30 protein-coding genes and 1 pseudogene are annotated in these 57,671 nt (G+C 33.4%); 24 read left to right on the top strand and 7 right to left on the bottom strand.

The window, feature by feature from the left end:
- Positions 1 to 175: 175 nt before the first annotated feature.
- On the bottom strand, positions 176 to 1,837 hold the full coding sequence (locus ACQUQZ_RS25240; RefSeq protein ID WP_435358004.1) for a hypothetical protein: 1,662 nt from the start codon (positions 1,835 to 1,837) through the stop codon (positions 176 to 178).
- A gap of 26 nt (positions 1,838 to 1,863) precedes the next feature.
- Complete coding sequence (locus ACQUQZ_RS25235; RefSeq protein WP_435358003.1) at positions 1,864 to 2,541, bottom strand: hypothetical protein; 678 nt, start codon at positions 2,539 to 2,541, stop codon at positions 1,864 to 1,866.
- Between the two features lie 161 nt (positions 2,542 to 2,702).
- Between ACQUQZ_RS25235 and ACQUQZ_RS25230 the strand changes: the two genes are divergently transcribed.
- From ACQUQZ_RS25230 to ACQUQZ_RS25140, 19 genes are all read left to right on the top strand, one after another.
- Positions 2,703 to 4,511, top strand: a complete 1,809-nt coding sequence (locus ACQUQZ_RS25230) for a 7TM-DISM domain-containing protein (protein ID WP_435358002.1) — start codon at positions 2,703 to 2,705, stop codon at positions 4,509 to 4,511.
- Positions 4,512 to 4,837: 326 nt separating this feature from the next.
- The gene (locus ACQUQZ_RS25225) at positions 4,838 to 5,437 is read left to right on the top strand and encodes a recombinase family protein (RefSeq protein WP_435358001.1); all 600 of its coding nucleotides are present in this window, start codon (positions 4,838 to 4,840) and stop codon (positions 5,435 to 5,437) included.
- Positions 5,438 to 6,255: 818 nt separating this feature from the next.
- Entirely contained in the window at positions 6,256 to 7,407 is a 1,152-nt protein-coding gene (locus ACQUQZ_RS25220) for a tail fiber domain-containing protein (protein ID WP_435358000.1), read from the top strand.
- Positions 7,408 to 7,456: 49 nt separating this feature from the next.
- A complete protein-coding gene (locus ACQUQZ_RS25215) occupies positions 7,457 to 9,133 on the top strand; it encodes a hypothetical protein (protein WP_435357999.1) in 1,677 nt (558 codons plus the stop codon).
- Between the two features lie 524 nt (positions 9,134 to 9,657).
- The gene (locus ACQUQZ_RS25210; RefSeq protein ID WP_435357998.1) at positions 9,658 to 11,094 is read left to right on the top strand and encodes a sulfatase family protein; all 1,437 of its coding nucleotides are present in this window, start codon (positions 9,658 to 9,660) and stop codon (positions 11,092 to 11,094) included.
- A 99-nt stretch (positions 11,095 to 11,193) separates the two neighbouring features.
- Entirely contained in the window at positions 11,194 to 14,709 is a 3,516-nt protein-coding gene (locus ACQUQZ_RS25205) for a family 78 glycoside hydrolase catalytic domain (protein ID WP_435357997.1), read from the top strand.
- A 949-nt stretch (positions 14,710 to 15,658) separates the two neighbouring features.
- A complete protein-coding gene (locus ACQUQZ_RS25200; RefSeq protein WP_435357996.1) occupies positions 15,659 to 16,849 on the top strand; it encodes a hypothetical protein in 1,191 nt (396 codons plus the stop codon).
- Between the two features lie 19 nt (positions 16,850 to 16,868).
- Positions 16,869 to 22,121, top strand: a complete 5,253-nt coding sequence (locus ACQUQZ_RS25195; RefSeq protein ID WP_435357995.1) for a SprB repeat-containing protein — start codon at positions 16,869 to 16,871, stop codon at positions 22,119 to 22,121.
- Positions 22,122 to 22,169: 48 nt separating this feature from the next.
- Positions 22,170 to 23,969 carry a hypothetical protein gene (locus ACQUQZ_RS25190; RefSeq protein ID WP_435357994.1) on the top strand — a complete coding sequence of 600 codons (1,800 nt, stop codon included), beginning with the start codon at positions 22,170 to 22,172 and terminating at the stop codon, positions 23,967 to 23,969.
- 73 nt (positions 23,970 to 24,042) lie between these two features.
- Positions 24,043 to 30,540 (top strand): fibronectin type III domain-containing protein, encoded by a 6,498-nt coding sequence (locus ACQUQZ_RS25185; protein WP_435357993.1) that lies wholly within the window; start codon positions 24,043 to 24,045, stop codon positions 30,538 to 30,540.
- A complete protein-coding gene (locus ACQUQZ_RS25180; RefSeq protein ID WP_435357992.1) occupies positions 30,537 to 31,388 on the top strand; it encodes a lysozyme inhibitor LprI family protein in 852 nt (283 codons plus the stop codon). The genes ACQUQZ_RS25185 and ACQUQZ_RS25180 overlap by 4 nt, the downstream gene beginning before the upstream one ends.
- A 103-nt stretch (positions 31,389 to 31,491) precedes the next feature.
- Positions 31,492 to 36,195, top strand: a complete 4,704-nt coding sequence (locus ACQUQZ_RS25175) for a glycoside hydrolase family 19 protein (protein ID WP_435357991.1) — start codon at positions 31,492 to 31,494, stop codon at positions 36,193 to 36,195.
- A gap of 4 nt (positions 36,196 to 36,199) precedes the next feature.
- Positions 36,200 to 37,012, top strand: a complete 813-nt coding sequence (locus ACQUQZ_RS25170) for a hypothetical protein (RefSeq protein WP_435357990.1) — start codon at positions 36,200 to 36,202, stop codon at positions 37,010 to 37,012.
- A gap of 12 nt (positions 37,013 to 37,024) precedes the next feature.
- The gene (locus tag ACQUQZ_RS25165) at positions 37,025 to 38,188 is read left to right on the top strand and encodes a hypothetical protein (protein WP_435357989.1); all 1,164 of its coding nucleotides are present in this window, start codon (positions 37,025 to 37,027) and stop codon (positions 38,186 to 38,188) included.
- A 10-nt stretch (positions 38,189 to 38,198) separates the two neighbouring features.
- A complete protein-coding gene (locus ACQUQZ_RS25160) occupies positions 38,199 to 39,359 on the top strand; it encodes a hypothetical protein (protein ID WP_435357988.1) in 1,161 nt (386 codons plus the stop codon).
- 14 nt (positions 39,360 to 39,373) lie between these two features.
- Positions 39,374 to 40,330, top strand: a complete 957-nt coding sequence (locus tag ACQUQZ_RS25155; RefSeq protein ID WP_435357987.1) for a tetratricopeptide repeat protein — start codon at positions 39,374 to 39,376, stop codon at positions 40,328 to 40,330.
- Between the two features lie 18 nt (positions 40,331 to 40,348).
- Positions 40,349 to 42,163 carry a hypothetical protein gene (locus tag ACQUQZ_RS25150; RefSeq protein WP_435357986.1) on the top strand — a complete coding sequence of 605 codons (1,815 nt, stop codon included), beginning with the start codon at positions 40,349 to 40,351 and terminating at the stop codon, positions 42,161 to 42,163.
- 94 nt (positions 42,164 to 42,257) lie between these two features.
- Positions 42,258 to 46,913, top strand: a complete 4,656-nt coding sequence (locus ACQUQZ_RS25145) for a hypothetical protein (RefSeq protein WP_435357985.1) — start codon at positions 42,258 to 42,260, stop codon at positions 46,911 to 46,913.
- 453 nt (positions 46,914 to 47,366) lie between these two features.
- Positions 47,367 to 47,525, top strand: coding sequence for a hypothetical protein (locus ACQUQZ_RS25140; RefSeq protein ID WP_435357984.1), 159 nt, complete (start codon positions 47,367 to 47,369; stop codon positions 47,523 to 47,525).
- 15 nt (positions 47,526 to 47,540) lie between these two features.
- On the opposite strand, the gene ACQUQZ_RS25135 is transcribed toward ACQUQZ_RS25140, so the two are convergent.
- The 3 genes from ACQUQZ_RS25135 to ACQUQZ_RS25125 all read right to left on the bottom strand — a co-directional run bounded on the left by ACQUQZ_RS25135 (position 47,541) and on the right by ACQUQZ_RS25125 (position 48,300).
- Positions 47,541 to 47,762 (bottom strand): Dna2/Cas4 domain-containing protein, encoded by a 222-nt coding sequence (locus ACQUQZ_RS25135; protein WP_435357983.1) that lies wholly within the window; start codon positions 47,760 to 47,762, stop codon positions 47,541 to 47,543.
- Positions 47,686 to 47,958, bottom strand: coding sequence for a hypothetical protein (locus tag ACQUQZ_RS25130; protein WP_435358014.1), 273 nt, complete (start codon positions 47,956 to 47,958; stop codon positions 47,686 to 47,688). Before ACQUQZ_RS25130 ends, ACQUQZ_RS25135 begins: the two co-directional genes overlap by 77 nt.
- Before the next feature lie 213 nt (positions 47,959 to 48,171).
- Entirely contained in the window at positions 48,172 to 48,300 is a 129-nt protein-coding gene (locus ACQUQZ_RS25125) for a hypothetical protein (protein ID WP_435357982.1), read from the bottom strand.
- A 544-nt stretch (positions 48,301 to 48,844) separates the two neighbouring features.
- On the opposite strand from ACQUQZ_RS25125, the gene ACQUQZ_RS25120 reads away from it, so the two are divergent.
- The 4 genes from ACQUQZ_RS25120 (at position 48,845) to ACQUQZ_RS25105 (ending at position 54,855) form a co-directional block, all read left to right on the top strand.
- Positions 48,845 to 50,041: an ATP-binding protein gene (locus ACQUQZ_RS25120; protein ID WP_435357981.1), complete on the top strand. Its 1,197-nt coding sequence runs from the start codon at positions 48,845 to 48,847 to the stop codon at positions 50,039 to 50,041.
- 502 nt (positions 50,042 to 50,543) lie between these two features.
- Positions 50,544 to 51,503: a ParA family protein gene (locus tag ACQUQZ_RS25115; RefSeq protein WP_435357980.1), complete on the top strand. Its 960-nt coding sequence runs from the start codon at positions 50,544 to 50,546 to the stop codon at positions 51,501 to 51,503.
- A gap of 26 nt (positions 51,504 to 51,529) precedes the next feature.
- Positions 51,530 to 52,588, top strand: coding sequence for a hypothetical protein (locus ACQUQZ_RS25110; protein ID WP_435357979.1), 1,059 nt, complete (start codon positions 51,530 to 51,532; stop codon positions 52,586 to 52,588).
- An 857-nt stretch (positions 52,589 to 53,445) separates the two neighbouring features.
- A complete protein-coding gene (locus tag ACQUQZ_RS25105; protein ID WP_435357978.1) occupies positions 53,446 to 54,855 on the top strand; it encodes a replication initiation protein in 1,410 nt (469 codons plus the stop codon).
- Positions 54,856 to 54,876: 21 nt separating this feature from the next.
- On the opposite strand, the gene ACQUQZ_RS25100 is transcribed toward ACQUQZ_RS25105, so the two are convergent.
- Together ACQUQZ_RS25100 and ACQUQZ_RS25095 are read right to left on the bottom strand one after the other, a co-directional pair.
- Positions 54,877 to 55,641 carry a replication initiation protein gene (locus ACQUQZ_RS25100; protein ID WP_435357977.1) on the bottom strand — a complete coding sequence of 255 codons (765 nt, stop codon included), beginning with the start codon at positions 55,639 to 55,641 and terminating at the stop codon, positions 54,877 to 54,879.
- A gap of 393 nt (positions 55,642 to 56,034) precedes the next feature.
- Complete coding sequence (locus tag ACQUQZ_RS25095) at positions 56,035 to 56,757, bottom strand: NUDIX hydrolase (RefSeq protein ID WP_435357976.1); 723 nt, start codon at positions 56,755 to 56,757, stop codon at positions 56,035 to 56,037.
- Positions 56,758 to 57,061: 304 nt separating this feature from the next.
- Here ACQUQZ_RS25095 and ACQUQZ_RS25090 point away from each other — a divergent pair.
- Positions 57,062 to 57,671: pseudogene (locus tag ACQUQZ_RS25090) on the top strand (hypothetical protein); the annotation flags it as partial.

Genomic DNA, 57,671 nt, shown 5'->3' with positions numbered 1-57,671 from the left:
TCCAGCCATTTATGAAAAGTTGTATTATATGGCAAAGTTCTTATGTATTGTGAACTATAATTAATTTAAAAAAAGTAACCAAATGATGGCTACAAAAGCTTTCATTTGGTTACTTTTTTACAAATTGAAATATAAAAAGAATTTCTAAGTCATTAATTTCAATATTTGTTAGGCATTATTTTCCACATTTGCAAAGTGGATGTTCTTTGGTTAATAGCAAAGGTACGGTGAAACTGTCGGTATTACCTGTATTAACTACTTTTGTGTAGGTGGGATAAGCAACTGCCCTAAATTTAATATTGGTATTATCTCGTAAAAATGCTTTTAGTTTGATTTTATTGTCCGCAGCATCATAGCTAATATTACCCAAGAATGACCAAATATCAAAGTATTGGATACCTTGAATACCCATGTTGTAGGGTTTGATTTCGACTGGACAGTTGTTTTCGCAGGCAACTGTAGCAAATATGGTTTTTAATTGAGCATCCACATTAATATTAAACTTGTATGTGCTATTATTTGTGATTTCGTTTAGTTTAAAAGATCGAGGAATACCAGCTAATTCATACTTAAACCCGATAGACAAAGCCATTTCCGGAACAACGAATGTTGCGGTATATTCGTAGGAGGTGCCTATTCTTCTGAAGAGATGATGATCCAAATAAGTGATATAAGATCCACCACTGTAAAATGGTTGGCATGCAACATAAGTATCTATAGAAATAGAATTTCTTTCAATAGGTTTGTCAAACACAACATTAATATTAATCGTTTTTGAGGGAGGAACATATTTATTACTCAGAACTCCGTTAGTTCTACTTCTAATATAAGCTAAAACACTAAACCAAGAAAGGTGATTTGTTTGAAAGGTTACGAATAATTCATTTCCTTTTTTAATGATTGTACCTTCTTTTTCATAAGTCCAAGACCCATTTTCATCGCTATAACTAAAAATTGAAAACGATTCCCCTACTTTTACGACTTTTTCGGTTTGAGGATTTATCGTTTCAGGGTTAATCTCAAAAGTTATATCTATTGGTTGTGAAAACGTAGTAACTTTCTTACCATTGCTATCTTTTATAAGAACCTCAACGAAACTGATTGGCAATAAAACGGCTTCTACATTGGTATCGCCTGTTGGGTCTTTGGTTAAAGTAGTTACACTTCCACCAGGAAAAGAATTGGCAGCTTCTTGCGATTCGCCATTAAATGCCGCAACCGTCGTTTGTAAAGTTCCTGTTAAAACTGTTCCTTTCGTATCTTTTACAATCGTACCTTTGTCAATCTCAATAATGGTTGTGTTTTGGCCGTTCTGAACTTCGATATTTTTATCTTGACTTATTCCTGTGGTAGCATTAGATATTACATCTGATTGTTGAATCGTTACGCCCGCTGGCGGAGAAGATGATTTAACTAATAAAATTTCAACAGGGTCGGTGCTAATCTCTGTCATTGTAATTTCTTTGCTACCCGACAAATAACCTTCCGAACCTACGATTACTTTAAACATGACTGGCTTTTCTACTGAAGGTAGTATATTTCTTAGACCCAAATATATGCTGGGGCCAACTTTGGTATAGGCGGTTTTGGCTTCACCTTCAAAGTTGATTACATTGGCAGTTTCTTTACCTAAAATTTCGATGTCAATTTTACTTGTAACTAATTCGCCAGTTTTGGCATCTTTTACTTGGACTTCTATAAACGCATCAGCTGGCTTGTAATTTAATATAAACTTTAAATCTTTGGCTACATCAATGTTTTTCAAATCGCTGCAAGCAAAAAAGAAAAGAGCGAGAAACAAAAAGTTTGCGATTATTCTAAACGGTATATTTTTCATGTCTGTAATATTTTTTTAGGGTATGATTACTTTAAAATACGATAAGAAAAACCTAATTTAATGACAGGATATAGGTAAAGCGGCTTTAGGTTTGTTTGAAGCTGGGGGGCTTGTTCGGCAGTAGGTTCGATTGAACCAGAGCCTTGCATCGTAATTAGCGGTGAGCCTGTATATAAAAAACCAAAATCAAAAAGAACCCTAAAGTTTCCATTATTTGGATTTCCAAGCGAGATTCCTGCATAAGGTGCTATTTTCTGATAATTAACTTTCAAACCAAGTGTTCCTGTTTCTTCGGGAGTGAAAATTCTATCATTAAACTTGAGATTACTCTTAGGTAAAAGGGAAACATCTGCCGCATTCATATTGTAGAATACTCCGAGGTTTAGAGCTAACAATTTTCTAAAAGGAAAGTAATCAACTAATACTCCAACATTACCCAACTTAAGTTTTGCATCATATTGCACTTTTCCTTCTTCAATATCTTTGCCTTGGTCAAAACTGATAATATCATTTCTTTTATAGTCGAACAGAGAAATACTGGCTCGTAGGTTTATTTTATTTTTGAGCTTGTAGGAAAATTCGGGTGAGATACCAGTAGTACCTACTTTGAGGGCTAAAGAAAGTTTATTGGTTTTGGATAGACTGGGCTCTTGTGAAAAAGCCACCATATTTAATAGGAAAAGTAAAGGGAAAAGTGTTTTCATGTCTGGATCTAATAATTGTTAAAATAAAGGATTTGTGGAAAATGTTTCCAATGGACAAAATAACTACTAATAAAAAAGGCAGTCAATACCACGTTCGGGGGATTTGAAGTCTTGGTATAAAGAGATACTTTTGAATCTTATTATAATCACCTGAAAGCGGTATGAAATTAATAATCAAAATTTTATTTTTTATACTCCTATTTGTTAGAATAGGCTTTGCAAATGATATAGTTAAAATCAACGCTGGTTTTCTTTCAAATGAACTAAGTGGGAAATTGTATTATTGTTTAGATACAATTACAAACAAAATACCTCCCATTGAGAACTTCAAGCCATACACTCAATCAAACCTTAATTTGGGTTTAACAGAAAGCACGGCTTGGTTAATGTTTGATTGTAAATCGGAATGCACCTATACCCAAAATTTAGTATTAGATATTGATGCTGTATATGCTGAAGGAGTTAATTTCTATGTTTTTGAAAATGGCAAAATTTTAAGTAAATATGAAAATTATAGCTGGAAAATGAAGATTAAAGACCGCATCATAAAAACCAGATATTTTGCTTTTCCGATTGAGTTAAAACCGAATCAAGAACTTAGAGTCATCTTCAGTATGAAGGAAAAAAATGGTTTTTTTTATGCCCCAACAACATTATATGAAAGTAATTGGTATCATGAGCAATATGATCGATTCAATATTCTTTACTCAATTCCTCTTATTTTTATTGGAATTGTATCTATAATTACCATCATACTGTGGTTTGTCATAAAGGAGCACGCATTAATTTATTATTTTCTCTATCAATTTGGTTTTTTGATATATAGTCTAAACTCTGAGGGTATAATGGCTCAATATTTTCCAGAAGCACTAAGCTATCCGTTTTGGTATGTCTATGGAGTCACGATTAGTTATAGCGGCTACTTATTATTATCCTTAAACGTTATTCTTATATCCTTATCGAGTAATGAATTGAAATTACTTAAAATAATAATTTATATTTATATCCTATGTAGCATACTTTGGTGTTTATTTATCTTTTTAATGGGTTTTGATGAAGTATTTTCGGGTTTTTCAAGTACTATAGCAAGTTTTTCATATATTTTAATTTTTGTAGTTGCAGTATTTGGCTTATTGAAAAAAACTCCGAATTCTACCCTCTATTTTATTGCTATTTTACCTGTGCTTTTTTCAACCCTTTTGATCAGAATCACTGTTTTTGACTTTATTAATTTTAATATACATTTAGGAAGTTTTGTAACGAGTGAAACATTATACTTAATGAATTACTACGCACCTCTATTTGAAGTAATTGTATTAGGGCTTGGGCTTATTATTTTTTTTAGAAGAGAAAGGGAAAATCTCTTATTGAACCTTTTAGATATTCAAAAACAAAAGATTAATATACAAGAAACTGAACGCCGTCGCCTTGCTCAAGATCTACACGATGATTTGGGAGGTACACTTTCAGCAATTAGAGGAAGAATATCGAGTGTTACAGCTAATATTGAAATTATGAATTTAGTTGAGAAGGCCATTTTGGATTTAAGGTTAGTTTCCAGAAACCTTATGCCTCCTGAATTAGGCAATGAAGGTCTGGTGAAAGCTATATGTCAAACAATTGGACGATTACAAAGTTCTTCAAAAATTGAATTTACTTTCATTTCTTTTGGAAATGAAATTCGACTTTCTGAAGAGAAAGGACTTAATATTTATCGAATTATAACAGAATTACTAAATAATATTTTGAAACATTCAAAAGCTTCAAAGGCAGTAGTACAGTTAATATATCATGAAAAATATCTGCACGTTACTGTAGAAGATAATGGAATAGGCATAAAATCTGATGTAAATTCTTGGGGTATAGGTTTAAAAAATGTAAATTCGAGAGCAAAGTTCATAAATGCCAAAATATTTACAGATTTCAATATAAATGGAACAACTTTTTTTATTGAAATTCCATATAATTAAACTAGTACCTAAACTAAAAATGAAATACAAACATTTAATAGCCGACGACCACACACTATTTAATAAAGGTGTCAAACAATTATTTTCGGATAACTATGACATTGTAACATAGGTTTTTAATGGAAATGTTTGCCCGCAATCCATCTTAAAAAATCTTAGATTTGGGAGTATAAACAAACGTGCGTTTGTTTATACTAATTCTGTCCTAAGCCGAAGAACTAAACTTCCTGTAATTTCCATACTCCAAAGCTAACAAAAAGTATATTTTTATTGTATATTAATCTAAGTATAAATAATTTTGATATTCGATAAATAAATATATACAAATGAAAATAGGATATGCACGTGTAAGTACCAAAGACCAAAGTTTGGAAATGCAAACCGATTTGCTGACAAAAGCAGGTTGCGAAATAATTTTTAAAGAAACAGCTTCAGGAGCAAAAACGGACAGAGTCGAACTAACAAAGCTATTGAGTCAAATCCGCAAAGATGATATTGTAGTAGTTTATAAACTTGACCGTTTGGGTCGTTCTTTGAAACATTTACTTGAAGTAGTAGCTCAACTGAATGAAAAGAAAGTGGGGATTCAAAGTATCAACGATGCGATTGATACCACTACACCACAAGGACGATTATTTTTTAACATCTCAGCCTGTTTTGCAGAATTTGAAAGAGACCTCATTAGAGAAAGGACAAAGGCAGGATTAGAAGCTGCCCGAGCAAGGGGCAGAAAAGGCGGTCGCCGACAAGGCATGACTAAAGAGGCTGAACAAAAGGCGATTTTAGCCGAAAGCTACTACAAAGAAGGCAAAATGGGTGTTAATCAAATTGCGACAGAAATAGGCGTTTCTAAAATGACACTTTATAAGTATCTCAGACATAGAAAAGTACCTATTAGTGCCTATCAGTTGAAGGATATTAAATAGTAGCTTTGACCTCTTTGGGGTATTGTTTTGCATGAGGGTATAAACACGCTATGAACTTTGTTTTTCCCTATGTTGCACCTCTTGGACAAGAATTGATATTTTTAATTATTTCTGCACCAGTTTCAGCATCATCTAACTTGTTAAAAGTATTAATTTGGTTGACAATCTCTAAATTATCAGGCTGACTGGCTATGCTTAAATTTATCCACTGTCAATAATATCTTCAGTAGAACAATACCATAATTCTGACGAATTATTAGGAAGCCCAATACTAATTTGTCCTCGTTCTTTTTAAGGATTTATTATAGATTGAGCAATTGACCGACCATTTTGCAGGTCTTTTTTTTGTTTTTTTCAGAATTTCATTATCTTTACTCAAAAAGAAGGTTTTGATTTATTCTTTATGCTCTACACTCAAAGATAAATCTTTATTTTCTTCCTTTTTCTACAGTTCCAACAAAATCACGTCAAATCAAAAAATAAAAGCGATGAGCCAATCATCAATTTTTATTGGCTTTCTAAAATCCATTAATTCCTATAAAGTAGTACGCTTACAATCCGACACATCAATTATATTCTTATTTTCTTTTCCGCTGGTAAGAAAATTTGCTTAGCTACTATATTGAAAGAAATAGAAAATATTTTCCAAGGCTATGCAAAATTCTTTCGTATATATAATTCAGTAATTATCAATATTGATTGCATCCACTCAAATTTATGAAGAGCAAATCATTTTCCAAAAAGGAGAAACACTTAAACCTTCACGGTCAAGAAAAAAACTTTTTTTGAAATTTTTAATCTTTAAACTTATTTTTCCTATGAAACAATCATTGTTGACAATCATCTTTTTTATGGCATTTTCTTCTGCTTTCTCACAAGGAAATACGATTCAAAATAATGCTACAACTTTTACAACCACATTTGGAGGTTCAACAGGAATCTTCACAAACCATGTTTCTAATACATCGCCCACACAAAACAATTTAGCTTTGGGCAACGATGCTCTTAAAGGTGCAGTCTCACTAAATTTTAATAATACTGTGGTTGGGCATGAGGCAATGAACCGAGGCGTACAAGCAGCATTTAACGTTGCGATGGGCAATAATGCTCTTTATTGGAGTTCTAATTCATCAAAAAATGTAGCGATTGGATACAATGCCATGTATTCTATGCCTCCGTATGATGGTGATGGTGATTTGACTATTGAAAACGTTGCAATTGGCTATGAGTCTCTCAGGTACATAGCTCCTTATAGTAGTCATAATGTGGCTGTTGGTTCGCAAAGTTTAAGAGGCGGGGCAGGCCATTCAGTTGGAATTGGTTTCCAGACAGGATATTCAGCAGGTAGCCAACTTAATAATATTTTTCTTGGCTTTCAAGCTGGCTATAATGAAACAGGAAGCAATAAACTATACATCGAAAGCTCAAATAGTGCGACACCATTGATAGGTGGCGATTTTGCAAATGACCGAGTAGGTATCAACAGACCCGTGGCAAGTTTGACAAATACATTAGAAATTGGCGGTAACACTGCTGTATTTGGAAGTATCTGTTATACAAGTTATTTGGGTGTTTGCTCTGATATTCGATATAAAAAAAATATTGCAAGGCTATCCAATTCATTAGCGAATGTTCTAAAAATCAATGGGGTAAGTTATGATTTAAAGAAAACCGAATTTCCAGAAAAGAATTTTTCTGACACAAAACAAATTGGTTTTATCGCTCAAGATTTAGAAAAAATATATCCTGAACTCGTTCGGACAGACGAAAAAGGCTATAAATCGGTAGATTATTCTCGCATGACGGCTATTTTAGTTGAGTCAGTAAAAGAATTAAATGAAACGGTTGAACAGCTAAAAACTGAAAATAAACTATTAATGGAGCAGAACGGTCAAATTAATTCTATCAATAATGAATTATCAGCTATTAAAAAATATATTAAAGATCTGCAAGTAAAACTGACCAATTGACCATAATTATAAAAATAGGTTTTGTTTATTTAACTATAATTTTTCATTCATGAAAAAGACATCTATTCTCCTTATTATCAGCTTAATAACTGTCAAAGTAATGGCTCAAAATACAAATGTTTTGCCTAATAGATTAGACTTTGCTCAACGAACTTACTCACAAATTTTAGCCATTCCAACGCCACAAAAAGGCAGCACTTGCTACGATACCGACAATAATTGTTTGCGAATATATGACGGTAGCACATGGCGTTGTACGACAAGTGCAGCATCGGCGGGCTTCAATGATGCGACTGGCGTTTGTTCAGGAGCTACCTGTGTTACCACAAGTGGTAGCCCTGTGGGGTCATTTGTTGTTTTTAAAGAAAGCACAAGCTATAACAACGAAATTTATGAAGTTGGCTACGGTCAATACGGAAACCTAATGTATGGCTTTAATTTTGGAGCTGGCTCATTCTATACAGGTACTGGCGGCAATGTAGGTTTTGTAGCCAAGCACGATGCCAATGGAACAAATTTGTGGGCAACTGGCATTGCTCCAAATCCATCAAATGGAAGTTATTTTACAGTTAATTCGACAGTTAATTCAATCAAAGTAAATGCTACTGGTGTTTATATTATTGGCACATTTAGTGGTGCATTGGCTGTCGGAACGCCTAACACTACTACTCTGACATCGGCAGGTGGCTCTGATATTTTTGTCATAAAAATGGATGCGGCAACTGGTGCTTTTATCTGGGCAAAACAATTTGGTGGAGCAGGTAACGACTCAGGTATAGATTTGACTTTTGGAGAAAATAGTAGTTACCTCTATTTTACAGGTTATGACAACGGAATGTCAGTTGGTTATTGTGTACCAAGCACAGGTTCTCAGAAAATTTTTATAGGAAAATTAGACACCAGCACGGGAGCAAGTATCGGAAATGGGGCTGCAATTGTTGAGCCAATAGCACATAGCGAACGCATCAACAGTATTTTGTTTTATGACAACAAAGTGCTTTTAGTTGGTTCATTTGTTGGCTCTATTTATGCTGCTTATGTGGCTGCAGGTTGCTCGGCAATTCTTAGTGGAACAACCTTAGTTGGCACAACGGGTAGAGAAGTTTTCATATTAAGTTATGATACAGGTCTGATGCCAACTTCATACAAAATGGCTTATGCAGGAAATGATGCTGCTGATGATTTAGGCCCTTTAAAAGCAACGCTTGAAAATGGCTTTAGTGGAGGATATTATGCCTCAAAACTAAAAATTTGTGGCAATCCAGTGGGGACTTTTCCATTGGGTAATCGAACTGTCAATGCAGGAGGTTATATTATGACATTAAATCTCAATTTTTCGGTTTTGCCTACTATAAATGAAGTTATTACCTTGCAAGGAGGTACTTTCACGGGTTTTGGAGATGGTTATGCTGTCGGAATCTGTCCATCGGCAAGTGGTATTATCAATGGTTCAATCAATATTGGATGTAGTGCAGGACAAAACTTTATGTTATCTACCAATAACGCAGGTTTGTTCAATTGGGTTATTAATTCAATCATGATAATAGGGTCGAGTGGGGGCTTAGGCACACAATCAACTACCGTTGTATCAAAACTTTGTAATAAAGTTTATGCCTTCGGAACATATACTAATGGTATACGATTATGTAATTCGACTCTTGATGCAACCAACAAAAAATATGGTTTTTGGTGGCAATACAACGAATGTGGAGGTTCCTGTAATTAGACAAATAGGTTAAAGTTTTAGCAGAAAGTCTTTCAATATTGATTGAGAGACTTTTTTTAAGTATTTGATTATCATATGGAAGTCATACTTCTTCAATTAATATGGCAGGACAGTACAGGAAAGTAAGGCATATTATTTTAAATAATATTGTATTATACAAAGTGTTTTTGTTGCTATTTTCATATAAACCTTGGATTATTGTAATATTGATAGTAAAAGTGATATGTTTATTTGGCAAGCCTCCAAAACGGGTAATAATGAAGTATTGAACAACTGTATAATCATTAGAGGTTTGCTTTGAAACAGACTTTTTTATGACCTCAATCCCACAGGAAAAGTAGCGGAAGTAATGGCTGACTACGGAAAATGTGAAAAGCTAAAAGGCATATTTATTTCCGAAGCCTACTCTATCACACCAAACAAACTGCTTGTTCCTATTCTTGACACTGAAATTTCAATCAATATATTAGAACAAGGCCTTGTTTATTGATCAAAAACAATAGGACTAAACTAAAATTATAGCCATGAAAACTTATTTTTCTTTTGCTCTACTCTTCCTTAGTTTGAACAATATTCACGCTCAAAACAAAAAACCTAACATTCTGTATATACTTGTTGACCAATGGCGAGCATCGGCGATTGGTTATGCTGGAGATAAAAATGTAATTTCTCCAAACCTTGACCGATTGGCTTCGGAAAGTATAAATTTAAAAAATGCCATATCAGGAACGCCTGTTTGTACACCCCACCGAGCTTCTTTAATGACAGGCCAATATCCACTCACAAATGGCGTATTTATGAACGACGTACTACTTGATACTAATAATATTACAATTGCTAAAGTTTACAAAAACAATAACTATACAACGGGTTTCGTTGGCAAATGGCACATTGACGGGCATGGACGCAATAGCTATATTCCTCCTACTCGCCGACAAGGTTTTAGTTTTTGGATGGCAAACGAGTGTTCACATGACTATAATAATTCTCCTTATTATACTGGCGAATCAAACAAAAAAATGATTTGGAATGGATACGATGCCATTGCTCAAACCGAAGATGTTATAAAATATATAAAAAAACAGGCTACCGAACCCAATCCATTTTTACTGTTTCTTTCAATCGGTAGTCCACACGACCCTTACCAAACTGCTCCAGAAAAATACAGAAAAATGTATGAAAACAAGCAGTTTATCATCAATGAAAATGTACCAATTGCGAATCGAGAAAAAGTTAAAAAAGACTTGGTTGGTTATTATTCGCACATCACAGCCATTGATGATTGTATCGGAAAAATGTGGCAAACCCTCAAAGATTTGGGCATTGACGAAAACACAATTATCGTTTTTTCGTCTGATCACGGTGATTTACTTGGCTCTCATGGTTCTTGGAACAAACAACAACCTTATGAAGAAAGTATAAGGGTCCCTTTTTTGATTCATTATCCAAAGGCTTTCGGAAAGAAAGGTAAAATATCAAACGCATTACTGAACTCGCCCGATATTATGCCTACATTGCTGGGCTTGAGTAATATTCCGATACCAAAAACGGTTGAAGGAATTGATTTTTCTGGAATTTTGAAAGGCAACAAAAAAGACAATGTCAAACAAACCTTGATTTCTTGCTCGCAACCTTTTGGGCAGTGGAACAGAAAAATGGGTGGAAAAGAATACCGTGGAATTGTGAATCAACAATATACTTATGTAAGAGATTTGCAAGGACCATGGCTGCTATTCGATAATATAAAGGACCCTTTTCAGCTTAATAATTTAATCGAAAAACCAGAATATCAGACATTACAGAAAAAATTAAATGCCGATTTAAACAGCGAACTTAAAAAGCGTAAAGACGAGTTTTTGCCAGGAAAAGAATATATTAAAAAATGGAATTATTTGGTAGATGAATCAGAAACTGTTCCTTATAATAAAGTAAATTATGAAGGAAAACCAATCGTTGAATAAATTTTTCTTTAAAAATTAAGTTAAAATGAAAGAAAGTTTGCTGATTTACCTAAACCATTTTATGATAGTGACAATAATTTCACAAAACTAACCTTGAAGATGTTCAACATTTTTTTTGCTTTTACCTTATCTCTTTTAAGTTTTGGTTTAAACTCGGTTTTTGCCCAATCAAAGCCAAATATTATTTTTATTCTCACTGACGACCACCGAGCCGATGCTTTGGGTTATGCTGGAAATAAATACGCATACACGCCAGAAATGGATAAATTGGCAAAAACTGGTACTTATTTCAAAAAAGCCATTGTTACAACGCCTATTTGTGCGGCGAGCAGAGCGAGTATTTTAAGCTCGATGCAGGAACGTACCCACAAATACACTTTTCAAACAGGCGATATTCGAGAGGAATATATGCAAAATTCTTATCCAAAAGTGCTAAAAAATGCTGGTTATTATACAGGTTTTTATGGAAAGTTTGGGGTAAAATATGAGCATTTGAATCAACTTTTCGACCAACACGAAGATTACGATAGAAATGGAAAATATACTGATAGACGGGGCTATTTCTTTAAAAAATTGGGAAAAGACACCGTTCATCTCACTCGCTACACAGGGCAAAAAGCCATTGATTTTATTAAAAATGCTCCAACCGATAAACCTTTTTGTTTGTCTTTGAGCTTTTCCGCCCCTCACGCCCACGACAATGCTCCTGACCAATACTTTTTTGATGAACAAACCGCTCATTTACTCGAAAATACAACCATCGACCCACCTCTTTTGGGTGATGACAAATATTTTAATGCCCAACCCGAAGGCGTAAAGGTAGGCTTTAGTCGCTTGCGGTGGACTTGGCGATTTGATAATCCCGAAAAATACCAACGAATGGTAAAAGGCTATTACCGAATGATTGCGGGCATTGACTTAGAAATTGCAAAAATTAGAACCGAACTCCAAAAGAAAGGATTAGACAAAAATACCGTCATTATTTTGATGGGCGATAATGGGTATTTTTTGGGAGAAAGACAACTGGCTGATAAATGGTTAATGTATGATAATTCAATCAGGGTACCTCTGATTGTCTATGACCCACGAGTAAAAACGCACCGAGATATTGACGAAATGGCCCTCAATATTGATGTTGCCGCCACAATTGCCGACTTGGCTGGAGTAAAACAGCCTAAAAGTTGGCACGGAAAAAGTTTTTATCCCTTAGTAAAAGGCACGGCTAAATCGATGCAAAGAGATACAATTTTGATTGAACACCTTTGGGAGTTTGAGCAAATTCCACCGAGTGAAGGAGTTAGAACTCAAAATTGGAAATATTTTAGATATGTCAATGATAAATCTGCCGAAGAGTTATATGATTTAAAAACTGACCCACAAGAAATCAATAATTTGGCAAAAAACGAAAAATTCAATGTTATTTTGGCTGAACTTCGCTCAAAAACCAATCAATTATCGCAAAAATACAAAGACCCCTATTCGGGCATTCCAACGGGTCTGATGGTCGAATTTATCCGTCAACCTACCACCGTCTTATTGAAAGATAATATGCCAGAATTTGCTTGGATAGTACCAAAAGTAGCCGTTTCTCAGTCGGCTTATCAGGTTTTGGTGGCATCATCAAAAGCTAATATTGACAATAATATTGGTGATGTTTGGAATAGTAAACAAGTGCGAAGCAATCAATCGTCTAATGTTTCGTATCAAGGTAAAGAGCTAAAATCAGGCGTGCAATATTATTGGAAAGTTCGTGTTTGGGACAAGGATAATAGAACGAGTGATTACTCTGAGAGCCAAACGTTTGGCGTAGGCAAAATAGATAATTCAATTTCAACATCAAATATTTTTCAGATAGAAAAAAAGAAGGCCAAAATCTTTAAAAAACTTGGTTCAGACTCATATTTTATTGACTTCGGAAAAGCAGCGTTTGCCAATTTAGAACTTACTTATTCAGCTAAAAAGAGCGATACTATTATAGTAAGAATAGGTGAGCAACTCGAAAATAATGCAATCAACCGAAAACCACAAGGTCATATTCGCTACCAAGAAATAAAAATGGCGGTTCAAACTGGCAAGAAAACATATCAACTGAAAATAAAACCGGATGAACGAAATACCAAATCAATGGCTGGGGCGGTTATTTTGCCTGATTCCTTTCCTGTTTTGTTGCCATTCAGGTATTGTGAATTAGAAAATGTAAAAGAATCTATTACTGAAAATGACCTTGTTCAAAAAGCCTATTTTAGCTATTTTGAAGAAAATCAAAGCAGCTTCAAAAGTTCGGATACTACCCTCAATCAAATTTGGGAATTGTGCAAATACACCATAAAAGCCAGTTCATTTTCGGGACTTTACCTTGATGGCGACCGTGAACGTATTCCTTACGAAGCCGATGCTTATCTCAATCAGTTGAGTCATTACGCCACCGACCGAGAGTATGGCATCGCCCGCAAAACGATTGAGTATTTTATGGAACATCCGACTTGGCCTACCGAGTGGCAATTGCACGTAGCTTTGATGTTTTACCAAGATTATATGTACACGGGCAATACCGAACTAATTTCTAAATACTATGAGGCGTTGAAGTATAAAACGCTCATGGAATTGGTGCGTGAAGATGGTTTAATAAGTTCTTCTTCACCCAAAAATACACCCGAATTTAGGCGTAAATTAGGTTTTACCGACCCTAAAATTGCCTTAAAAGACATTGTAGATTGGCCACCTGCCCAAAAAGATACAGGTTGGAAACTGGCAACCCCCGAAGGTGAACGAGACGGCTATGTTTTTACACCAATCAATACGATGGTAAATTGTTTTTTCTACAAAAACATGGAAATAATGGCTGAATTTGCCAAAATTTTAAACAAAACAGACGAAGAAAATCAATTCAGAATGATGGCCTTGAAAGCAAAAAATGCTATAAACGATAAATTATTTGATAAAAAAACGGGGGCATACTTTGATGGTGAAGGAACAAATCATAGTTCACTTCACGCCAATATGATGGCTTTAGCTTTTGATATTACACCTGACGCATACAAAAAATCAGTGGCAAGTTTTATCAAATCTCGTGGCATGGCGTGTAGTGTTTATGGTTCGCAGTATCTTTTAGAAGCACTTTATAATGCTAATGAAGCCGAGTACGCCCTAAAACTTATGACCGCTACCGACGATCGAAGCTGGTGGAATATGATAAAAGTTGGCTCAACCATGACGCTTGAAGCATGGGACATTAAATACAAACCAAATCTCGACTGGAATCATGCTTGGGGGGCTGCTCCTGCCAATATCGTTGCGAGAAATATGTGGGGAATCCAGCCAAAAACAGCGGGTGGTGAAATCGTTTCTATCAAGCCACAATTATCGACTTTGGCAAATTCAGAAATAGCCGTTCCGATGCTTAAAGGAATCATAAAAGCTACTTATCAACGAAAAAGCAATTTCAACCAAATCTATGAATTTGACCTTCCTGCCAATGTTTCGGCAGAATTGGAACTCAGTTTTTCACCCGATGACGTGATTTTATTAAACGGAAAAAAAGTAGATACAGCTTTCAAAACTATTAGATTATCAGCAGGAATCAATGCAGTTGAGTTGAAAATAAATACTTTTTAATCGACTGTCTAAACTACATGAAAACTTCAGAATTTTGAAACAATGACTTCATTCAGGTTCTTGGTTAATTTTGGTGAAAAGGTTGATTGTTGTTTTAATTTTGTGAAAGAACCCAACGATGCGTTGGATTTTACTCCATTTTGTCTTGTTTCTTGAAAAAAACAAAGCCTAACAACAGAACCTTGCCAATGATAAAAATTTTAACCAAGTAGAAGTCATTAAAGAGAAAGAAAAATTGGAATTATTGTTGAAATACTTATTACAGATGATAACACATTGGGAGTATGCTTGAGTGCATAGAAATCATTTCAGTTGCTGCACAAATGGCATCAAGATTTACACTGATAAAACAAACTGGCAATTTCAAAGTCAAGTGATGGCGATGTTCCTTATTGTGGTTGCTAAAATGGCGAGAAATTTGATTTCTGAATGAACAAAAGAGAAAAAAGAGGATGGGTAAAACTCTGAAGAACTAAAAGTGCAAGGAAAAGTAAATTAGTATCTCAAGCACCAGAAGGTTGAAATTAGTACTTATCAGGTAAAAGCAAAATAAAATTTAAGTTATAATCTATTCTTTATAATAACCTTGTTTATAACAGTCATACTTTCTGCCATTGTGTTTCAAACCACACTTTCTAAGCAATTGTAATTACCCTTTCTATTTTTTCAAAACATCAACCTTACCAAATAGTAAAAAATATCTACACTTATGTGAATATTGATATGAAAAAACTTGAATTTTAACTATATAATTTTAAAATTACATCGTCTAAAAGCTCAAGTTTTGCTAAAGATTTCAATAATTCACATAATACGAAAATGTAGTTTGTTTGATAAACAAACATACTTACTGTTTCTCTAAATTCCCCAAAAAATATTACACATTTCCGAAAAAAATATTTTTCGGTTTGTATCATTTTTATGGCGTTTAGTATAATTTAAATTCCACATGAAAAATATTTACATACTTTGCTGCCTATTTTTAATAATTGCTTGTGAAACCGAGAGATTACCAAGTAATCCACCACAAATACTTCTATTTGATTTTAATGGAATCAAACCTGTATCCATAGACATTAATCATGTCACCAAAACTATCAGTATTATTCTGCCTTATCAAACATCATTAAGTACATTAGTTCCTCAAATTGAAACTGAAACAGGTACTACTATCATTCCAGCTTCAGGAATTGCTCAGAATTTTGATAAGGAGGTTTATTATACGCTAACAAAAGATAAGCAAAAGGTAATTTATACTATCAAAGTAAGTCTTTGCAATCAACCCAAGCCTTCAATTTCTGAAGTTAAATCTGACAGTACTGAGGCAGGTTTTGATTTTGAGGTTATTGGAAAAAACTTTGGCAAGTTTTCTTTAGATATACAGGCATTTTTGATAGATAATACAGGAAAAGAAACACTTTTAAAGCATCAGTTAATTGATTCAACACAAATTCGGCTTACAACCTCTATCGAACAAGAGAAAGGCTGGTATCAGGTTAAACTAAAGGTAAAAAATCAAGAAACAATAAGCACTTCAAAAATTTGGATAACTTATCCAGCCCCACAGCTTACCTCCTTAGAAAAAATCAATTTACTCAATAGCGACACATTATGGCTCAAAGGAAAGTATTTAGATCAAAATATTTATCAATATCAATTGTTTTTAAGCAAGACAGACAAATCTTATTTTATTGACCTTTCAGCATTCAACAATAATAAATTCGGCTTTATTTTATCTAAGGATGTTACTATTGGAAAATATGTAGTCCAAATATACAATAAGACACTCAAACAATTTAGTCGAGAAGAAAATTTTCAGTTAGAAATATATAACTCTTATCAACCCTTCATTAAAGAAATCTTTAATCTAAAGGAAGCCTACAAGCCGAACGAAAAAGTAGTATTTAAAACGCTCAATTTTGATAAACTTGAAATACGATTTTTTCAAGTTTCATTACAAGGAAATAATAAAACCTATCTTCAAAATGGAATTTATGATATTTCAAAACAAACATTAAGTATTGAATTACCCAATAATATACAAGCCGGGAATTACAGTGTCAGTCTTTCATTAATATCATCCAACAACAAAACCAATTATTCTTTCAATACTGATTTACAGCTGACGGTAAAAGATTGAATATAAACTCACACAATTTATGTATTTACGACTGCTAACTTTTGTACTACTTGTAGGTCAAAGCTTGGGTGCTTTAGCACAAAATAAGCTTTACCTTCCAAATATCAAATATACTGCTACAGGTATAACGGCTTTTAATCAGGTCTGTTATCAAGCCAATGGTATTCAGTTTTGGGTCAATAATACCCAATGGATAAAAGATGTGGATTATTTTGAAGAATTTTCTGCTTTTGGGATTTCTAAAATTAATTTCCCTTTTGGTAAACTCAAACCTGGTGATACTTTTGAAGTCAGAGATGCTTGTGGAAGTATGGCCGCTTCAAGAGTTGTAGAAGATGACTATGTATATGTTGAAGTACCCAACGGAAATAGCTATTCGGGGAATGGCATTGGCTCAACAGACGAATCTGCTCCCTATGGGCGTTTGTCGAGTCAAGTATCTGTTGGCAAGTGTGAAGGCGTTTCCATCAATGCACATGGACTACATAAATATTTTATTAATCTCGGAACCAGTACATTTGGAACTTCTTATATAACAGGTAAATTTTTAATCAATGGTAGTCCTTTAAATAGTGGTATTGTTGGAGCAGATTTGAATGGTTCAAGTGATCCTATTACTTATACTATCAATAGCGATGGTTCAATTACCTATAATGGAGGTGTTACATTTTCCAGTTATGCCAATTTTTCGGGAAGAAGTCCTTTTAGTTTAGAATATCAGCACAATGGCGTTTTGCCCTTTGATGTACAAGAGGTAACAATAGGAGCTATCGGCTTTCGAATGTTAAATAATAATACGGTCAATGTCAAAGAACATACCTATTCTGGCACAATTGAAAGTACTATTACTGGTTCATTTGCATCGTCAATTTTTAAAATTACTTATGATGGAGCCTATTTTAAATTTTACATCGACAATGTTTTAAGAAAAACTGTAGCTCGCTCAGTTATTTATACGAGTTCCAGTGGTGGCATTTCCAATGGTAGTATCTTGCCTTATGGTACTGGGGTAACTTGGCAACCCAGTAATTCGGGGAGTCAATGGGTTGGGGTGATTGTGGATGGGGTTTTAAATACTCGACAACAATTCTATGTAAGCGAAGATTTATCTATCAGTGAGAGCGTAATCAATGTTGCGTGTAATGGCAATAGTACAGGACGTATAACCATTGACGCTACTGGGGGAAAAGCTCCATTTAACTATTCAAAAGATGGATGGACATTTCAAAATAGTAATGTATTTGATGGACTAAGTGCTGGTAATTATAATATTAAGGTACGAGATGCATCAGGTTGTGAAACAAGCAAAAATATTTCCGTTTCAGAAAACCCACCCTTGAGTTTTTCAACCAATAATAAAAATAACGCCAATTGTTTAGGTGAAAGCAATGGTGCTATTACATTCAATGCTTCAGGAGGTATTGGTACTTTTCAATATGCTATCAACAATAACAATTATCAAACTTCAAACAGTTTTCTCAATTTAGGAGCAAGTGATTATACTTTTTGGGTAAAAGATGGAGCCGGCTGTACCAAAACTTTGAATGAAACCATTGGTACAAACAGTATTATTGTTGCAACTATTGGCAGTCAACAAAATGTGTCATGCTTCGGTGGAAATGATGGTTCAGTGAGTCTTTCAACAACGGGTTCCGTTCCCTCAGGTACTTTACAATATTCTTTAAATAGTATTAACTATCAAACTTCTTCCGCTTTTAGCAATTTACACTCAAATAATTATACTATCAATATAAAAGATAATATTTGCTCTACTAATGTAAATGTTAGCATTAGCCAAGCAAGTCCACTAAATGCTGATGCGACCATTACGAAGCATGTATCCTGTTTTGGTGGAAGTAATGGCGAAATAATCGTTTCGTCACAAGGAGGCACATCGCCATATCAATACTCTGCTGATGGTATTTCCTATATGAGCTCTGCCACTTTTAGCTCGCTTCCAATCGGAAATTATAAGTTCTGGGTAAAAGATAGCAAAGGATGTATTAAGGAGACTACTATTTATACTATTAGCCAACCGACACAACTTACTCATTCAGTAGCAGCTAAAATTGATGTACTGTGCTTTAATGGTAATAATGGAGAGGTAACATTAGCAGCAACAGGTGGATTAACACCTTATAGCTATTCATTAGATGGCAGCAATTTTCAGACAAGTAATTCATTCTCAGGACTTACGGCAGGTGAAAAGACTTTTATTGTCAAAGATGCTAATGCTTGTTTAAAAACAGTAGCTACAAGCATTTTACAGCCAACAGCTTTTAGTATTACTGCTATTCATCAAAATTTAGTTTGTAATCAAGATAATACAGGTTTCGTACAATTGGCCGGTACAGGGGGTATTTTACCTTATGTTTACAATAAAAATGGAGAAACTTTTCAATCAAGTGATACTTTTGGTTCGCTTGCTGCAGGCGAATATGTGTTTTCTGCTAAAGATGCTCATAATTGTTCTTTTATATTAAATAGCATTACGCTTACTCAACCTAGTCCAATAGTAATTACTCATACAAAAAAGTTAGACGTAGATTGTGAATATTACCAAAAAGGAGAATTGAATTTTAGTGCCAGCGGTAGCAATAGTGGTTTCAATTTTACTTTGAATGGAACAAATCTGTCTTTATCACCTATTGTAGCAATTACAAGAAGTGATGGGGTTTTTAAAGATTTACCAGTAGGAAATTATACCATAACTGCAACAGACCAAAGGGGTTGTAGTAAAGATTACACTGCTTCCATCGTTCCAAAAAACAGCTCGATCCGTTTTACTCTTGACAAAGAATTACCCACTTCATGTCTGAGTAATGATGGAAAAGTGATAGTTACAGGGGTTTCGGGTGGTAGGCCTAACTATTCTTATCGAATCAGTTCTCAAACAAATTTTACGAGCAATAATACATTTGGCGATTTGAGCAATGGTAATTATATTATTACGGTTGCTGACGAATTATGTTCTTACAACCAAACAATCGACTTACGCTTACCCAATAGCCTTAATGCTGATTATAAAATCACCCCTCTGAATTGTGAAACCCCAAATGCTAATGTATTAATAGATCCTATTTCTGGAGGTAATGGAACTTCGATGAATGGCAATTATGAACTTAATCTTTATGGTAGTTTTTCCAATAATAGAGACTTTACAAATTTAAAACCAAACTCTTATACCGTATTAATCAAAGATTCTCCTTTTTCTTGTCAAACAGCTATTAGTTTTGAAGTAAAAGAGCAAAATAGAGCCGATTTGAAAGTCAATTTTTTGCAAAACATTTCTTGCTTTGAAGGAAGTGATGGCATTATTCAAGTAAAAGGCGATAATAATGTTGGGCCTTTTACCTATTCATTTCAAAACCAAAGCAATTTTTCATCAAATCCTCAATTTGGTGATTTATCAATCGGCACTTATAAAATATATGCTCAAAATGCGATGGGTTGTCGAGATACAATCAGAGTAACGTTGACCCAACCCACCAAAATAGAATGGAATGTAACAACTCGAAACAACGATTGTTTTGGTGACCAAACAGGTGAAATTTCATTTTTTAGCACTGGTGGAACTCCTCCATACAAATACTCAATTAGCGAAAATTTTATTGAATCATCGACTTTCAAACAATTATCGGCTGGAAAATATATCTCAAGAATCAAAGACAGTAAACAATGTGAGTTTTCCAAAGAGGTAGAATTAATACAACCACCTGAGTTGAAACTCAAACCTATTTATCAAGATACGATTCGTTGTTTTGGAGAAAACAATGGTTCTATTTACATCGAAGCTACTGGTGGAACCCCGTCTTATGTTTATTCCATCAATAATGGTGGAATCTATGTTGATACGCCCATTTTTAAAGATTTAAGAGAAGGAACATATCCTTTTTTTGTAAAAGATAGCAAACAATGCCTTAAAAAGACTGAATTAACGATTACTGAACCAGATGCATTAAAATTGAGTTTAGTCAGTCAAACCAACCCATTGTGTGCTGGAGAAAAAAATGGTAAGATTGAAATAGTTGCTAAAGGAGGAAATAATGGTGGCTATAATTATGTGAGGGATAATGTCATCAAGCAAAGCACAGGCATATTTGAGGGACTTTCTGAGGGTACATACACCTTCAAAGTGAGTGATAGAAAAGGTTGTAATGATACTATTAGTAGCGTCAAATTAACTTGGCCTAAGCCTTTGCGTTCTGTTATTGAAAAAATTACCACGCCAAGCTGTATGGGTGATGCCAATGGACAAATCTCCGTCTCATTGGATGGAGGCATTCTACCTTATAAAGCCTATTTTAATGAACCAAATTCTACCCAAAAACTGATAGAAAACAATCAGGTAACTTTTAGTGAATTGATTTCAGGGGTTTATCAAGTTCGTCTTGCTGATGCCAATGGTTGCATGATTCAAACTACTGTGAAAGTACCTGTACCAGAATCACTTAATCCAATTGTATTTACAGCTCTTCCCAAGGATGTTTGTAAAGGGCAGCAAGTGGTATTGAATGCCAATAATTCCAAACGAATCATACAGTGGTATTTGGATGACATTGCTATTCCTGACACAAAAATAGTTTCGAATGAAATGCAGTTTTCAAAAGATTATCAAGAATTAACAACCTCCAAAGTCGGAAAATATACTGTTTCAGCTAAGAATTTGACAGGTTGCGAAGTGAAAGGTAGCTATGATTTGGTTAATAACGACAAAGCGTTGATAGCTGATTTCTTATTACCCGTTCAAGTTTTTGTAGGCGATGAAGTCGTAGCAATGGATATCACCAAACCCATTCCCGATAGAGTCATTTGGACGCTCCCTGAAGTGGCTGATAAAATGGAAGAAAATATCAAACGTATTCGATTTACCATGGTAAATGAAGGCAAATATGTGGTGCAAATGCAAGCATTTTTGGGAGACTGTATTACCATTGTTAAACACGATATTGAGGTATTCAAACCAGAAGATATTGATAAAACTGATCCTAAATTAGGTTATGATAAAACTCAACTCATTAATAAAGTAAGCGTTTCACCCAATCCTAATTATGGAAAATTCGCAGTTACGGCTGATTTGTTTCGTGCAAAACCTATTGAAGTAAGTATTGTTAGAGCTTCTTCTGGACAAACGGTGTATAGTACAACTTTCCCTGAGGCTAAGAAACAGCACATTTTTGATTTAGATCTAAAAGTAAAGACCGACAATTATTTATTAATCATAAAGACCGAAGACTCTATTAATCAAACAAGAATTGCCATTATTGATTAAAACCACAACAGATATTCTATAAAAATCCACAAAAGGGAGGCGTACACTATGAAAAGGAGATTTATCTTGCTAAATATTCTTATTCTTTTGGTCTTTGGCTTTAGAGAAAGTCATGCTCAAGACTTAAAGAATTTTAAACTCAAAAATCTTTTTGATAGAGGAATCAAAGTGAGTGGTGGTGTAACTGCTAACCAAACTTATTATAATGCTTGGGGTATAGCTGACAGGCAAGTGCCAATCAATTTTTTATACAGTGGAAATCTGACTTTAGATATTTTGGGTAAAATCAAAATGCCTGTTCTGTTTAGTTTTTCTAACCAGAATATTACTTTTACGCATCCATTTAATAGTAATTATCGCTTTGCCCAACCTTTCAATCGTTTGGTGTTGAAGCCAACTTATAAAAGTTTTACACTACATATTGGCACTTGTGCCTTGAATTTCTCGCCTTATACCTTAGCCGCACACCGATATGATGGCATCGGCTTAGAATATAAACCAAAGAAAGGTGCTTTTTATGGCAGTTTCATGTTGGGTAACTTGAAAAAAGCTACTCGTATTGATACAACATTTACAATTCGCAACGCCCAACCTTCTTTCAAAAGGTTGGGCGTTGGTATCATGCTTGGCATTAGAAAAAAACAAGACGCTGCTGAACTTATTATTTTTACTGCTAAAGACCAGCTTAATTCTTTACCTTATTCGCTTGATGCTCAAAGTATTTTCCCACAAGCCAATGTAGCGAGTTCATTGAAATTAAAAAAGAGCTTTGGCAATAAAATCATCTTTCAATCTGAAATAGCTATTTCTGGTATGACAACAGATACAAGGGCAAATGAAGGTTCGAGAAGGCATACTTTCTTTAATTCTTATGCTGGTTTGTTAAAGATCAATTCATCCACCACTTACAGCAAAGCTCTACGTTTAGGTTTTGATTACAAGGGAAAAGGGTTTACAAGTGGACTTGAATACAACCGAGTTGACCCAGAGTACCGTACTTTAGGAGCTTACTACTTTTGCAATAACCTTGAAAATATTACTACTAAAATATCCACACAACTTCAAAAAGGAAAAATATCCATCAATGGTAACCTTGGCTTGCAAAGAGATAATTTAGATAAAAAGCGATTACAAACTTTGAGTAGATTTGTTGGAATGGCTAATATAGCTTTACAACCTTCCGAAAAATTAACATTGAATTTTTCTTATTCTAACTTTTTAAGCTATTCAAATTTGCGTTCAAGTTTTGAATATTTGACTCAAATAACTCCTTATGATGCCTTAGATACTTTGAATTTTCGACAAATTAATCAAAATATAACAGCTATGATGAACTTTACCTTGCCTTCGACTTCACAAGATATTAGCAAGAATTTAGCTGTTAATTTGATTTACCAAAATGGAAATGATCAACAAGGTTCGCTGAATAGTGACTCAAAATTATATAACATTTCGGCCAATTATGGACATAATATCAAAAGTCAAAAACTAAATTTAGCTGGAGCTTTGAATCTCAGTAAAAATGAAGTACAAGGGTTAAATGATTTAATGTGGGGTCCATCGCTGACAATTACGAAAGGATTTGCTAATGAATTAACGACTATGTTGGGCCTGATGTACAGTAATTCGTTGTCACAAAAGAAAGTTACAAACAATATACTCAGTGGAAGATTAGGTCTTAATTATGCGATCAAAAAGAAGCACCAATTGACACTAAATGTCATTTATTTAGACAAACAGAGTTTAGCGATTGAACGGCGTCAACCATCATTTAGTGAGTTGACTATTACACTTGGCTATGCATATAGATTTGCGGTAAAACTCCCAAGCCACTCTAAAAAAGAATAAAATAACATGTCTAAAAAATATTGAACTATTAATAAGTAAAGTGTGAAATAATGTATTAGAAAACACATTTATTATGACTATCCACCAAATTATAAAATTCAATAAAGTAAAGGTATTTCCAGTTTATATCTTGTTTTTACTTTTAAATTCAAACTTTGGATGTGTATTTGCACAAAACTATCCAGTTACGTGTACACCTATCGTTAAGCCAAGCTTCTCTTTGAAATGGTCGGAGATTAGTACCAGTTCTGAGATGTTTAAGGTACATTTATTGCTCAAAGATTTGACTAAACCTTCGGTTGATGTCTATCTTAAAATTCGTCTATCAGGTGTTGGTGTTTACATTCGTACAGTTGATGGGTTTATTCCAAGTCAAACTATTCACTTAAATCCAGGTAGTGCAACCTTGCTTACTTCGGCAGACTTGGCCGAATATTTTAATATTTCCAACTTGGTTGTAGATGGCATTGACATAAGTGCTTTGTATGCAGGTGGAAGATTACCCGAAGGACTTTATACTTGGACTGTTGAAGCCTATGAAATTGACAGAAATCGGCAAGTCTCCAATACAGGAATGGCTTTGATGAATGTTTTCAAAAATTATCCGCCCATCATCAATATTCCACAAGAAGGAGCTATTCTTCCTGTTACAAATCCTCAAAATATCTTATTTTCTTGGACAAGTCGAAGCACAGCTTCATTCAATGCTGCTCAAGGAAAAACTTATAAACTCCGTATTTATCCATTAAATGCTGGCGAAGACCCAAATATGGTAGCCAATAGTGGCATTCAACCTATTGAAATAACTACCACAACTCCTTATTTCAACTATGGAGCAGCAAATATCGCCTTAGAAAAAGGTAAACGTTATGTGGTTCAAGTACAGGAATCAGACATAAACGGTTTTGATGATTATGAAAATGAAGGCAAAAGCCAAGTCGTGAGTTTTAGTTTTGGACAGCCTTGTTTAGCTCCCGAAGGTTTGATTATTAATCCGATTGAAAAAGGTAGAGTAGAACTCACTTGGGAGCAAAATGATGAAACATCGACAACAGTTTGGTACAAACAAAGCCAAAGTAATATTTGGAATAATTTAACAGTTGATGGAAAAAGTACGGTTATTTCTAATTTGAAAGACAAAACTGCTTATGAATTTAAAGTTAGCTCTAGTTGTGGTGTCAATACCAATGCTTTTGGTGGTTTAGATAATAGCAATCCTGTCATTGGCAGCCCAAGTTCTGACCCAATTGAATTTACTATCAATGATTCGATATTTGATGAAGAAATAAAAGAATTAGACCCAGCCATTCTTGATCCATTCAGCATCAAAGTTGAATTATTGAGCGATGGAACTTCAATTAAACCCAAGAGTGTAGCAGATATATTTGAAAAAATAATTAAACCTAAATGTGCCAATAATGCCAGTTCTTATGAAGAATGTAGCCCAACTCACCCAACAGTCCCGATTCCTGAAGGTGATGATTTAGAATCACTTGCTGTTGGCGATGTATTAGGCATTTATGATTATGCCGTTTTGATAACAGAAGTGGAAGATGGAAATGCTTTTTCGGGTAAAGGCTTAGTGAAACTTCCTTTCCTGGATGGTGCTTTTATGGCAGTTGAGTTTTCAGGAGTAAAGATTAAAAAGGGAGAAGAAGGTACGCATGGTGGTTGTGTTTATCAAGTTCCTGACACGGGTTATTTCCGTAATCGAAATATTAGTCAAAGTGAACTGCAAAATGAACAAATCAAAACCATTGCCGACATCATCAAGTTGACCGACCCAACGATATTTCATGGAGATTTGGAAGCTACTTTGCTCAAATACAAAGAAAAAGGTGAGCAAATAGCTACAAAAGGAACAGCCACACCACAAGAAAAGCAAGATTTATTGACTTATACCAAAGGCATAGAAACAGCCATCAGCACTTGGAAAGAGAAATTTGCCGAAACGTTTGCTGAAGAAAGTAATCCAAAAATATTAGAAATAATGGAAGATATGAAAGCCATTATTAGCCAACTTGATAATGACAAGCAAACCACAGAAAAAGGAACTACTTACCCAATTATACCTAATTTGAAGGAAAAGATTGATGCAATAATTGAGAAAATCAAGGCATTACAGGAAGAGCTAAAGCCTAAGCTACCGAAAATACAAAATGTTTTAGCATCGAATATCAGTTATAATGATGCCACTATCACCTGGCAAGACGACCCCCATTTTACGAAATATGTAATAAGCTACAAAACTGCTGACAGTGGTGAGTTGATTGAAACAATTACATCAAATCGTTTATCACTTAAAAAATTACACGAAAATAGTGTATATGGGTTTAAGATTGAAGGGTATATAGGAGATAAAGTGGTGGATGTTTATCATAATGGAACATTTACTACTTTACAAAATAAGCTACCAATGCCCGAAAATGTAAAGCAAGTAAAAGTAAATGACAATACTTTGACTTTAACGTGGGATAAAAACAAATTACATGATAGCTATAAGGTAGTTTATAAAGATAAAAAAGGTATTATAAGCGTTGTTTTTCCTAAATCTAATACCGTAACCTTAAAGGATTTAGTGCCTGATGAAAATTACGAGTATAGCATTGTTGCTGTGGGTAATAATACTGAAAGCGACCCAGCCAAAGGAGATTTTACAAGTAGTATATGTCGTGGATTAATTGAACCTACGGCTATGAGAATTGTAGAAGGTACAACTGCAACCCTTACAGCATCACCATCATGTATTAATATAGTTAGTTGGGGAGAAGGAATGCCTATTACTAACCAAAGAAGCATAACTGTAACACCCAATGAAACAACTACTTATGAGTTAAATTGTACCATAGAATTTAAGAATGGAGAAACAAAAGTTTGTAATGATAAAGTACAAATAACAGTTGATAAAAAATGTTCTGATGTTGTGGCAAGAGCTACCACTTATGAAATTATACAAGGCGAAGAAGTCGGTTTAATCGTAAAAGGTTGTAGCAGTGATGTTATTTGGAAAGATGAAAAATGGGCTTCTGTAAACACTAATAAAATTTGGTTAAATACCCCCACAAGCTCACAAACGTATGCGGTATATTGTAAAAATAGTAGCGGTGAAGCATGTGCTTTTCAACTCCCTAAAATTAATGTAAAATGTGAGTTGAAGCTTATTCAAAATGATTTAGATGCAAATGTTAGTGGTTTTGGGACACCAAGTGGCTCTGTAATGGTTACAGCTTTAGGCTGCTCTTATGGTAAATTAGATTGGTTTTTTGATGGAGATTACCAAATAATAGGGCAAGCCATATCACCAAATCAGTATAAAATAAGTAACATTAAGAGAGATAGAGAAGCAAAAATTAAAGCAATATGCACTTTATCAGACAAAAGTTGTCCTTCGGATGAGCTTATTATTTCAAGACCAAATGTCGTATGTGGAGAATATGCCAATACTAATCCACACACACTTTCAGTGCTAAATAATACTATTCAAATTTCGTCGAATACTCCCGGCTACCCCTATGTAAAATCTATCAAATGGCTTGGTGATAATACAGAAAGTATTCTTAAAGATGGACGTTATTACAAGACTTTTTCACTCCCTACAAAAACTACAATCTTTGAAGGTATGACCATTGTACAAGGCTCGTCAGGATTAGGTCTAAATCAGTCTGTTCGAGAATGTCCATTTACGATTTCATATATACCTAAAATAGAAGATAAAAGCAAAACGCCTACCATTCCACCTACCGATTGTACCCCATTTGAAATAATAGTAAACCCAAATGCATCAAGCATAGTGAGAGGTACTGAAATAACATTAAGTACCAAAGGTTGTGATGATGGCAAAAACTTTGGAACAGTTACTTGGACACAAACACTTGGAGTGGGCGGAAAAGTCAAGCCATTAGAAAATACTACTTATGAAGCTACTTGTGTATTTGCAGGGGAAACCATCATTGTAAAAAAAGAAATAAAGGTAACTGACCCTATATTTACAGTTTCCCCAATTGCAAAATCTATTATATTGGGAGAATCTGTAACTTTAACAGCTTTAAATTGTACTAATGGCGAAGCCGCTGGTATAGTAAAGTGGGATAATGGCAGTCAAGGTACTAATATTTCTGTTATACCAATCAAAGAAGGAGCTACTGCCTATACTGCCACCTGTTTCATTAATAATATACAGTATCAAAAACCTATTGGAGTAGTCATTACCGCTACAAAACCTGTTACTAATTATTTACCACCACACCCTTGTGATTTTTCTGTAACGACCAATCAACCATCATATATAGCAAATGTTAATGCCACAATAAATGTTGTGGGATGTGCTGGGTGGGTTAAATGGCAATCTGATGATAATCCGAATTTATGGGGGCAAACTGCACCACCGGCAAATAATGTTAGTTTTACTGTTCCAACAGGAAATATATCAAACTCATATACTGTGCAATGTGGAGACATCAAAGGAAATCCTGCCTATTGTAAAGCAAAAGTTTGGATTTGGGTAAACATAACGCAATCTGTTTCTGTCAATCTTACACCACCTATATTTAATATTCCTCAAACTTTAACAAAGGAAGATTGTTCAATATACGGTTCAAACAAAAATGTTGTCTTTGGTATTCCAACTAATGCTCCTGATGGAAATATACCAATTAATAATAGTAACAATAAATTTGCTGTGTGGGCAATAGGAGGACCTGAAAATTGGAGTACAGGTAAAAAACCGAATGAAATAGCAATCTTAGATAAAGTATGTATTAGCAATGGAAATACATTAACGTGGTATGAAAACGAAGCTCGAACAATTAGAACTCAAGCCCTTTCTTCAACTGGTGCAGGATTTGCTTTGTTTGTACCAACTCCTGATAAAAATAAAACTTACTGGGGATTATGTACTAAAAAGGATGGCAGCTACTGTAAAATAAGTGTTACAATTGACCCAAACAAAATATACAGTCCAAATTCTATCATAAATATTGAAGATAATATTAATAATGAGCGACTTGCAACAGCAGAGGATAATGTCGAAAGCACCAATGCCAATTGCGGAGGCTTTATTACGACTGAGAAAGCCATAGGTGATATTCTCAAAAATCTAATTTGTGACAATGGTAAATTGGTAATGGAAGCCCCAATAACCAAAGAAAAAGTAGAAAGTATAAAAAAAACAATTCTTGAAAATCCTATTTTTGAAGGTATAAACCTACCAGCCATTTCTGATGCTTTGATTTTGGAGATTGCATCAGATAAAGACAAATGTAAGACAGCCATTGATGGTTTGGTAAAAGATGTAGAAGGTACTTCTTTAAAGGAAGATTTTAATACATTAGCTACTGACCCTGATTTGATTGATAATGTTGTTGAGAGTTTAGATGAAATATACCCTGATTTAAGAAAAATTAAATTAAATGAGAATGGGAATTGTTGGTCTATTGGAGTGATAATAAGTGCTTTGAAATTAGAGATATTAGGGCAAACAAATATACAATTATACGATTTGCCAGAAAAATGTTTACAAACACAGGAAGATGATGTTCAAGCAGGAACCCCTTCAAGTTCAATTAATTTAGGTAAAGTTTCTTTATCTATGTCTAAAGATTTTTTGGATAAAGGTACGATTATAGAAACTGCTTTAAAGATAGAGTTAGATGCTATTAGTGAAAAAAAAATAAATATTTCATTAAACAATATCAATGTATTTGTTTTTGATTTTGAAAGTGCAGAAAAAGCAAATAAAATGTTAGACTGGATAGGAGTTAATAAAAGTAATGAATCAACGCCGTATAAATATGAAAGTGGTAGAGAATATGGTTGGTTATCTGCCTCTGAAGAATCAAAAAATCCATGTGATATTGGGTATGATGAATCTGGTGGTTGTAGTTATGGCAAACATCAAATGGCAGTTAAAACAGGAAAATTGAATGAATTTATTGAGTGGTTAGAAAAAAACTATAAGGATAAACTCAAAAATGAATATAGTGGATTTACAGAAGCTATCATTAATGAAGCAAAAAATATTAACTCTAAAAAGGGATGTTCAACTTGTGAATTAACTCAAGAATTTCAGAAGGTTTGTAATAACATGAGTTTTATTGGTTTGGCTCATGAATTTATCTCAGAAAAGAATTATAAACCTACCTATAATAAAATAATGAACATGTTTGGTGAGTTAAATCTTTTTAAGAATTTAGATTCAAACGATGAAGAAGCTTTAAAGGAGATGTGTTATTCATTAGGGGTACAACATGGTGGTGCATTTAGAATTTTTATGATGGCATTATTTAAGGACTATACAGAATGCTCTGAAATCCAAATTTTAAATGTTAAAGACTCTGATTGTTCTCCAAGTTTATCGGATTTTCCTAAATTAAATCCATCAGAAACTCAAAAAACAACAATGAAGCAAACTGCAAGTAATATTTCTATGCAAGAATATGTTAAACGTGTTTATGCAGCAAGAAAATTATATGTAAAAGCCAATAGAGGCACTATTAAGGATTGGGAAAATATTATAAAAATTAGGTATAAAAAAGAAGAAAATTCTATAGAAAAAACTATTTATAACAAATGAAAAATATTATTTTTTTAGTGTTTAGCATATCTTTATCATGTCTGGCACAGACAAAGCAAAAACCTGTTTTGCAGTATACTCCCATTGAAATTTCTTATAAGAATGGAAGTTTGCCATATAAAAAAAAGGCGAACTATTTTACTATTATGAATTATACTCTTGTAAATCCATTAATAGCCAGACAGTTTTATGACAAATCTCAAGATGAGTTTTCAAAATTAAATACTACAATTTCATTTTCGAGAGATGTTTGCCATTCAATGGTCGAAAAATATGTATCAAACAAAACAGACAGTAATTATAGTGGCATGTTTTATAATTCTTTTTCAAATCAAAATTTTTCAGGAACTCAATTATCAAAAGAAATTTACAGTATTAGTTTTGAGAATGAACAGATATACTATAGATGCGTTTGTATTCCAACAAGCTATCTTTCATTAAAGAAGGATTATAAAGAAGGTCTTTCAGAGTTTAACTTACCTGGCGGATATGTCTTAGAATCTAAAGAAATGAATAAATTAATAATTAATAGGCTTGATAGTTTGGATTTGAATGAAGTCCCCTTTTATAATCTTTATCCATTTGACATTTCTCCTTCATTCGATTGTTCAAGGGCGAGAAGTTTAGCTGAAAAGGTCATTTGTAGAGATGTAGAGCTTTCAAATTTAGATAGAGATTTAATGTATATTTATAAGAAGTTAGTATTATTAAAAGGGGAGAAATTTAGAGAAGAGCAAAGATTGTGGATTGAAAATAGAGATAAAGCTATTGAAAAAAAGACCCATAGTGAATCCATTAAGTTTTTAAGAGAATTGTACTCAAACCGAATCCAAGAGCTAAAGTTATAATATCCCAATTTTAGTAAGATAAGATATTGGTATTATCAAATCAGATGGCTCAATTACATGGCAAGATGGAGAAATTGGCAATCTAACCTCAGATAAAAAAACTTTGACAGTAACACCTTCACAAAATACAAGCTACATGGCAGTATGTGAAGTTAGTGACGGCATAGAAACTAAATCTTGCACAAGCACTACTTCCATTATCGTACAAGCAGCAGCATGTAAAGACTTTGTTATTAATCCGTCTGCAACGAGTATCGAAGAAGGCTATCCTTTAACATTAAAGGCTAATGGTTGTAGTGGCAATTTTTCATGGAATAATGGATTGGGTATTGAAAATACTATCACTATCCGACCAACTGAAACATCAACATTTACTGCCACATGTACCACAAATGAAGGAACATGTTTTGCAAGTACAACAGTCAATGTAAAAAAAGATGCAAATTGTGGTTGTGGAGATATTTACTTAAAAGATGTTTCTAAATATTCTTGTGGGTTTCTCAATTTAGTTAATTGTGAAAGTTATCTCTTTGCAATTGATTGCCAACAGAATAAAAATCCTACAATACAATGGTCATATACAGGTGATGCCGATAAATACCCAAGTAGTCAAGGTAATTTATATAGAATAGATAATATTGATGGTGCTATTACCGTTTTAGCAAATTTCTCAGATGGAGTAAATCCCTGTCAAAAATCAATGATTATGACAAGTAAGAAAAGTGCTTGTGATTTTAGTATTACTCAAAAACTTGAAGTGGATGGGAGCATAACACTAACACAAGTTGGGTGTAGTGCAGGAAATACAGTAAAATGGGACGATGGCAGTGGGGGAATAAAAGGTAAATTAACTCAACAACCAAGTATCAGTGTTCCGCCTGTAGATAAAAACTATACTGCCATTTGTGGGAAAAACTCCTGTGTTGCCAAAACCTATGTCCAAAATCCTGTTCTTTTGGGGCTACTTGTTACATCAAATGACCTTTCAGGAAAACCAAAATCGCATGATGAAAAAATATTGAATCTCGGCGAAACGGAATATCCTGTCAAAATGGAAGCACTCTATTGTAGTGGAAGTGTAACATGGACAAGTTCACCGACCGCCGAGTTAAATATTCAAGGAAATAATATAGAAATCACAACACCGCCGACACAAACCACCACATATATAGCCACATGTGTAAGCGAAAATAAAATAGTTGTTCAACAAAATGTCACACTGAATATATCAAGTAAGAATTGTTTTGCCATTGAAGCTCCTGCTAGTATTGAAATGGGAGAAGAAGCAATCCTGACAGTTACAGAAAATTCAGTGTGTATAGGTGAAGTAACATGGTTTGAAGGAACCGAGCAAATAGATGAAGCTTTTGAAACGTATGTAACCCCTTCACAAACTACCACTTATACGGCCAAATGTAGTAACCCGCAATATGCAGAGTCGGTCACAATAAAAGTAAAACCTTGTACTTTGGCAATTACTACTTCAGCACCTGATGGGGCAACGAGCATCAAAATGGGAGAAACAATTACTCTTTCTACAGATGGTTGTTCAGCAGGGATGATTACCTGGAAAGGAGGCGAAGCTGATGGAGAAGAAGGAAACGAAATAACAGTAAGACCTTTTGAAAAAACAACTTATACCGCCACCTGTGATATTGTAGAAGGTTGTAGCCAAAGCATTACAATTGATGTAAAAGTAGATTTACCACCTACACTTCCTTGTGAAGACTTTAAACTATTATCAGATAAAACGGTGGGCAATATTGGAGATAAAATAACTTTAACTGCTAATGGCTGTACTGGTGGTACAATGACTTGGCCAAGCAATAGTACCAATATTACCACAAATACAGCAAAAGTAATAATTACTACTTGCGGAGAGAACACTTACTCAGCCACTTGTCAAAAAGGTGGGCTAACAGGAACTGCCCAAGTAAAAGTAAATGGAAAACTTAATTTTACGGTTGAGCCTGCTACTGCTTCGATAGCTGTTAATTCAACAAAACCAGCAATTCTCACAGTAAAAGGCTGTGTTGGTGAAAATATTATATGGCATGGCCCAGAAAATGATGGACAAACTTCTATCACGAATAAAGTCTTAAAAGCAGGGATTTATACTGCTACTTGTAACGTGTCTAATTGTGAGCCAATCACTCAGCAAGCTACTGTAACAATGACTTGTCCAGATTTTGTATTAAGTGCTTCGCCTGCTTTTATCAAACCTAACACAAGCGAATCTGTTACATTTACAGCAAAAGGATGTAATGGAGGAGAAATAATTTGGTGGGATAATACAACTACTGCCAGTATGAGTAAAACCGTCAATAATATTACACCGCCCAAAACATATAAAGCAAGATGCTCATTTTGCCCAGAGAAGGAGGTATCAGTGACGGTTTCTGAAAATATTCCACCAAACCCTGATGTTTGTAAATCTTTTCAAGCAATAGCTTCTTCGACTAATTTTATTGATGGTGATGCCCCAATTACACTAAAAACTATTGGATATGCTTGCCCAGGGACTATCAAGTGGTCGGATGGCCAAGTAGGTAATGAAATACAGATTACCCCTACTGCCAATATTACCTATCGAGCTACTTGTACTGCTGAGAGTGCTTCATGTCCATCTCAACCTGTAAGTATAAATTTCATCAAATGTGATGCGATTGTTGCTTATGCTATGCCTTCATATAGTAGTTCTGCCACCATTGTGGTAAGCAATTGTTATGGAAATATTACTTGGAATGGAAATCCAGTAGATAGAAGTATTTTCGAGATAGAGATACCGACCTCTTATCAAGGAACGGTTGCTTGTGATAGACCGAAATGTAGTAAGAATGTGACCATCACAAAACAAGAATGTCCTACGCTCAAATGGGTAAATGACAATACTTATCCAACTTGTAAAATAGTCAATGGTCTAACGCACTATTATTATAAATATACCATTCAAAATGCTTGTCAATACTACAAAATAGTAGATTTACTGCATGAAGACATTGATTTGAAAGATACCCAAGGCAATCGCCCAATTATTGAATTTGCAAGTGTAGGTGAAATTCCATCTATGCTTATTGTTCGATGCTTTGAAGACCAAACACTAAAAAAAGAAGTGTGTCGTTCAGACTTGGATAAAACTGAGTTTCTGCCTGATATTCCTAATGATTGTATTTCAAGTAGCGTAGTTAATGCGAATAATGCCAATAGTAGAGCTGCCAATAATATTACAAGCAGTGTCGGTTTCTGTGACACCCCTATACCCATGAGTACGGCAGCAACAGGATATTTGGCAAAGCTTTGTGAAAAAATAGGCAATATGAAAGATGAAAATGGCAATAGTTTCCTCAAAAACAATGATGGAACGATGAGTGAAGCCAATGCTCAACAAATGATTACATTGGTAGAGCAAGCCCTCAAAAATAGTGGCAATAGTGAACTCAGTAATTTTACTCGACCACTTGACCAAACTGCTATATTGGAAGCCTTACAAGCAGGAAATTGTACAGGTTTTGGTGCTGAAATGGCAAAAGGTTATACAAACACCATTACAGCAGGAGGATATAACACCAATATCTTGAATACATTTGAAGCAACACAACGAACAGCACTAAAGGCATTATACCAATTACCCGATGCCATCAGAGCAATTTTAGCTCGCATTAGACAAGGGAATATTGATAAAAAAGAAAGTGTTAGTATTAGTGATATTATAAATAATTATGAAATTGCTTTTGGTATGATAAAAGTTACGGAAGGTAAAATGGATTATTACGGTAAGTTAGTTCTATCTGATGGAATAACTACAGTTACAGATATACATCTTAGATTTAGTGATAATATTGTAAAAGTAAACCAAGTACCCCTACCATCTGCAATAGATATTGGTTTAAAAGACAGAACAGAAGCACCTAATACTATTGTTTATGGCGTAGAGTTGTCTTCTTCTAATTATATAAGCATTGCCGATAAAAATCCTGATGAGCTTGTAGGCTTAAAACAGTATTTAAATGGCACTGGGGATAAAGAAATAATTACTTTAGAACAATTGGTAACAATCTTTCCAAGTGCAAAAAAACACGATAGAGAGAAATATTTACCATATATAAATAAATATTTTAACAAACTTGATATCAATACTTGTAGGAGAATTTCTCATTTCTTTTCACAAGTAGAAGGAGAAGTACTACAATTTCGTTATAATGTTGAGCAATTAAATAGTTATGTTAAAAGCACTGAAACAATCGAAAAGTCTGTTTTTTGTATAAATAGAACAAGTTCCGAATCAAGAAAATATGCATGCAATAATCCAAGTGAATTTGTAAATAATCCTCATAAATTTGCAAATTATGTCTATGGATACATGCTTGGAAATGGTGTTCCAAGTGATGGAGATGATATTAATGGAAATGGCTGGAAATATAGGGGTCGTGGAGCTCATCAACTTACAGGTAAATATAATTATAATGAATTCAATAATGTGATACCCAAATATTTGCCAGATAGAAAAACAATCAATAATGATAATATTGACGTTCTTTCAAATCCAGATTTAGTTGGAACTGACCCTGAATTGTATATTCTTTCAGCAATTTGGCATTGGGATTCAAAAAATGCTAATTCAGTTGCTGACGAAATAAATTGTACTAACCCCTGTGATGATATTAAATCTCCAAAATCATGTAAAAAAGAATGCCCAGATTCCGAGTGTATTGTTGCTGTCACACGTAAGGTTAATGGGGGATGTAATGGTTTAAAAGATAGAGTAAAAAGTTTTAAAAGAATAAAAACTGCAACAAAATGTAATTAAAAACATGAAAAACCTACTCATATTTAGCTTATTATTTTTCGTTTCCCTGATTTCGTCTGCTCAAGTATTAAAGGTTACTGACGAAAAAAAATATAAGAGTATCGTCTTTGATATAAAAAAGAAAATAAAACTTAAAAATATAATTGACACCCTTTCTTCTGATTTTGACAATGATGGAATGAAAGATTATGCGTTTATCACTGATTCAGAAGGTGAAATCAACAAGAGAGATACTATTTATCGAGGTAATTTTATAATTTATTTATCATCAAAAAAACACTTTTATAATTATAATCATTTAATGCCTTGTTACGATTGTAATTATATCGTGTTTGAAAGACAAAATGTATTAGAGAATAAGATTAAAGATAACCCCTTAACTTTTTTCTATATAGAGAAAGAAGATAGAAGTAGCGTTTATTTCTATTACCTCTTTGCGTTCGATAAAAAAAGTAACAGATTCCGATTAAATAAAAAACTTAGGATTATTGATGAATGCTTATCTGAAGAAGAAAATTTTATAAATAAGAAAAAAAATCTCTATTTAGAAGATATTGATTTAAATCATGATATGAATGACGAGCATCCTTGGTATTTAGATGTACCAAGTAAAGACTGTTCAAACAATGATGAAGCAAAAATTATAGTAACAAAATCAACTATTTATTCTATTCCTAATAAACCCTCCAAAATGTATCTTCTAAAAAATGATGAAGTAGAAATATTAGAAGAAAAAGACGAATGGCTAAAAATAAGATTTTATGGCAAAAAGATTATCGAAGGTTGGATAAAGAAAAGTGATGTAGAGATGAATTGAAAATATAAAAAAATGAAAATAACTATTCAAGTATTGATTTTGTTTGTAGCTATACAGTGGAGTATTTATGCCCAAAATAAAAAAACACTGAATCTTAACGGAAGAATAGAGCCAATAGAGTTAGTAGATTCTACAAAATTTAATCCGTTTGGTTTTTGGAGATGCTTTGCTTATGAAGAATATACTGAAGATTGTAATAAGGAAAAAACAAAGAATACAGCGTATGATTTAGAGTTTAATAAATACTCTAGAGGTTCAGTCTCCTATTTCTCAAAAGAAAGAGTAATTGGTTTTGGCAATAAACCTATAATGTCACCAACATATAATCCCAAATTTATACTTGGAAAACAGGATTTTAGTAAAATGTCTTGCCGAGAAGGACAAGATGCTTTATTAAAAACAGATGGAGATTTTTTTAGGAGATTTGGTAAGTTATGTGGTTTATATGTTGGTTGCATGAACATAACAGATTCATCATATGAATCTGTTCCTGCTGACTTATATGTTGTTAACAACAACCTCCTTATGAGTTGGCGTACAGCTACTGTTGTTACTTATTATGAAAGAGTATTAAATAAGGCAGATGTTTACTGTGGTTATAGAAAAAACAGTGAGGAATATAATGTTGTCAGAGAAGGATATATCTGTGATTTTTTGGAGTTTGAATATCCTGCATACAGTAATAATGCTTTCATGGAAATTATATTAGAGGGTAATTGGGAATTAAACAAGTTTACGTTAAAAAATGAAAATGGGTATTTCTGTCAAGACAAAACTCAACATTGGAAAGGAGCAGAAATATTAATTGAAAAAGGAAAAGTTGTTAAGAGAGGAGTAATAATTAAAAATAAAACAATACAAATACCGCTGAATATCTTGATAACAAAACAATTAGAATATTCAATTGAAAACCGAGGAGTAGATTACAAAAAATCTCCGAGTAATGTTATAAAGTTTAAAATTATTGATCCTTTAAAACAAACTAAACAAGCAACCATAAAGGTAGATAAAGCTTCTATTTCGAGTGAATTACCTTTTAAATCCTCGAACGCTTATTTAGTGAAAAATGATACTGTTACAATTCTTGAAGATGTACAAAATTGGTATAGAATAGAATTTCAAGGCTCTAAAAAAACTATTGGTTGGATAATGAAAAGTGATGTCGAAATGCATTGAAAATAAAAAAATGAGAAAGCTTATTCAACTATTGATTTTTATAATTGCAATACAAAAGAGTATTTATGCCCAAAATAAAAGAACACTGAATCTTAGTGGTAGAATAGAATCCATAGAGTTAATAGATTCTACAAAATTTAATCCTTATGGCTTTTGGAGGGCTTTTGCTTATGAAGAATATGAAGAAGACTGTAATAAACCTAAGCTAAAAGATACGGAATTTGCCTTAGATTTTAATAAATATTCATTAGGTTCTATTACGCATTTTTCAAGAGAACGAGTAATTGGATTCGGTGATACACCGATTCGTTCACCAATATATAACCCTAAATATGTACTTAATAAAGAGAATTTAAAAAAAATGGCTTGCCGAGAAGGCGAAGAGTCTTTATTAAAAACAGATGGGGATTTTTTTAGAAGATTTGATAAATTATATGGTTTACACATCGGTTGTTTTAATATGGCTGATTCATTTGATGAAAATGATCCATCTGATTTATATATTTTAAACAATAATCTTCTTATGAGTACTCGTACAATGAATGTTGTAGTTTACTATGAAAGGATATTGAATGAAGAAGTTTACTGTGGTTATAGAAAAAACAATGAAGGATATAATGTAGTCAGAGAAGAATATATCTGTGATTTTTTGGAGTTTGAATATCCTAAATACAGTAATAATGCCTTCATGGAAATTATATTAGAAGGTAGTTGGGAGTTAAACAAGTTTACGTTAAAAAATGAAAATGGGTATTTCTGTGAAGATAAAACGCAACAATGGAAAGGAGCAGAAGTATTAATTGAAAAAGGAAAAATTATTAAGAAAGGAGTAATAATTAAAGATAAAACAATACAAATACCACTGAATATCTTGACAACAAAACAATTAAAATATTCAATTGAAAACCGAGGAGTAGATTATAAAAAATCTCCAAGTAATGCTATTAAGTTTAAAATTATTGACCCTTTAAAACAAACCAAGCAAAGAACGATTAAGGTAGATAGAACTTCTATTTCAAGTATGTTACCCTTTAAAGACTCGAATGCTTACTTAGTGAAAAATGACAGTGTTAAAATTCTTGAAGATGTACAAAATTGGTATAGAATAGAATTTCAAGGCACAAAAAAAACTATTGGTTGGATAAGGAAAAGTGATGTAGAAATGAATTGAAAAACAATGTAATTATGAAAGCATTTATCATTTCTGGTTTATTTTTAGTAACATATTTGAATACTATCGCACAATCACCTTTTATTCTTATAAAAAAAGAAGGTAAGTTAGATAGTATAGTTATTCCTCATATAGATGACTATTTTGTTTCTGGGAAAAGAATAATGTTAAAAATTCATGAAAATGGGTTATTAGATTCTTTTAAAAAGTTAGGAACATTCGTAAAGTATATAAATGGCTCAGAAATGTTTTTTTCACTCAATGGATTTAATTCCATTTTTAAACAAAATTGCAGAACCGTTTCAACTGATTTTTTTAGTCTTGTATATGGTTTTAATCACGGCTCTTTTACTTATTATCGCGAATTTGAATTTATTTATAAACACGATTCCTTAACTAAAAAATGGTTTTTAAGATACATTCGAGAACTCGAAATACATAGAGATGGAATATGGCATGAAGAAGGTGGTAATAATATTACAGATAATGGGCAGTATGAAATAAAAACATGGCGAGAGCCATCTAATAAAAAAATAGATTTTTTTTCTGAAAAAGATATTGATTTTAAAGCTACAAAAAAAATTGCATTTATTCCAATATCGGACTTTATAAAGAAAATAAAAAAGGAGTTCCAACAAAACCATAATGGATATTTTAAAAATACATTTTCCAAAGAGTATATGGATATGTTAATTTATCTATATCAAGATATTCCAAATTCAATAGAGTTTTACAATAATTTAGGGTATTATCTCGCAGAGTTTAAGCTTTATAATGAAGCGATATACATTTTAGAAAAAGTAATAATATTTGATAAATTTAGAACTGTAGCTTATCTAAATTTAGGCGATGCTTATTGGGAGATAAAAGATTTTGCTAAAGCCAAGCAAATGTATGAAGCATATAAGCTACAAATGATACAAATACGTAAAGAAAATAAGATTCCTGAAAGAGTTTTGAAAAGATTATAAATCAATATTTAGAAAATCATGAAATCCACCCTATACACACTTCTTTGTTTTTTATTAAATTTAAATCCAGTTTATGCACAGGTTATTTCACCCGATAAATTTGGCATAAAGGATTTTATACCCGATGATTTAAAATTGTTGGGAAATGTAAAAACGATTAAGATATATAATAAAACCTCCGATGAATTAGCTCAAGATAAAAAGAATAAAGACTTTCAGCTTAACTCTGTCTATCATTTTAATAAATCAAAAAGGCTAATTAGCGACTATAATTATTCTATTTATGGAGAACGTCACACTACCTACTTTTATAAAAATGAGTCTTTTCCTTTAGGGTATTTGACCGTTTCTACGCCTAATTCTAATGGTATTTATAGAGACACCTCTTTTACTTATTATCATTTTGATAACTCCCAACGCTTATTAGATGACATTACTGTTGAAGTTAATAGACCAAATATAAGAAATTTTGTTAGCTATAAGTATAAGCAAAAAAACGACAAACTTTTAGTTGATTTATTTAACTATGGTTCAGATTCATTATTAATCTATCAAATTCAAACAGTTTTTGATGCAAATGGCAATGAAATTGAAACAAAAAGCTTTAATGTGGACGAATTTGATACCATAGGCTCTAATCCTTACACAAAATATAAATATATTAAAATAGGAAATACCTACAAACTTAAAAGAAAAGACATAGATGGCGGGCATTACAGGGAATACTATGACTATACTTATGATAATTCTGGAAGAATAATAGAAGATATCGAAGCTCATGCTTCAACAACTATTAAAAAATATATCTATAATATTAATGGTTTTGAAGTATTTGAAGATAATTATGCCTATGGAAAAGACATGGGCTATGCCAAATATGACAATTGGGACAATTTGGTTTTTAAAGGTTATTTAGATAAAAAGACAAGAGTATTAAGAAGTGATTATTACCATGTAAAATACAAATATGAGTACGACCAGCAAGGTAATTGGATTACGAGATATGAGTATAGCAAAGAAGACCCAAGCATAAAAGAGTTCTTAAAAGAAATTATCCACCGTGAAATTACCTATTACAAAGAAAACGAAGTGTCTTTAAATAATGAACCACTAAACCTAAAATTAGTAGATTTCGCTCTTTCTTCCGTGAAAAGTATTCCAGAATATGCTAAGAAAAAACGTCTGAAAATATTAGAATACCAACGAAAGATTAAAGAAGGGAAATACGGAAAAGAAATTTCAATAAAAAAAGCTAAAAACATAGAAGCCTTTACTCCCTTACTTTGGACAATCGTCCAAGAAATTAGCGGAGATATTTTGGGTGATAGTACATCCGAAAAGGTTGTTGTTTATAAGAAACCTAAACAATCAGATGAAGAAGCAGAGCATTGTTTAGCTATTTTTCAAAAAAATGGTAATGAATGGATATTAAATGGACAGTTTTTTAATCTGATTCAAGCGTACCAATTTGGAGGCGAGTCAAGTGTTGATATTGAAAGAAAGACTATAGTTATTTCTGATGAGATTACAAGCGGGTGGAATACTTTTAATACCTATCGGTATCGTTTTCAAAACAATGATTTTTATTTAATTGGAGTCTCTATCTCAAGTGGAAAGTGTGATGAATATATCCATTTTGATTATAACTTAAATACTGGAAAAATCGAGTATGAACATAGCTTTGAAGATTGTTCCGAAGAAGAAAACCTTAAACTTCCCAAGAATATTAATCTTAAAATGAACAAGAAGCTCACACAACTGCCTTTAATGAAAGATTTTACTCCTGGCTCAAACGAAATGAAGCTTACAAAAAATGAAGAAGTTTACTATTAGACACAATCATAAAAATTCCCTAAAAGTTTGTGACTTTTATCGTCAAATTTCGTACAAATAAGATATTTTGGTTACTTTTTAGACACAACAATTTATGCAAAAAACTATCCACCTTATACTCCTTTGCATTTTCCTTTCTATCGCTGCATTTGCTAATGAAGAACCAGTTAGATCATCAAGAAAAAAGCCTAAATATATATATCAACCACGCCACGATGGTAAATGCTTTTTCATGGCTCCAAAGATAACAATCGCACAACCAACTCAAGCAGCAATTGAGTCGGCAATTGCAGATGCCCAAACACAGGGGCGTATCATTAAAATAAATTCAGGTGGTTTTAGTATTCCTGCTGCTTTGAAGGAGATTACGAGTTTACCTGTTACTTTCCGCAATCAAATTGATGGTTGGAACTACTATATTACCGTTTTTGCTATGACGTTTACACCAGAGGGTTCAAAACTAACTATCGGTTGTAAATTCAATTTACCAAATAATCAATCTATCTATTTTGGAGCGAATGATATTGCTATATCAGGAAAAAATGGTTTTGTTGGCGAGCTGCCTATCTTGGAAACTACTCTTTCTGATGCTAAACAAGCTGAAATAGACGATGTGAATGGTGTATTGGCTGGAGAAACAAAATTTTATGAACTTCCGATACCTAACTTCAATGAAAAACTCACAATGGGACTTGGAAAAGAAACCAAAATACATTTTGAATGCGGTACTTTTAAAAAATTTACTCTTTCGGGCTATCTGAAATCTTTTGATATTGTCGAAAGAGAAAATAATGATGGAACTACTATCAATGACGGAAAGCCTTTACTTCTTTTTTTCGGGACAAAAGATGTATTCGACTGGCAAGACATATACTTTGATGCAAGCGTTTCGAGGTCTTTTCATCACCAAAATCTCAAAGATATTGGTTTCAATTTTTCAGCATCGAATAAAGCTATCATAGATTTAAGTAAAGTTCAAAATCCGCCTAATTTACCTAATTGTGTTATTCCTGAAAATTGGCAAGGTGTTTATTTTCCAATATTTCAAGTACGAATACCGACATTTTTCAAATTACGTTCGGGAGTAACTTTAGAAAAGAGGATGGGCAAAAATTTATTGATTGATAAAACTGGTTTATTGGGTAATATAGTTGCCGAAAAAGTCTATGATTTGCCCGAAGGTTATACTGATGAAATTAATAAATTCGATATGTCGCTTGATTTGTTATCGGCCAATTTTGTGTGTAATCAAGCACCAGATGTTTCAATGACAGGCCGAATTCAATTAGGCAAGTGTGGGACAGTAAGCAACGGATCTAATAAATTATTGTATTATAATTTTAACTATGATAAGGTACACAATGATTATACATTCTTGATAAAAGACAAAGAATCTGGCAATTATAGCAATAATAAAATTACCTTAGAAACTGGCTCTACGATTGAATTTGGTTTAAATGAAGAGGCTTTGATTTTCAATACCAAACTTCCAAAAACACCCATCATCACTACAACAGCTTATAATAATAGTCTTTGTAGCAATTTTTCAACAAATCTAAGCATTGCTGATTGCACTACAGGAATGTTTAAATGGACAACGGTAACAGGTGATGAAAATATAAATCCACTAACAATTACGCCTGTTACAACTTTAGCTGACGAACAGATTGTTTATCGTGCCAATTGTTATGATAAGTATTGTATTAGTGAAGCTTCCAACTCGATTACGCTGACTGTACATAATGGTTTACCTGATTTGTCCTTAACCAGCGATAAATCAGTGATGTGTTCAACAGAAGAAGCAACCTTGACGGTTGGAAATAACTGTGCTGGGCAAATCAGTTGGATAACACCTGAGAGTTCAACTTTTACAGTAGAAAATATATCCACAAGAAAAGTAAAATATGATGATTTTAACTCTACTCAAAATAAAGAATACAAAGTTAGATGTGAACTAAATGGTTGTATAAGTAACCAAAATATTGAAGCAAAAGCAATTATACAAATCAAAAAATCCATATCAAAGCCTATTCTTACAACATACAATAAAGATAATTCTGAAAATACCACTCATACGGTTTGCTCAGGAAATTCTATTATTATTAGTGGTTCGTGTCCTGATGCTAATGCTGTCTTTATCTGGACGAAAGGGTTAAGCAGCACTGATGCCAACCCATATACTTTAACAACCGATTCTAATAATCCTCGGAATAAAGAATATGTTTATAAAGCTTCTTGTACTTATGATGGCTGTGCATCAGAAGAAGAGTTGGTTGTCAAAGAATCTCCGATACCTAAACCTACCCACTTCTTTGCTGTTAGAAATCCTATCGAGATGGGTGGATTGGCAGAAATAGCCGCTTTGGGATGTCCACAAGGAAGTGATGTTTGGAGCAATGGGAAAACAGGTATTTGGAATGGACAGAATGGAGTAACGATGAATGAAACTTTATATGAAAATAAAACTTACACGGTTCGCTGTGTAGTAAATGGTTGCTCTTCATTACCAACAGCACCTATTACAATTTATGTTGTGCCGTGCGAAGAAGCGTTGGCCTCTCCCCGATATATTGGTAGTGATGTAAATGCTATTTTGCCAAACTCAAAAGTATCATTATCAGCTCTTGGGTGCGAATCATTATCGTATGAATGGAGCGATGGAAATGTTATGACTGACAATGGTCGTAGTAATAATTTTACGGTTTATCCATCGGAAACCACAAAATACAAAGTGCGTTGTAAAAAAGATGATAATTGTAAATCAGGTTGGACGGCTGAGTATGAAGTCAGAGTTAAAACCTGTGAAGAAGGAATCTATGCACCATCCTATATTGGAAGTGATTTAAATGATGTTTTGCCGAACACATTAGTAAAGTTATACGCAAGAGGTTGTTCCAATCAGTATGAATGGAGTCATGGAATAATATCAACAAATAATGATGGTTCAAGCACCAGTATAACAATAAATCCAAGCGAAACCACCAACTACAAAGTTCGTTGCAAACAATCTGATAATTGCAAATCAGGCTGGACAGCCACTTATGAACTTCGAGTAAAAACTTGTGAAACAGGCATTGCTCCTCCAAAAGCGATTGGCAGTGTAGATAATATTAATGATGTTTCTCCTAACACTCCATTAAAACTTTATGCAATGGGTTGTGGTAATATGACATACGAATGGAGTAATGGCACTATAAGTAGTGATGAAGGCAGTAATAATAGCAGTATTACCATTAGCCCATCAGAAAATACATCCTATAAAGTTAGATGTAAAATGGATGAAGGTTGTAAATCAGGTTGGACTGGAGATTTTGAGGTGAGGGTTAAAACATTAGATACAACACCTAACTGGATCTTCCAAAACGATATTTGTGAAAATAATCAATCTTTTAAAGTAGAAAAAGATAGTAATCCTAAAAGTACAACATACAATCAAATCCGAAAGATTGAAGGTGGTGGTTTGGATTGTAAATGTGATGGAAAATCAACCGAAGCTGTTTGGGTAAATCAAAATAAGGATGTATGTATTAAAGGATATCCATTTATGACAGAAATGGATATTAATAATTGTAGTCCAACATACAATACATTTCGCACTATTAATAAAGGTTTAAAAGATTGTTCGATTTGTGCAGGAAAGTCAACAGAATCAGTTTGGGTTGATCAGAAAAAAGATATTTGCAAAAATAACGTATCATATTTAACAGAAATGGATACCAACAAATGCAGTCCTACTTACGGAACAACTCGCACAATTTCTCAAGGAGGTTCTGCCACATCACCAAATAAACCAACTATTACCTTGAGTAAAAGTGATGTAAACGTTAATGAATCCATTTCTGTTTCATCTTCATGTCCGTCTGGAAGTTCCCTAACTTGGACTTCACCAATAGGTTTTAATGGAGGTCCTTATACAGCGACTGCCAATACAACTTTTAAAGCAAAATGTGTAAGTTCTGAAAATTGTGCGAGTGAGGAAGATAGTCAAATTGTGACAGTAAGTAATCCATGTAGTAATCCTCCTTCTGCACCGAATGTTTCCGCTTCACCAAATACTATTAATTTAGGAGAAACTTCAACACTTACAGCAACTGGGTGCAATGGAACTCTAATTTGGAATAATGATATGACTGGTAGTAGCATTAGTGTTTCTCCAAATGTTACAAAACTCTATAAAGTTTTATGTACAATTAATGGTTGCACTGGCCCCTCTCAATCTATATTAGTTTTTGTACGATGTGCTATGCCAGAAGTTTCTGCCAATCCAAAATCAATTACAACAGGTCAAAGTTCTATACTTACTGCATCTGGGTGTGCTGGCAAGATAATGTGGAATAATGATATGACTGGTACATCAATTACTGTTAAACCTACATCTACTGCTTGGTACACTGCTAAATGTACAGGCAAAGATTGTACAGAAAGTGCTGCTGTTGGAGAAACCATCGAGGTAAAAAAAGCAGAACCTTTATTCTCTAAAGTTTATATAAAAGTGAATGAGTACAGAACATACAGGCTTTTCTGGAATAATGGTTGGTATACCGAAGATTTGACTTTATATTATGACAAATCAACAACAATAAAAGTAGGTACTCAATTATATAAAGATTCAAAATTGACTGAAAAACCTCAATTTAATATTGGTACATGGGGTAGTGGTTGGACAATTTACTTTAAATACAATAATGACCGTGAAAGTTACTCTCTTTCCGAGGATGGATATATAAACGGTACTTATGGTCCAAGATAATTATTCTATGATTTTCTTTTCCTTCCTGTCTTCAGCAAGTTATTCGGCGGAAATTTTCACCATTTTATTATTCTTAGGGTAGTATAATATATTGTTTTTCTTATGTTAGGTAATAAAAATCTATTACATTTTATAAATATACCCTTTAAGTCTATTTTGATGTTGATTCCAATAACTTTCTTTAATAGTAGCATCCAAAAACGAATGATCAAGTTTCGATTACGAAAATCAAGTTTAAACAAAAACTTGATAAGTCATTGATATACAATGGCTTATCAAGTCAATCAACTCTGCCTTATATTTCCTACTTCTGTTAATATCAACAATTTTTAATATATTCTACATGAATATCAACGCCACTCTTATCAATTATCTGCATTTATGCCACCGAAAACGATGGCTGCACGCCCATGCCATACGCATGGAGCATACATCTGACTCAAAGGGGTAGGATTGTTTCATTACAAACCTGAGCCATTAGATTATCGTAGGAGTGATAAATCCGAACAAGAATTAATTGATAAATTGCTTGCTACTACAGATGCTTTACAAGTTTTAGGCTTAAATATAGATAAAATCGCTTTTGGGTTCAAGTATGATCCTGACATTTAACAATCTATAAAAGTGTCAACAGTTTTCGAGCGAAATAATTTCGATTGCTTTCAAAATCGAACTTTCTATTTTAGCGTCATCTTCTTCGCTCAACTCTACTCGTTCGGTTTGGCGTAATTTCGGGTACTCAATTTGTCCATAATGAGCCTTAAGGTTATTCTTACGCAATAAATACAAATAAAACTGCACCTGAGCCACATGAGCCAACTCTTTGGCTGTAGTTTTTTTTGGTTTCATTAACCGCACCTCGAATCGTATCAAAAAAAACATTTTTTGCTTTGCAAGTCACAAAACTCTTATCATTAAAAACTTCGGCCGAAATCTCCAATTCTTGATTTTTATCGGCTTGTTGCAAGTAACTTGTTTCACCAATCAATTTACCTTCGGCCACAATATCAGGTTCGTAAATGCCTTTGAATGTAAATAATGCCAAATTTATCTTGCACTAATTGGTCGATTTCTCCTAACCTCCAGAAATCTTTTGTGCTCAATTCGGTTTTCAAGGTTATTTTTTGTTCAGAACTTAGTTTACTCTTTGCTCCACCTCCTTTACCTTGTTGATTAACTATGCGATCCTCTTTCTTTTATTCCAGTCCTCTATCCATTCATATACCATTGGTAAGCTAATGCCTGTGAAAATACTAACTTATTCGTTTTTTTTCTCCGAATTGACTAATTTTAGTGTTAGGCATTTAAAGTCTTTGCTATAACTATTACGATTATTCATAAACGGTTGAAGACGCTCCGATTCATCAACTGATACCCGTTTTCGCATTGTTGTATTTTTTGTAGTAACAGTTTAACTAAGTAATTTCACAATCTATAAAAAACTTGAGTTTTACTTTTTACAAGAAGAGTAAATACAATTTTGAAATTGATGTAACTTCGACAACTTTCCATTATTTAGTTGGGAATTAAAGGCTGAATAAAATCAGCCTTTTTTATTAATCCATGGACTATTTAACATAAAAAGACTTATTGAATCTGAAAATTTCCATAAACTGACCATTTTTTGTAAAATAAGAGTGTAAAAATAATTGAGCAAGCCCGATGATCCATTGATTGATAAATCCTCAAAGACTTTTCCGACTTATAACATGGCAATTCCTGACCTGTTTAGAGCTGATTTATTTATGAAGTAATTTAATGAACGTTGATCAAAAGAAAATTTACCTTCCATAATTACCTCTGGGTGACTTTAAGCGAAGAAGACGAAACAAAAATAGAAAATATAATTTTGTTGGTGTATAGGAGAATATTTTTTGTTTTGAAATGAAAACAAAAAATACTTATATTTGTATTGAATACAAAACAAATATATGGAAAAACTTTTTTCATTTCAAGACAATTTACTCCGAAATATCAAGTCGGATTTTAAGAGGTATCTTTATGACAGTATCTCATTCGATGAACGTATGATTGCTATCAAAGGTATCAGAGGGGTTGGTAAAACGACCCTACTTTTGCAATATTTGAAAACCCAAAATCTCAATAAATCACTGTACATTACGGCCGACCATCCATGGTTTTATACAAAAACCCTATTAGATACTGCCGAAGAATGGCACAAGTTGGGTGGCAGACTTTTGATAATTGATGAAGTACATAAGTATAAAAGCTGGTCTTCGGAATTGAAGAATATCTACGATGGCTTTCCTGATATGCAAATAATTTTTACTGCTTCTTCAGCATTGGATATTTATCGGGGTGAAGCAGATCTTAGTCGCAGAGTACTTTCATATTCTTTACATGGTTTGTCATTTCGTGAATACTTGATAATCAATAAGATAGCAAATTTTAAAACATACACATTGACTGATATATTGGCGAATCATCGGGTCATTGCTGCCGAAATTATGGAACAAATCGAATCTCCGCTGGGGCATTTCAAGGCATATTTACGTCACGGATATTTACCCTTTGGGAGTAAAAAAGGAAACGAGCAAGACTATTTGACAAGGGTTTTTCAAATAATAGATGCTTGTTTAGCTTATGATTTAGCTTTTATCAATGATTATTCAGCAGAACATCAATCAAAAATAAAAAGATTGCTGGGGATATTATCGGAGACGGTTCCATATATTCCCAATATTTTAGAATTGGCAACACAGCTTCAAATAGGTCGAAACACGCTATTAATGCTTTTGCAGCATTTGGAGCAAGCTTCATTGATAAATTTAATTAATAAAACAGGTAAAGGGTTCTCTGCACTTCAAAAACCCGATAAGATTACATTAGAAAATACAAATTTCTGTTATGCCCTGAGCAATGTTCCAGATGAAGGCTCAATGAGAGAAACTTTTTTTGTAAATCAGCTTAGAAATGCAGGTAGTAGTGTGGAAGTGTCCGATACGGCCGACTATCTGATAGATGGCAAATTAACAATTGAAATTGGCGGAAAAAGTAAAAAAAAGAAACAAATAAAAGATATTGCTGATGCTTTTGTAGTAAAAGACAATATCGAAACTGGCATTGGCAATGTAGTTCCGCTTTGGCTTTTTGGCTTTTTATACTGATAGCATTGAAAATTTTAAATTTTTATCGATGTAAAAAAACATAATATCTGTTTGCACATTTGGAACTATTTACTTTTTCGCTTCTTTGGACTCTCCAATTTTGAAAACTTAACTGATTTGGTGTCGTCCAACAAATGAAAGTAATAATGATAATGAAAGGCTTAAAAACTGCCTCGATGGAATCGTTCTGCCTAAATCTCGCTTACTCAATCTGAATACCAAGTTCTGAAAAAAGAAATTGTAATGCAAAAGAATTCATCAGTCAGCACGTAATTTGGCTAAATAGAACACTTATCAATGTTGACCGAGCCGATCAACATTCAAAGCTGCTAAAAAACGAACAACTTGGTTCAGAAGATGAAAGAAAGACAACATTTAATGTGTATTCTGATTTGGCGATAATAGATAGACTCTCGGAAATAAAAATTTTCTAAAAGAAAAAAATGTTTTAAATAATCAACATTGTTAATATATTTGTTAAATATTTTAAACAAATAAAAGGATGCTCACTCAAGAAACGCTACTAAAATTTTTAAAACGTCGTTCTGCCATATCAGTTGCCACCCTCGAACGAGAAGCTGGTTTACCAAAAAACACTTTATCTGGAGTTATTAGCGGCACTCGAAATCTAAGCGAAAAGCATCTCATGGCATTGTTCCCAATCGTCACTCAGTATGGTTTCAGTAATGAGGTATTCGAGAAAGCTCGAGTTATCTCTATTATCAATCATAAAGGAGGCGTAGGTAAAACCACCACAACTGCATACTTGGGTGAAGCATTAGCCAATAAAGGTTTTAAAGTATTGCTAATCGACATCGACCCACAAGGTAGCCTAAGCGAAGTTCTTAATATTAGAGTTGGCGAGATGCAAGTATTTCACTCCCTCCTAAATTTACAAGTACCATTGGCCATTCAACCCGTAATGGAAAACTTAGACATTGCTCCCAGCGATATTGAGCTAAGTTCTGCCGAAAAAGAATTAAGTAACAAAATAGGTGGTGAACTTCGACTAAAAGTAGCAATCAGCAAGATTTCAAAAAACTACGATTTTATTCTGATTGATTGTCCGCCTTCGCTCAATATCCTTACTATCACAGCCATGCAAGCCTCTAATAGTTGCCTTATTACTACACTTCCTGAGCAACTCGCCTACAAAGGTCTCGTAGTGTTACTTGAGCGAATTGCTGAAGTACGTGCATTACTCAATCCAGCCCTCGAATTAGACGGTATTGTTTTCACGATGGTAAAAGGAAATAGTATTCATAGAGAATACAAAGAACTTATTCGTCAGCAGTTTTCTAACTTGAAAGTTTTTGATACTGAAATCAAACACCTAATTGATTTTCAAAAAGCTATGATTGACCACCTCACAATTAGTGCATTTAACAAAAACTCAGAAGCAGCTACCTCCTACGAAAACTTGGGAGAAGAATATCTATTATCATTAGACAAACGTAACTAAAGCTAAGCTCTATAAAATCAATACACATGGCAAAGAAAACATTGGCCGAAAAAATGGCCGAAAATAGCAGGTCGGTTGTAGAAGCTCTCAAAACCAACACAATTGGAAGTTTTAGCTCAACCGAGAATATTAAAAAAAATATAATCATTTTAGAAGAGCTTAGAGATCTCATTCCGCCTCTACTCGAAACCGAGTTCTTGGCATTGAAAGAAAACCTTCAAAAACATGGCTGTAAAGACCCTCTTAAGGTTTGGCAAACGAACAATCAGAGCATAAACATAACGGATAATCCAGAGGATATTGTTTATGTCTTGATTGATGGGCACAACCGCTTTCAGTTATGCCATGAATTACAGATTCCTTTCAATATCCAAATTGACAATTTTAAGTCAATCACCGAAGTTCGTAATTTTATGATTGACTTCCAGTTGAGTCGTAGAAATATTACACCTCAACAAGCTTCTTATCTTCGAGGCATACGATACAATACCGAGAAAAAAATCGTTACAAATAACCTCTTTCAAAGCAAAGAATCCAATATAATTTTACCAAATGGGCAAAATGTCCATTTGGATGATTCTGCGATTTTAGAGAACAAAAAGTTAGAACAAAAAATAGATGAACCCGATGGAATTTTACCAAATGGGCAAAATGTCCATTTGGATGATTCGAGCAAAAAAACCACCGCTCAGGAACTTGGTGAATACTTCAATGTAGATGAAAAAACTATTCGTAGAGATGCTGACTTTGCCCGTGGACTTGATAAATTTTCCCCAATTTTTCGTAAAGAAATATTAGCTGGGCAAGTAAAAGTCGAAAAATCAAAAATTCAGAAAATTGGCAAAGTAAAGGATTTAAGTGGTACGATCAACTCGCTCGACGAATTAGAAACAGTATATCAGACGCTCAGTACAGAAATAAGTACTCAAGTTCCTTCAAAATACAGCCCTAAAAGCGAAAAGCTGATTCAAGAAAGATACTTAAAACTCACCGATTCTCTAAACAGAGCATACGAAACAAAAACAAACAAAGAAATCAATGCTTTAAAAACTGCATTTACCAAATTTTTAGAAGCAATTAGCTAAATATAAAAACGCTCAAAAGTGAATATTCCTACTTTTGAGCGTTTTGGGATCTATCAAACCTTACTTTTAAGTACCACCCCTTAAAATTTATCAAAATATCATTTTTGTATTTCATACCGCCTTTTTTTAGTTATATAAAACTACTTTTATGGTGTCCAGTCATAAATTTCAACCAAAAAAATACATAACGTATTCGTATTTAGTTGTAAATTTATACAAAAACTACTTTTATGGTGGCTGTTTTAGCCTATACTTTTCAATATTCAACCAGTAACCTTCATCACTTAATAAAAACTACCTTTATGGTGGCTCAAATTCAAATTAGCTTATAATTATTAGTTTTATACCTTCACACAAACTTATTTATATGATGTCATCATTGCTTTTTTTTAAATATATACAAAAACAGGACTTCCTTTTATTTTCTTTAAAACTACTTTTATGGTGTTTGCATGTAATCTAACTTTTAAAAGTTTATTATTTTAGATTCCAAATTTTTAAAGCTATTTGGCTGTAAACCTAAGATATAAATATAATACTAATCATTTTAGTTTTTAACAACTGTTTTGTTTTACTTTCTTTATCTTTATTTACTTTAATACTTTCAGGTCTGCTAAGTGGCTGATAATCAATTATTTACAAGCGTTAAAACTACTTTTATGGTGCTTAAAACTACTTCTATGGTGTCAAAAACTACTTTTATGGTGTTAAAAACTACTTTTATGGTGGAGAAAAACTACTTTTATGGTGCTTAAAACTACCTATAAAAAATAAAAGTCGTTTTTTGCTTTTTAGATTCAATATATTCTTATATTTTTGTAAAACTACACCGGAAAAATACAAGTCGTTTTTTATAAATGAATCAACCAGAAACGTCTAAACGAGAACAAGCTTTAGTGGCAATATCAAGAGATCCTTTTAGAGTAATAAAAGGGAATCCTCTGATTGAGGCTAAGTTCGAGCTAACTCCCATACAAACAAAATTATTTTTGTTTTTACTTGCAAAGCTCGATACAACTAAGAATAGCTTCGAGCCAATGATTGTCGTCGTAAAAGACTTTCAGAAGTTTATAGGCTCAAAAGGCGACAGCCTCTATCATCACCTAAAGAAAGAGGTCGAAAAAATGATTGGTAAGCGGGTTTACTACAAAGACGATGGAGTTGAGTTAAATTCAAGCCTTATAAGTGGCTACATGTATCTTGAAAATGAAGGGGCTTTCTTGGTCGAATTTCCCAGTTTATTGAAACCTTTTTTACTACAGCTCAAGGAAAACTTTACGGTAATTGACATACGTAACATTCTTGGCCTTGATAGCTCGTATGCCATGCGGTTTTATGAAATTTGTAAAGAGAAAGAACGCTTCAAAACCTTTGAATATTCGGTCGAGCATCTAAAAGAGATGTTTTCAATAGAAAACAAATACAAAAACTACTTCGATTTCAAAGTAAAAGTGATTGTTCAGGCTCGTAACGAACTCAAAGAAAATTCCGAGTTGTATTTTGACTTCGACGAAATAAAACAAGGTAAGAAGGTAGTATCACTGCGTTTTACGGTGATTAAAAACAAAAAGAATTTGCAGCACATTGATGATGCTTCACTTTTTGGTCCTTCAAACGCCACTGAAATTTTGATTAACGAAACTTTTGAGCTTGTTAAAAATCATAACGTCAGCCTACGAACTGTTCAGGTATGGTTTGAGAAATATCCGTTTATACAAATTAAAAAAGGGGTTGATTATACACTCAGCGAATATAAGAAAGGTAAGGTGAAAGATGTAGCCAGTTATTTACAAAAAATAGTAGCAACAAGCCAATTAGAACCTGTTGCTGACAAGCAAAAACAAGAACAAGCAAAAAAACGCCAGCAACAAAAGGCAGAAAGTGACTCAAAAGATCAACTGGCTGACCGAGAGCAACAGAAAGATCAACTTAAATCTGAGTATTTCACACAGAAAAAGCAACTGGCTATCGATCTACTGACTGCTAATTCTGAGATTTATCTCAATCTTTTGAATCAACTCTCGCTTGAAAGTAAAAGCGATAAACCGAACATTCTGGCAGAATTAGCCTTCAAAAATTACCAACAAAATACTCCATTTTCCGCTAATAGTCTGGATGAGTTTTTGTTTAACTTCAAGCAAGAAGGACTTTTTCAGAGTTATATTTTTGAACAAATGAGCGTTATTTTCCCAGATTTTCAGCGTCTGAAAACGAGTTTTTTACCTAAGGCACTTGTACTAGGAATCAAAGAAATGGAGTTGTTCTAAGCATTTTTAGTGTACATAAATCTAAATTGTAGAGAAAACGAACTGAATCGCAATGACTTTTTTTCCTTGTTTTCTTTCTTTGAAATGAAACGCTACTTCGTGTCCAACGAGTTCTTTTTGAGCTTGTTGAATTACGTATCTTTTGAAATCATAGTAACGTGCATATTCAGTTTCCCCTATTCGTAGAATGCTTCGCAAAAACTCAACAGAAGCCGTATAAGTGCCGTTAGATTTCGGTACTTTTTTGAATAGTTCATACAAACACTGTGAGTAGTAACTCTTGAAATGGATGAGTTTTTCAAGATGAAAAGTATTAAATTGATTCTTTAACTTGACTAAATAGGGGTGAAGGTTCGAGTCGAATTTTAGTCTGATTAAACCTTTTCCTTTTAAATATTTAGCACTACTCAAAAGGGCAACCTGTAGGAGTCCATCTTTTTCGGAAATTTTACAAACATGCTTGATCAGATTACTGGTAGCTTTTTGTAGTTCCATATATGCTGACTCGCCTTTTAGGCCATTTGAAGCGATAATTTCACGGGCATCAACAATTATTTCGTCCAGAACTTTTACGCCATTAATTTCGACTAAATCAGTTGGTATTTGTTCGATAACTTTTATGAAAATTCTACGTTCATACAACGACATCTCGTATTGAGCCATGATAATATCATTTAGATGCTCAATTGTCTCCGCAAAAATAGGATTGATTACGTTTACTGGATTAATGGTTGCTTCAACTGTAAAAAGTTGTTGTTGTCCAAATTTGTTAGAAAAATCTGTCATTAAACTAATGTTTTTATTACACCAAATTTCTCGTTTTTAGAATTAAGAACCAAGAATATCAGACAAAAAATTTCTTGTGTGCGTGAGTGTTTCAAAATTCGTTCTCGCTTATTTTGAAAATTGAGAGAACGAAATTCTCATCTAAATCTCGTTATTTTTGTTCTATTAACAATAATTGATTCTATCACATGATATGTAAAGACAAAAGATACTATAGCTGAATACACACTAAAAGATATTAAGCAACAAAAGGCTATTTCAGAGTATGAACTCACTAATTTATTATCAAATGACTTCAAAAGTAACTTACCTTCAATTGAGGATATACGTTTACAGTTATGAACAAATGACTTGACATGTATAATAATCAAGAGATTAAAGAGAAATAAAAGATTACTTCAATTTATATAAATATGGTGCTTTATTTTTAGCACCTGTAAATTTCTTCTCAAGGCGTTCTAAAACATTAAATTCTAAAATTTTCTTTTGAAAATTGGTACGAACAAACGTTCGATCAAAAATTGTTTCGTAAAGCTCTTGAATTTCCTTCATTGTAAAAGTCTCAGGTAGAAGATTGAATGCTGTTAATTTTTCATCAAGATTTTTTCTTAAAGTTTCAAGAGCTTTCAAAATAATCTCATTATGATCCATAATCATGGGTGGTAAATCATTGATATTATACCATTCTATAGATTCGTCAAGTTCAGTCTTTTGAGGAATTACTTTTGCAAAATCTACTAATGCATAATACCCTACCGAAATAAATCTCGTTGTAAACCAGTCATATTCTTTCTGAATGTTTATGTTTTTACCTACCAAATCTATGTTAAGGTCAATCAAACGATTTATAAAATCAACGCTGTTTCGGTTCGCTTTTCCAAAAATATAGAATTGCTCCAAGTATATATTTTTAATGCCAGTTCTATCTTGTAAAATCCTTTCAGCGGCATTATCTATATCTTCATCTTGATTCACAAAACCACTTGGCAATGCCCAAAAATCGCCATTAAAATGGAGTTTGGGAATTAAAACCTTGAGTTGTTTATCGTGGTATCCAAAAATCACACAGTCGATGGAGATTTGATGAATATAGTTTTGTTCGCTTAACTTATGCATGAAGTTTATATTAAAATAATACCAATATTATTTGTGTATGCCTGAAAAAGTAATCAATTATGATTATCCATCTGTGGCAAATGGCGTACAAATTTACTTATATCCTTCAATAAATACCTTCAATTGTTGCTTTTTGATAGCCATTGAGCTGACCATTATTCAATTAAAAGTAGATTGTACTACAAAGATAAAAAATTGTATAATATTTATTGTATATTTTTTATACAATAACAAAAACATTTCATAACTTTGTTTTATGAATACAAAATATATTATCAATGCTCAGTCTAAAATTTACAGAACAATGAAAAAAACAAGCATTTTTCTTATCATATTCTTGTCATTTAGTTTGCATAATACTTTTGCCCAAAATACGTCAGTTAAAGATACACTCTTCAAAAAACCATTTGTTGATAAAGAAGAATGGAGAGATCTACCCGTGAGACATCTATATGTACATGGAGGTTTTGAAGGTACACAAACTCGTTTCTCATTTTATTTCCCCACAAAAGAACACTACAAAGGGCATTTCTTTCAATACATCACTCCCTTTCCAGATAACGAAAATCTGTCGCAAGGGGATTCTGGAGAAACTGACAAAATAGGTTTTTCGGTAAGTCACGGAGCATATTTTGTGGAAACCAATGGCGGTGGAGCCATTGATTTTGCTAACCCTCGTTCTAATGACCCAACCATCGGTGCTTACAGAGCCAATGCCGCTTCAGCTCAGTTTTCAAAAGTAGTTGCCAAAAGGTTGTTTGGCGATGCTCGTGTATATGGTTACTGTTTTGGTGGAAGTGGTGGTGCATACCGTACCATTGGTGGTTTAGAAAGTACAGAAGGTATTTGGGATGGAGCAGTCCCTTATGTTTTGGGTTCGCCAATGGCTATTCCCAATGTATTTTCAGTGCGAA

The sequence above is a fragment of the Emticicia sp. SJ17W-69 genome (genome assembly GCF_051209875.1).
Taxonomy (GTDB): Bacteria; Bacteroidota; Bacteroidia; order Cytophagales; family Spirosomataceae; genus Emticicia.
This window is presented reverse-complemented; position numbering and strand designations above follow the sequence as displayed.

Bases quoted from the DNA above. Each gene is read 5' to 3' on its own strand.
- ACQUQZ_RS25240 (WP_435358004.1), bottom strand. From the start codon at position 1,837: ATGAAAAATATACCGTTTAGAATAATCGCAAACTTTTTGTTTCTCGCT.
- ACQUQZ_RS25235 (WP_435358003.1), bottom strand. From the start codon at position 2,541: ATGAAAACACTTTTCCCTTTACTTTTCCTATTAAATATGGTGGCTTTT.
- ACQUQZ_RS25230 (WP_435358002.1), top strand. From the start codon at position 2,703: ATGAAATTAATAATCAAAATTTTATTTTTTATACTCCTATTTGTTAGA.
- ACQUQZ_RS25225 (WP_435358001.1), top strand. From the start codon at position 4,838: ATGAAAATAGGATATGCACGTGTAAGTACCAAAGACCAAAGTTTGGAA.
- ACQUQZ_RS25220 (WP_435358000.1), top strand. From the start codon at position 6,256: ATGAAACAATCATTGTTGACAATCATCTTTTTTATGGCATTTTCTTCT.
- ACQUQZ_RS25215 (WP_435357999.1), top strand. From the start codon at position 7,457: ATGAAAAAGACATCTATTCTCCTTATTATCAGCTTAATAACTGTCAAA.
- ACQUQZ_RS25210 (WP_435357998.1), top strand. From the start codon at position 9,658: ATGAAAACTTATTTTTCTTTTGCTCTACTCTTCCTTAGTTTGAACAAT.
- ACQUQZ_RS25205 (WP_435357997.1), top strand. From the start codon at position 11,194: ATGTTCAACATTTTTTTTGCTTTTACCTTATCTCTTTTAAGTTTTGGT.
- ACQUQZ_RS25200 (WP_435357996.1), top strand. From the start codon at position 15,659: ATGAAAAATATTTACATACTTTGCTGCCTATTTTTAATAATTGCTTGT.
- ACQUQZ_RS25195 (WP_435357995.1), top strand. From the start codon at position 16,869: ATGTATTTACGACTGCTAACTTTTGTACTACTTGTAGGTCAAAGCTTG.
- ACQUQZ_RS25190 (WP_435357994.1), top strand. From the start codon at position 22,170: ATGAAAAGGAGATTTATCTTGCTAAATATTCTTATTCTTTTGGTCTTT.
- ACQUQZ_RS25185 (WP_435357993.1), top strand. From the start codon at position 24,043: ATGACTATCCACCAAATTATAAAATTCAATAAAGTAAAGGTATTTCCA.
- ACQUQZ_RS25180 (WP_435357992.1), top strand. From the start codon at position 30,537: ATGAAAAATATTATTTTTTTAGTGTTTAGCATATCTTTATCATGTCTG.
- ACQUQZ_RS25170 (WP_435357990.1), top strand. From the start codon at position 36,200: ATGAAAAACCTACTCATATTTAGCTTATTATTTTTCGTTTCCCTGATT.
- ACQUQZ_RS25165 (WP_435357989.1), top strand. From the start codon at position 37,025: ATGAAAATAACTATTCAAGTATTGATTTTGTTTGTAGCTATACAGTGG.
- ACQUQZ_RS25160 (WP_435357988.1), top strand. From the start codon at position 38,199: ATGAGAAAGCTTATTCAACTATTGATTTTTATAATTGCAATACAAAAG.
- ACQUQZ_RS25155 (WP_435357987.1), top strand. From the start codon at position 39,374: ATGAAAGCATTTATCATTTCTGGTTTATTTTTAGTAACATATTTGAAT.
- ACQUQZ_RS25150 (WP_435357986.1), top strand. From the start codon at position 40,349: ATGAAATCCACCCTATACACACTTCTTTGTTTTTTATTAAATTTAAAT.
- ACQUQZ_RS25145 (WP_435357985.1), top strand. From the start codon at position 42,258: ATGCAAAAAACTATCCACCTTATACTCCTTTGCATTTTCCTTTCTATC.
- ACQUQZ_RS25135 (WP_435357983.1), bottom strand. From the start codon at position 47,762: ATGAAACCAAAAAAAACTACAGCCAAAGAGTTGGCTCATGTGGCTCAG.
- ACQUQZ_RS25125 (WP_435357982.1), bottom strand. From the start codon at position 48,300: ATGCGAAAACGGGTATCAGTTGATGAATCGGAGCGTCTTCAACCGTTT.
- ACQUQZ_RS25120 (WP_435357981.1), top strand. From the start codon at position 48,845: ATGGAAAAACTTTTTTCATTTCAAGACAATTTACTCCGAAATATCAAG.
- ACQUQZ_RS25115 (WP_435357980.1), top strand. From the start codon at position 50,544: ATGCTCACTCAAGAAACGCTACTAAAATTTTTAAAACGTCGTTCTGCC.
- ACQUQZ_RS25110 (WP_435357979.1), top strand. From the start codon at position 51,530: ATGGCAAAGAAAACATTGGCCGAAAAAATGGCCGAAAATAGCAGGTCG.
- ACQUQZ_RS25105 (WP_435357978.1), top strand. From the start codon at position 53,446: ATGAATCAACCAGAAACGTCTAAACGAGAACAAGCTTTAGTGGCAATA.
- ACQUQZ_RS25100 (WP_435357977.1), bottom strand. From the start codon at position 55,641: ATGACAGATTTTTCTAACAAATTTGGACAACAACAACTTTTTACAGTT.
- ACQUQZ_RS25095 (WP_435357976.1), bottom strand. From the start codon at position 56,757: ATGCATAAGTTAAGCGAACAAAACTATATTCATCAAATCTCCATCGAC.